The sequence below is a fragment of the Candidatus Woesearchaeota archaeon genome (genome assembly GCA_018303405.1).
GTDB lineage: Archaea > Nanobdellota > Nanobdellia > Woesearchaeales > JABMPP01 > JAGVYD01.
The window spans coordinates 56,215-113,885 of record JAGVYD010000014.1 but is presented as its reverse complement, the minus strand read 5'-3'; the positions used below and the strand labels follow the sequence as shown (position 1 = coordinate 113,885).

Here is a 57,671-nt window from a genome sequence, read left to right as displayed (position 1 = left end):
TGAATGCATCGTGGAAATGTATCTCTGTCGTGTGCATTGCCAAGGACATATGGTGCATGACATAGCTTCCAACAGGCAGGGCTATGCACACGCCAATTGCAACAGCAGCCAGGGAAACCAGATCCGATGGCGCAGATGTCAAGGCAGACAGCAAGCCAAGAAGCAATGCCGCAACCACAAAGCTGATCTTAATCCAATGGATATGCCTGATTTCCTGGTCCGTGGTCCTGAACCTTGTCAGTACCTTGACTTCCTTTAGGAACTCATGAATATGCTCATCTTTTTTGGCTTTTTCTTCCACAATGGGAATGATTTGGTCGACTTTGGCCTTGTCATAGCCCCTTGCGAGGAGGACCCCCCTTATCTGGTCAGCATGGAACCCTTTTTTCAGCATCCTTGAAGAAAATTTTTCTATTATCCTCGACTCATTCTCACGGAAATTGGGCGGGATAAAGCTCTGGAATTTTTTTTGCATTTTTTCCCTGCCCCTCACCTTCTGGATTGCAGCATCGAGCGCCGCATCTATCTCCTCTTTGTCAAATGCCCTGTTTATCAGTGCCTGCTCAATCTGGTCTTTTGTATAGCCTTCACGAAGCGCAGTTACGATATATTTCAGGGATTTTTTGTCAAGCATCTCTTTTCCTCGCAATCACAGCTGCTATATCCACCTTTACACCTTATGGTCAAAATTCTCGGCCTTGCTGGCAGGAGCCTCCTTTTTTTTCATTCCTTTCAGGTCCCTAAGGTCGGCCATGAAGTATTCCGTGCAGTCAATGCCGCAGAAAGATGCCTTTCTCCTGAAATCCTCGGGGCCGAAAATAAGGGTGTAATTATTGCTGCTGTAGGCATTGATTTCGTTTGAGCAGACTGCGCACTTGGCTTCATGCCTTCTTTCCTTTTCCCTGGCTTTCTGGATTACCATGCGCTTAACATTGAAGCCGCCGCTTTCCAAATCCATCTTAATCTTCATCAGCTCGTCGTAATCCATTGCCTCAACTGCTTCCTTCAGACTTATGGCCATCTTGTCACCTCACTTCTTCCTCTTCTTATTTGACCGCTCATTCCCGGGCCGCTCCTCAAATTCCAGGTACCATCTTCCTGTCTCGTTATCGTGCCTGAAAATCACATTGTATTTTTTCCGCGAATCAAGAGTGAAAAGAAGTGGCATTGGGATCGTAGTCTCGTAACTGGACCCTCTGCGATAGATTTTGCGCCTAAACTCAACCATTGTCAGTCCACATCGCTTCTGCGTTACAGGCAAGGGCTGCTATGCCTTGCTGCATAATTTGGACATTAATATATAATACTTATATTTTTGTATATTAATTTATTAATTTATATATAAACTTTTCTATATATTTTTATTATTATTTTTATTAATAATAAAATAAGTATTTTTATAAGTATTAAATCGATATTGCCGTGAGCTCAGATAGCAATTTCGGCTCTGTAGAAAATCTCGGCTTTGCCTCGGTCAGCATCGGCTTCGGCCGTTTATGAGTTAGGAATAAACTGACGTCCCCGCAATGGTTTCGCCCCTTGACAACGAAATTAGTCTTGAGGGGATTTTCGCTTCACTCAATCCCCTAAACTCCATGCTTATTAAAATGCAGTTCGGGAGACTTCCGAAGGAATGTCTCCCTAGCTTCCGTGCGAGCTGAGGCCAGCTCAGGGACATCCCCCTGCCAGTTGTGCTTCAAAATCTTGACAGGCCTACGCATATTGATGCTGACAACATTTTCTGCAGAACCAGCAATTTCAGAAAATTTATATAATCCCTAACTCCCTAAGGCAGCATGGCAGGAAAGAAGAAAGTGCTGGTGACCGGCGGAGCAGGCTTTATTGCGAGCCATGTTGTGGACCTGCTGGTTAAAAAAGGATTTGGCGTTGCTGTAGTAGACAATCTCTCGGCAGGGCAATTGAAAAATGTCGACAAGAGGGCAAAATTCTACAAAGCCGATATAACAAATCTTGTGCAATTGGAAAAGGTTTTCAGGAAGGAAAGGCCCAATGTCGTGGTGCATGCGGCTGCCCAGGTGCAGGTTATTTATTCCATGATGAATCCCCAGGAGGATGCAAAAACCAACATCATCGGCGGGATAAATGCCATAGACCTCAGCAGGAAATACCGCGTTAAGAAATTTGTGTACCTGTCGACAGGCGGGGCGCTTTATGGGGAGCCGGAATATCTGCCTGCTGACGAAAATCATCCGGTGAATCCAATCTGCGGGTATGGCGCAAGCAAAAGGGCGCTGGAATATTATCTTTATCTATACCACCAGAATTACAAGCTGGATTATACCGTCCTAAGATTCTCGAATGTCTATGGCCCGAGGGATGACCCAAAATGCAAAAGGGCAGTGCCGAATTTCATCCTCAGCATTATGAAGGGAAGCAGGCCATTCATTACTGGCGATGGAAGGCAGGGGCGGGATTTTATCTTTGTTGAGGATGTTGCAAGGGCGTCACTCTTGGCCATTGAAAGAAAGGCAAAAGACAGGATATTCAATATCGGCACGCAGAAGGAAATCTCAATCAATGAATTATTCCTGACGCTAAAGGACATTATGGGGTCAAAGATCATGGCAAAGCACATTCCGGGCAGGAAAGGCGAGGTCAGGCAAATTTACTTAAGCAATGCGCGTGCCAAAAAACAGCTTGGCTGGAAACCAATGGTTACTTTCAGGCAGGGATTGAAGAAAACCGTGGAATATTTCTATAAAGAATACAAATAGGCTTTACTGCCGACAAGGACAATTCCTCCCTTAAAGCTTAGCAGAAAACTTCGCCTGAAGGCTCAGGTTTTGCCATCGGCTCGCATAAGCATTTTATTCATAATGGCAGTTTTCTCTATGGAACTTAACGATTTTTGGAATCGCTTAAGTGCCGAACGAGCAGAGCGAGTGACCGCACTCCGAAAACTGCTGCCTGCCTTATTTCCAGATGCTCGCAGAATTGATGGCAAAACGTAAACTTTTCTGCTAAGCACCATCAACTGAAAATTCATAAACTTATTAAATCATGGGCCTCTGGAGGCTTGAATGGACTCTCTGACCAAACGTGACAAAGAGGGCGCACTTGTATTCTTCATGATATTGATGGCATACCTCCTGATCAGCCCACTGGCTGTGCTATTTACGGAATCCAGGATGGTACAATTGCTTGCAAAATTGCTAGTGGTAGGCTGCCTTATCTGGTGGAAGCGGGAATGGTTTAGCTTCAAATTAAAGTGGGACTCACTGTCAGTCGCAATCGGGGTTGTTATTGGATTGTTATGGGTTGGCCTCGATTCCTTTTACCCTTCATTTAGCACAGCGGATATTTCTCCATATTCCATGGCGGAATCCATCCTGAAGCTTATTATCGGGCTTCTTATCGCACCGCTTGTTGAAGAATTCTTTACGAGATTTTTCCTTCACAGGTACCTTGCCTCGCAAAACTGGCTTGCTGTGCCGCAGGGCACTTATACCCTTTGGCCATTCATAATCACAACCTTGTTTTTTGGATTGTCACACACAGAGTGGCTGGCAGGGCTGATTACCGGCCTGCTATTAAACTGGCTCTGGTACCGCAAAAAGGACATGAACTCAGTTGTAGTTGCTCATGCAGTCGCGAATTTGATTCTTGGAGCCATGGTAATATATTTTGGGCTGTGGCATTTCTGGTGAGCAGGCATGGCCGCCCTGCTAAGAAACATTCAAGCATTATGCGGGCGATTTGCGAGATTTTTTATACACCCTATGCTTTCAATCGACCATGCCGGACAATGACCTCAGCGACATATTGAATTTCAGGCTTTTGCTAACATTAGCCATAATAGCGATCCTAGTCTCCCTTGTATTCCATTTTTTCTTTGTGAAAAATATAGCCGTGGATTTTACTGAAATATATTTTCCGGAGCCTGACAGCCTGCCGGGAGATGTTTATCTTGGGCAGGACTACAATGTAACCTTTGTGGTGAGGAATGCCGGCCAAAATCCCACAACATTGGATGTGGACGCCAAAATTGAATTTTACAAGCTTTATGATGTGACAGAAGGCATCTATAAGTGCGTGGCACGGCAAAGGCAAAAGGCAATGCTGCAGTGGGTGCAGGGAAACAAGTCGACATTCGAGTACCTATTTGCAGGGCCTTATGATATTGAGCCGGAACAGGCGCAAATCCCAAAAGCATTTATCACGGAATCATCTGATTATGCAGACATAGACTGGCCTTACTATACAATCACCTACAGGTTCAAGGAGGTCCTCCAGTCTGGAAATTTTTCAACTTATTTCCATGATAATGGCACCCTGAAATATGCATTTGTGATCTATCCTGGCGATCCTTCAATCGAGGCTGTGTATAAGTCAAATGGCAGCATTGTATCAGAGTGGAAAAGCCTTAACTTAACACCACTAAAGGCTGACAATTCAGTGGAAATCCGCTATAATGAGACCATGTCATATTACCTGAACGGGGAAATTGTTTTCAACTTCACACCGGATAACGCCACAATTGGCCGCCCTGATTTCAAGGCCGAGGACAATATTGTTGTGCTTGGCTCTTTGCTCATGTACAAGGAAACCCCAGTGGAAATAACTGAAGCGGGGGACATCAGGGAGTACAGCATCAACAACAAAATCATCCTTGGGATAATTGAGAATTTGTCACAGGAAGTCAATACAGATGTCCCACTTTTCAGGCAGGAACAATACTATTACTTTGAATGCCCGAATGATGAATGCGACAGCTTGAAGGCATATCTTGACGGGAATTATGACGTCTACAAATTCAATAATCATTTTGGCAATGCAAGCGAGGAGAACATTTTAGGCATGCTCACTCCGCTTGAGGAGCAAGTGTACCAGAGCTACTATTTATCCAGCAACGGGACTGCCAAGGAGCTGGACTGGGAAAATTTTACCTTAAGGCTGAGCTGGCAGACCTTTAGCCGCCAAAAAACCTTCCTACTCAGCCTAAAGAATAACCTGAGCATATTAATCAGGGGCACCGACATATACGTGATCACAAATAATGAAACTGAATCTGTGGCATACAAAGTCTCAAATGAGCTGGAAGAATCAGCGCCAAATGAGCTTATGATTGAATCATGGGGCGGCAAGCTTGTTTTCTACATGAACAAAAGGCCGTTCCACCGCATCAATTGGAAACTCAGCGTCGGGGATTTTGAAATGAAAGTCAGCAACTCTTTTGTCATATTCTCGGACATTGTTGTCTTCAATGACCAGCCCGGATGCAAAAGGATAAGCATTGACCAGGCATGCAGGATTGTGTACCGCCAGTCCACTGGCCGGCAGCTTGTCCAGGCAAGGCCTATCCGCGCTGTGACAACTCCTGTGGAAATTTCTGCAGAGCTCACAATGGCGCCATTCCTTGCCGTAGGCGAGTTTTTCCAGGATGAAGCTGCCACGAGCCGCGAATATGCCGGGGGCGGCAATGAAACAGGAATTGTGGGCACATTGCCCTACCAGCAGCCCGGCCTTACAATTGCCGATTTGCTGGATTACGAAATTGACATAGACGCTTCATTGATAAATGAGAATATTCCCTCTGAAAAATTCGTGTTTGCGGGCCCGACTGCCCAGGTGTCCAATTTTGAAAATTACAGTTTCAGCTATTCGTTTTACCTTCTTGAGGGCCTTGGGCTGCTTGACACCTCATTTTTCCAGGATGACAGGCTTCTGCTTTCAGTGATAATAAGCAAACAGGCCAAGGAGGCTTACCTGTTCAGAAACCTTTACGGCACACTGACCAAAGACACTGCATCGCTGAATTTAACCTGGAATGACAGGAATAATTTTGACTTCGTCAAGGAGATGAATGAAACAACAATATATATCAACAGAATCCCTTTGTTTGCATTCTCTGAACCCAATGTGTCTAAGGGATACTTCGGAATCTCCTCCTACAACACCTATGTTGAGCTGACGGGCATAAACCTTTTTAACAAGGAAAGGCAGAGAAGAATCCAGTTCAACATAGACAAAGACCCATGCAGCCTAAAGAAAGTTGGTGAAGTGCAAATGACAAAAGACTCCCTGTACCTGGGCGGAGGGGAGGCGCAGTCCTACCATTCAACATTCCGGCCAGAAGGTGATTTTGACTACGGAAAGGCCACATTCACCACAACAAACGAGCAGGGCAACCAGACTGAAATACACTTTTGGGTGATAAGGCATGATTGATGCGATTGCAATTGCAGGATTCCTTTTTGCCCTTTTCCTGCCTGGATTTTTTGTCACAACACTTTTTTTCAGGAATGCGAAATGGCTGGAAAGAATAGCACTTAGCATTACCTTCAGCGTAATGGTCGCCCTTGCAATTGGATTGTCCCTTGGCTATAATGAGGCAACGAAAATTGCAACAGGCGGCATCAATCCTTACAACGTCTGGAAATGGGAGCTGATTGTCACAGGTGCACTGATTGCCATTAACCTTATTGTCTACCGAAAGAACCTGAACTACCATAAACTTAAGGAATTGCTCTCTGGCTCAGAAGAAGCCGAAGTTTTAAATGAAGCTAAGCCAAAAAAGGCCAAATGAATCCAATTTATAGGTAACTTTTTATGTGCATTTTCTCATATATAACCCATATATAAAAAGCAAAGCTTTATATATGACTAAAACCACCTTTTAGTAGTAACAAGTATATATGAATGATTGGCATTTCGGGGGAATCATGGGCACTGAAACACTTCAAATCATATACAAGTATGCAGTCATCCTGATTTACAGCTTCTTTTGTACTTATTGGGCCCTTCCTTATGTCATGGCCAAGCTGAAAAAATATGGCTACATGGTAAAGGACTACTACAAGAAAGGGAAGGAAAAAATCCCTGTGATGGGCGGCATTACCATGCTTATTGGCATACTCATCTCGCTCAGCCTGTCTGTTATTTTGCTTGACAGGCTGGAAATGGGGGACCTTTTCATATTCTACTTTGTGATAGTTGTGTATGGGCTGTACGGCATCCTTGATGACCTGTTCAATTTCAGGACACGCTATGACAAAATCATTGTCACAATGATACTTACATTGCCCATTGCGTCACTGATACCGGACACAACAATCCATCTCTTTGATTTTTCAATTGGGCTGGGCGCGGCTTATTCGCTGCTTTTCGTGCCAATATTCATAATGTTTGTCGCGAACTCAATAAATCTGCATGCAGGATATAATGGCTTGAGCACTGGATTGGAACTGATTTTGCTTATCACCATTGCCATACGGAGCTACATGGTCAATGGCATAGAATCACTGCTCGTGTTCTTGCCTGTCCTTGGAGCAGTTCTGGCGTTTTATCCTTCAACATTTTATCCTGCCAGGGCACTGCCTGGCAATGTCGGGGATTTCCTTGTTGGCAGCGCGATTGGGGCATTGATGGTAACACAGAACATGACTTGGTTTGGGGCGTTTATCCTGATTCCCCACATCATCAATTTCCTGATGGACTCATACACAATCCTGCTGAGAAGGATTCCGGATGTGAAATTCGGGGGGGTTGACAAGGACAACCACATCGTTGCCCCGCCAAGCATGAAATTCAAGTCACTCAAATTCCTGATTGTCAGCTGGTTCAAACTCACGGAGAAGCAGGCCACACTGTGGCTGTATGCGTTCACAGCAATGTTTTGCGTGATTGGGCTGCTGGTTTTTTAGTAATAATACACGGTGTCATCCATGCAACTAACCTATAATAATAATCAGAAAAGAGTAATAATTCTTTACGGGGGAGATATCGGGTTGCAGGTAGTTCGCGAGCTTGGAAAAAAAGGGATAAAATCAATTGTTATTTATCAATCGGATGATGAATTTGCCATACATTCTAAATATGTCATGGAAAGTCACAGGATTGAAAATTTTCTTGACAAAAAACAAATAAGAAATATTCTCATGAAAAACAAGAAAAAATGGAACAAATTGTTGATAATCCCCTGTAATGATGAGTCAGTTGATGCCTTATCCTATTATAAGAAACAATTGACAAAATTTTATATTCTGCCTGTTGCGGATTACAAATATATCCAAAAACTCTTGAATAAAAAACTGACCTATTCCATAGCCACAAAGGCAGGGATTCCAGTTCCTAAAACCTTTTACTGTAATTCAGTATATGAAATTAAAAAAGTCCGAAGCAAAATAACTTTTCCATCCCTTGTCAAACCCTATGAAAGACACCATTTTGCGGCGATTTTTAAAACGAAACTATTTGAGGTCAACAGTTTTGATGAGTTGCTCGAAAAATGGATAAGTTGTCGCAAACATGGAATTAAGGCAATGATAACAGAAAAGGTTCCAGGTGATGACACACATCTTCAGCTTTGCAAATTTTACGTTGATAGGACTGGTAAACTAACTGGTACATTTCAGATGCAGAAACTGCGCCAGAGTCCTCCATTATACGGTGTGGGCAGAGTGATGAAAACCATCCACAATACAATAACAAAGAAATTAACCCAAAAAATCCTAAAGCAAATGCCTGGCTTTGTAGGGGTGGCACAAACTGAATTTAAATATGATTCACGGGATGATAAATATAAACTCATAGAAATTAATTGCAGAAACACCCTTTTTGTTAAGTTAGAATGTAAGTTTGGATTTAACATCGCCTTTGCAATGTATCAGGACTTTGTAGAAAATAAAGAAATACAAATGCCTGAATATCCTGATAATTTCTATTGGATTCACTTACACAAGGACTTATTCACTATTTTTTCCAAGGGCCGCAAAACGGAGCAGTATTCATTCTGGCAATATATCCAACCTTATCTAAACAGAAAAGTATTTGCTATCGAAAGTTGGAGCGACCTGAAACCAACTTTAGTTTATTGGATATCAAAAGTGGTTGCAATAAGTAAATGGCTGTGGAAAAAATTAGTAGGAAAATCAAGGGGGGTGGCACTATGCGAATCCTGATAGATATTAACCACCCTGCTGATGTGCACCAGTTCAAGAATGTCATCAAGGAAATGAGCAGGCAAGGCCATAAATTCCGGGTCATTGCAAGGGATAAGGAATGCACGCATGAACTGCTTAGGCAAAACAAGATAAAATTCGTGGCCAGGCCAGGCTACAAAGGCATGATGAAGCTTTATGGCATGGCCAGGATAAGCCAAATCATTGTCAGGGAGGCAAAGAAATTCCAGCCGGATGTCCTTGTTGGCAGCAGCGGGGACCTTTATATTGCCCAGGCCTCGCAATTGCTCGGCAAGCCGTCAATTATATTTGATGACACTGAGCATTCAACAATCCAGAACTGGCTCACTTTTCCATTTGCCACTAAAGTCGTGACGCCAAAATCATACACCCTGGATTTGGGAAAGAAGCAGATAAGATATGACGGGTTCAAAGAATTGGCATACCTGCATCCAGGTTATTTCAAGCCAAATCCAAAAATTCACAGGCTGCTGAGGGTGAAGCCAAATGAGCCATTCATCCTATTAAGATTTGTCTCCTGGGATGCCAGCCATGATATTGGCAAGAATGGCATATCAGACAAGATTGCCTTTGTCAGCAAATTAGCCTCAAAATTCAGGGTATTCATTTCCTCTGAATCTGAATTGCCCGAGGCAATCAGAAAATACCAGCTTGGCCGTGCAAAAGGCCAAATACATTCTGTGCTGCACTCTGCCAGGCTTGTCATAAGCGAAGGCGGAACAACAGCTGCTGAAGCGGCAATCCTGGGCACCCCTACCATTTATGTCAATCCCCTTAAGATGGGCTATACCAATGAATTGATTGGGAAATATGGCCTGCTTGAGCAAATAACAGAACAGGGCAAAATTCTTAAGCGGGCAGAGTCCATCATGAAAAACCAGGGGCTTAGGGAGTCCTGGAAGAAAAAAAGGGACAAATTGGTCCAGGACAAGGTAGATACGACAAAATTTTATATTAAAACAATTAAGGAAATGGCAAAAAGGAGGTCAGGCAAATGATTACGCGCATAATCCTATCACCCATCTATGCACTTAAAGCACTATGGAACAGCATTGGCAGCTTCTGCAGGGTAAGATTCTACAAGTACAGCGGAGTTGCTATCGGCAAGAAAGTGTTTATCTCCCCAAAAGCCTATATTGACCGATCCAAGCCTGGCATGATTGCCATAGGCAATAACTGCATGATCACCAGGGGCGTCACAATCCTGTGCCATTCTGACGCCAAGCAAGGCGGCAAAATGAAATTATGGGGGGAGCGTGAATATGGCAAGGTAAGGATAGGAAACAATGTTTTCCTGGGTGTAAATTCCGTGGTCATGCCAGGAGTAACTATCGGTGACAATGTAATCATCGGCGCAATGTCGCTGGTCACAAAGGATATTCCTGCCAACTGCTTGGCATATGGCATACCTGCCAAGAAAGTCAAGCCGCTTAAGGAGGTCCTGAAGAAATGAAAATAGCCTACATTTTTTCGATGAAAAATGGGATAGCACCTTTTATTTACTCAGAGCTCCTTGAATTGGAGAAAAATAAGATAAAATTTGCCATTTTCCCAACCAAATACCGGAAAGGCCTGGCCATGCCGAAGAAGGACTGGGAAGTCTTCAGGCTGAATCCCTTAATGATCCTGTTGACACAGCCCCTTGTATTTGCCAAGCAGCCAGGAACCTATCTCAATCTGTTTTTTGAGTCCTTGTTTTCAGGAACGCTCATGCATTTTCTCATTGCAGGCAGCTATTCCCTCAAAATGCGGAACATTGACAGGATCCACTGCCATTTTGGCGATGCCAAGCTATTTATCGGGTACTACTGCAAAAAGCTGACCGGAAAAAAGCTCTCCGTAACTATCCACGCACATGAATTATACCAGGCACAGGAAAGCATGTTCAGGAAATCGCTGGCTTACTGCGATAACATCATCACAATTTCCGATTACAATAAAAATTACCTTATCAAGGAGCATAATGTGGACTCGGGAAAAATCACTGTCAACAGGCTGTTTGTTGACACTGAGAAATTCAGGAGGACTGAAAAAACCAGGATACTAATTGTGGCGCAATGGCATGAGAAAAAAGGGCATCGCTTCCTTTTTGAAGCAGTCAAGAAATTGAATAGGCAAGACATTGAGCTATGGATTGTAGGAGGCATGGTGCCTGGCTATGCAGAGCTGGATGTTGAGAAGCTGGCCAAGGACATCGGGGTCTTTGATATCTGCTCATTTTTCGGCGAGCTTAAGGGATCTGCACTAAAATCCGTTTATAATGCAGCAGACATTTTTGTGCTGCCATCCTACACAACAGACAAGGGAGACCGGGAGGGCATACCCGTATCCCTGATGGAAGCCATGGCATATGGGCTTCCGGTAATATCAACTTATCATACGGGCATTCCAGAGCTTGTTGAGGAAACATTGGTCAAGGAAAAGAATGCATCAGAATTAGCAAAGGCAATTGAGCAATTGATCAGGAAGAAAAAAGATTGGGGCAGGATTGGCAAGAATAACAGGAAAATAATATTGGCAAAATATGCTCCAAAAAACCTCAAGAACCTGGCCCGCATTTTCAGGGAATAAATCAACACTATTGGGCCACATAAGGCGCGCTTAAGCCACGGAGATTAAAATGAACATAGCTTTCATTATAAAGGAACGGTTGAGCTTTGATGAGGCAGCGCCATCCAGGGTGCTTAATCTAAAAAAATTCCTGGAATCAAACGGCGAGCACAAAATTTTTATCGTATGCCAAAAATCAGATAAAGAAATCTCTGAAAATATCTGCTCTGTTCCCAAAATTGGCAATGGTTTCATCGCCCATCAAGTTTTCAAGCTGATCCAATTCTTTATCCTACTTCACTTAATATTCATAAAAAAAGTGCGCTTCATAATAATCAGGCAATATTATTTTGTAATCATGCTCTATCCATTTGCAAAAATCACAGGAACCAAATTACTTTATGACATGCACTGCTTTAGATACAAAGAATTGAAATATGCTGGAAAAATTGTAAAAGGCATAATCTCCCAACCATTTGAAAAATTGGCGCACTGGCTGGCTGATAGGATATTGGTAATTAATGATTCCATTATTGAGTCATTTCCCGTTGGCCTCCACAAAAAGACAATAATGTTGCCAAATGGGGTAGACAACGAGCCATTTCAGAAGCGAAAATCCAAGGCTCAGCTCTTGAAAATTCTAAAAAAGTACAAAATCCCTATTGATAAACCACTGATTGGTTTTCTGGGAAACTGGATGGAATGGGCGGATGTACCCACATTTTTGAATGCATCCAAATATGTTAGAAATGCTACCTTTGTTGTGATAGGAGAAGGATATGACACTAAAGAATACATGGAATTGCGCGAAAAATTTCCATCTGTCTTATTTACTGGCAGAATTCCACATTATGATGCAATTAATATTGTTAAATCGATGGCAATTAGTGTCCTGGCATACAAAAAGACTGATGTGGTAAAATATCTTTCAATCAGGAAAACGGCCGAATATTTAGCGGCCGGAAAACCAATTATTGCGAGTAGTGGTGAAATTAAGGAATGGACATTTCTGAAAGAGCATATAAACATTTTGTCATATAATTGTGAAGACGCTAAGGACTTGGCGAAGAAAATACATTATTTGCTTGCTAATAAAACCCTTATGGCAAAGATTTCCAGTAACAACAAAATAGCCAGCTTAAATCATGGATGGGACCAGGTTATATCCCGGAGCCCGTTTATTAGATTGTTTAATCCATACACATTAAATCCCAAAATGTCTGTGCCCTTGGGAAAGATTTCAATAATAATTAAAACGCTTAATGAAGAGGAACACATAGCAGAATGCATCGAATCTGCACTGGCAGCATTAAATGGACTTACAGGTGAAGTAATTCTCGTAGATTCAAAATCTATGGACAGGACTATTGAAATTGCCAAAAAATATCCCATCAGGATTATTCAATTGAAAAACATGGCTGATAGGAGATGTGGTGTTGGACCGCAAACAGGCTATCTTTTTAGTAAGGGTGATTTTATTTACATGCTGGATGGAGATATGAGGTTAGACAAGAATTTTCTAAAAAAAGCATTGCCTTATCTTAATTATCCAGAGGTTGCTGGCGTGGGAGGCAACATTCTAGAAAAATCACAAGAAAATCTAGTATTTCAACTGCGTAGCAAAGACCATCAAGTGAAAAAATTAACTCTAATCAGTCATCTCGGTATGGGTGGTTTATACAAACGGGAAGCAATTGAGAATGTAGGATATTTCTCGGATCCATCCTTATACGCATACGAAGAAGCTGAAATTGGAGCACAATTGTGCAATAAAGGATATACTATGCTACGCATTCCTGAAACCATGGTTTATCACCATGGTGATCAGACATCTCCTTATGAAACATTGATGTCCAAATGGAAAAGTAATTATCTTTATGGTTCAGGTCAATATTTGCACAGGTCCATTATACACTCTCATCTCCTTAAATCTCTTTATGAACTCAGAATTTATATTTTTACAATGATTTGGCAGCTCGCCGGAATAATCTCGGTTGTTGTTTATCATTGGTTTAGAATATTTATGGTTGTCTATTTATGGACCACATTAATCTTTATTTTCATTCTCTTAGTTCATAAGAGGAGTATTACAAAACTGTTATTTAGCATTGTTAGTTGGAACTTGCAAACTTTGGGCATGATCATTGGTCTCAGTCTTGGAGTGGTGTCCCCCTTAAATTACAAACCTAATGTAGCGATTTTGAAATAGTTGAGCAAAATGATACAAAATAAATGGGTAAAAACAATATTGGTTATTTTATTAGTTGTAACCACAATTTTACATACACTCTATTTTGAATACCCTACACATCCAGACCATTACACACTTGGTCAATTTACCTACGCACTAATACAATTTGGCTATGCCCCTTGGGTGCTCCATTGGAGCTCAATTTTTGGGTATTACCCCCTTTCCATAGCATCTGGATTTGAGTTTTTTATGGCTGTTTTAAATGCTTTGACTGGTCTCGAACTTCCGGTTATTTTCTACATCTTCTCATCATTATCTGCTGTAATAGCTGTTTTAGGAGTTTTTCTTTTAATGAGGGAATTTAACGCCTTCGAAACAAGTTACATTACAGCCCTTATTTTCTCAACAATGGTTCTTTTTGCTAAGAATGTAAGCAATACAGCATCTTCGAGAATGTTCAATATAATTTTTTATCCGCTCTTTATCTTAGTCCTCTTCAGGATCTACTCACATTTTATGGAGACCAAGAAAGTTCCCTGGAACTATGTTGTAACTGGGATGCTCATGTTTATTATGATGCATATCATCCACCGCTTAGCCCAACTACTCTTTATATTTATCCTTGCTTTCATAGGCGCCATAATTTTTATGAATTTTGGAGCAATAATTGGTTGGTTACGTTCTAAAAAACCATTCAGTTGGAGAAATACATTATACAACAAATCTATTTTACTTTTGTATATTGATTTAGCAATATTACCACTAATATTATTTGCCTTAATATTTCTGAAGGTGAAATTAATTTGGTTTATTTTCACAATCGTAATTGTAGGGCAATACTTTTGGTTTGATTTCTATATAATCAGGAAAAGAAATCGTTCACAACATCTTATATTTTTTGATATGTGCATGTTAATTGGCTATCTCATCTTAGCGAAGATTGCAGACCTTCTATTTCGAGGAAGACTTTTACCGAACATAACCAGGTTATCTCAAAAATATGCATTCCAGGCTATTCTGATCGGGGGTATACTAATAACATTCATTCTAGTTGGTATATGGTACCTGATAAGAGATTATGGAAACATTCTTGCATCTCTTAAATTGTGGATATATAGCTTTAAGAAACAATATATAGATATTTTGATATTGAAGCAACAAAGACTTATCTCATTGGGTCTGCTATTCCTCCTGTTTTTTCTTGTATCTCGAAATTTTACTGGTGACAATTTCTATCGGTTTGGATTAGATCATTACTCTGAAAGTTTCTTGATATCAGGAAATTCTCCATGGATCATTATGATTAACTTTATTTTTAATTTAAACAACAATGTTTCAATTTTTATCTATTTTGTGACAATCGGTATTTTATTCTTATTATGGAAAACGGACAAAACATTTTATGATTATTTTTTCATATTTGTGATTATAGGATTCTCCCAATTCATATTGGATTGGGAATATATCCGACTATACATTTTACCAATTTATGCTATTCTCATTGGATTAGGAATATCATTCAGTTTAAATTACTTAACCAAAAACTTTGGTCGCAGGCAAATATTTATTGGTTTCATGGTTATATTTTCTATTCACCTGGTCATAACAAATATTTTTATACAGAGGGAACAAATTTTAAATCAGTGGGGATTCGTTGAGAATCAAGAATCAATTCCTGAACAATATTACATTGCGGCTGGAGAATATCTGATGCAATACAGTGAACCTAATACTTCAATTCACACTTCATCTTCTATCGATTTTGACAGGAATACAGCATACTATTCGCAAAAGATAATGTCCGTTGCTGCAGAAAGTATATTTGTCGCAGATAAGAATTATGAAATAGAAAAAAGAACATTTCAGAATATCTGGGATAGTTTTATGAGAGGAGAAAAAGTTCGCGATGCTTATCATCTCAAGGACCTAATTTTTGGGAGTTATTACTACACTGGTAGACATATCTCATTTTTGAATGGTCGCACTCTTGGAGAAGGAAATGTCAGGGAAGTGATTGATTTATACAATATACAATATTTGATGGATGGTCCATCAATTCAAGAAAAGACGAGATTCTTCAATTCAATTTCTGTGATTAAAAATAAAATTTATTCCTCTGATTTACTAACTATCTATAATCTTAAAGGGGGGCGAATTGAATGAACGAGAAAATATCGCGCTTTTTATTCTATCCCATCTGGGAACTCATATCCAGCCGGAGCACCGTTAAGTTTTATACTACATTAAGAAATCTAGAAAAAACTCAATGGCTGGATAAGAAGGAATTAGAAAAAGTGCAGGAAGTTAAATTGTTTAATCTATTAAAACATGCATACAAAAATGTCCCGTATTACACTCATCTTTTTGATAAGCTGGGCATTAAGCCGCAAAATATTAAGAAGAAAGAAGATTTACAGAAATTACCTATTTTAACAAAGGAACTCATCCGTGAGAATTTTCAGGATTTGTTGGCAAGAAACAGAAAGCCAAATAGTTATCAATTGGATCATACGGGCGGCTCGACAGGCAAAGTATTGGATTTTTACCGTGATTTAAAGAGTCGGGAATATGCCCTTGCGATTAACCGTAGATTTTGGCGATGGGCCGGGTATGATATTGGAACTAAAATATTGCGAATATGGGGCTCACCTTCCGACATCAATAAATATGACAACATACGGACTAGATTACACTTTAAACTTACCAACAGCATGATTCTAAATTCGTTCGAAATGGGTGAAACTCAGCTTGGCGAATATGCCGAAAAATTCCAGGAATTCCGCCCAAAAATTGTGCATGGTTATGCGAATGCTGTTTACCTTTTTGCTCAGTACATTGACAAAAATAAACTTGCATTTAACAAGCCTAAGTCAGTAATTACAACCTCAGAAAAATTATACCCTTATCAACGTAAACTCATTGAAAGGGTTTTCGGATGCAAGGTCTTTGAGGAGTATGGATGTAGGGAAATGGATTTAATTGCGCATGAATGCGAGTCACATGACGGAATGCATGTTGCCAATGAGAAATATATTTTAGAATTCATGTACGATGGAAATCATAAAACATCTCCAAGGATTGGGTCAATTATTCTAACCGATTTGGAAAACTATGCAATGCCATTTATTAGGTATAAAAATGAAGATATGGCGAGTCTAATGCAGAACGATTGTCGATGTGGAAGAAAATTGGATAAAATTAGCTATATCACCGGTAGAATAACTGATTTCCTTATTGGTACGAATGGAAATAGGGTATCCGGTGCTGCTGTAACACCATTTTTTGCTAAACTGAGAGGAATAAACGAATTTAGGATTGTACAAGAACATAAAGATGTTGTTAGGGTCATGTTGGTGAGGTCAAAGACAGTTGATCCGACGATAAGTCCAAGTATCAACAAATTTCTTAAAAAATTCCTCGGTGATAGAATGCATATTAAATTGGAATTTTGTAGGAAAATCCCCAAATTGAAATCTGGAAAAATGAGGATTATCATAAATGAAATGAGAGGTAGAAGGACATGAAAATAGCAAGCAAGACACCAATGCATAGAATAAAATACTTGCTGAAAGCCAAAGGCAAATTTTGGTCTACATTGGAAGGACAATTAAGAATGCAGGAAGTGCCTTTGACTAAATTAAAAAAATTGCAACTTATAAAACTTCGGAAATTACTTGAATACTCATACAACAATGTTGATTTCTATCATAAAAAATTTCAAGAGGCAGGTATTAGACCGGTAGATATAACCTCATTAAAAGATATTGAAAAAATTCCGATAACCACAAAAGATGAGCTTCGCGCTAATTTTCCCGAAAGAATTGTCTCTAGGAATGTTGACAAAAACCGAAAAATTCTGGATAAAACTTCTGGATCCACTAAGCAACCATTTGAGTTTTACAAGGATGCAAACGATGCTATGGGTGAATCGTGTGCCCGGATAAAATGGCTTTTAAATGTGGGAGTCAAATTGGGCGATCGTAGATTACTAATTCGTGGTGAAAGGCCCAAAGGAACTAATGTGGGTAGCATACTAAGTAATGTGGGTTTCTTGAGTTCTTTTGACATGAGTCATAAACTGTTTAACAAGTGGGTTATGTACATCAAGAAATTCAAGCCAAAAACAATCGAAAGTTATCCCTCTCCTCTTAAGACATTTGCAGATTGGTTGCGAGATAAAAATCTTAAGGTGCACGTTCCAATTGTCATAACAGTTGGAGAAATCCTGACTAAGGACACCCGAGAACTAATTGAAGACAGATTGGATTGCAAGATTTATGATTCGTTTGGGGCCGCTGAAGGTATGTATCTTGCGCAAGAATGTAAGTACCAACAAGGACTTCACTATGATCCAACTCGATTTGTTGTAGAAGCAGTTGGTAGTAAAGGAAATCCTGTGGTGAAGGGGAAATCAGGGGATATGGTTATAACCAATTTGAATAATTATGTTATGCCATTTATTCGATACAAAATAGGGGATAGGATTATTATGGGTAAAGAATCTTGCATGTGTGGAAGCACCTTGCCGAAAATCGGTAATATCGAAGGACGAATTGTAGATCAAATGCGTTCGGTTTCCGGCAAAATTCTCGATGGAATCTACTTTCAGACTGTTTTTGAATGGGAAGCAAAGCATGTGAAACACTATAAAATTATTCATGTGAAACCCGACATGATAGAAGTTCATCTTGTTCCAAAGGGGCATAATTACCATGAAGGCATTGAACGCCTTCGGAAAAATTTGCAGAGTTATTGCGGTCATGACATGAAGATAGTGATTAAAAAAGTCGATAAAATCCCCTTGGGCAGGACAGGGAAAAGGGTGTTTATCGAATCAAGACTCGATCAGAATAAACGAACACAAGCCAACCAAACTACCGTACATGCGGCAGAAAATAGGATTGTGCGAAAAATGAATCTGGTTTTTACTCTTAACAACTCTAAGCTTGTTGGCGGCGGCGATTACTCAATTTTTAAATTTGCAGAGTATCTTGCCAAAAAGGGTCACAAAGTCACAGTGTTTGCAAGTACAAATAACACATATACCGATGAGGCCGAAATGACTGAAAATCTCCAGATTTATTACACAGGTCAGCTGCCTCGCATAGTCAAAGGAGTGGGTTTCCTAAACCGCACATGGGACAAACTTCATGGGAAACTGAAAATTGAGTCATTTTTTAGGAATGAGAAAAAGATAGACTTTGTCCTTGGTTATCACCGGTACAGCGCAATAAAAGCCCAGGATTTAGGTGAAAAATTTGACATACCTTCGGTCGCATTTGTTTTTGAAACTCCTATTTGGATGAAAGAACAGTTAGGGCAACGATGGGTACACGCTTTTAAGGGCAGGTTCAAAAAATTGTGGCTGCAAGCTAGAGATGCACTAAAAAAAACTGATATTATCATAGCCAATTCGAAACTCACTGCATCTGAAAATCAGAGATGGCTGGGGAGAAAAATTGATGGAGTAGTATATCCCGGCATGGATTTTGACAAAGTTGACAAAATATCGACACCCAAAAAGGAAAACCAGATAATCTATATAGGGAGGCTTAACACCTATAAGAATATTGACATATTAATCAAGGCATTGTCTAAAATTAAAAATGCACCCAAACTTGTGATATGTGGTACGGGTGAAGAAAAGAGTAAACTCACTGAATTGGCCGCAAGACTGAATATTAAATGTGAGTTTAAGGGTTCAATAACTGACGAGCAAAAGTGGCCGGAAATCAAAAAATCCTTATTCATGGTTTTTCCATCTTCATTTGAGGGATTTGGAATGCCTCCAATGGAAGCGCTCTATTGTGGAATACCATGTATTTGCGCAAATATACCAATTCTTAATGAAGTATATGGAAATAAAGTGGAGTATTTTCAGGAAAATAATGTCGAATCCTTGGCACACAAAATTGAATTTTTGCTGCAGAATAAACGGTATAGACAAAAAAGAGGAAAACTTGGGAGAGAATATGTTATATCTGCATATTCTTGGGAAAAATCGGCAAAGAAAATAGAGAAAATACTTTTAAATTTTAAACAAATTAAACGGGTTTCTGGAAATGAATATTAAGATATATAATGCGATTAATGTTATAGATGCTACTGATTTGGATATTTTTAATAATGTATTGTACAGCAAAGGAGTCTATGAGTTTGCTGAATCTGAAAATATAGACAAGGTGTATCCCAAATACTTTCTGGGTTATCATGATGGTAAAATTGCAGCCTTTGCTCCAGCTTTCATTCAGGAAGGTCCATATACATTTGACCCTTTTGCGTACCTTAAAGGCAATCTCAGGATCAGGATGGGCAAACTGGGCCTCAAAACTGATAGACTTTTATGTGCATATACTCCTTTGCGTCCACGATCTGACATAAAAATTCTCGACACTTCAACAAAATCATCGCTTATGCTTGAAATGCTGAATGCAATTGAGAAAGAAGCGCAAAATGAAGGGTGCCATGCAGTTTTTTTCCCTGCGGTGCCTGAAAGCAACTATGCTCTGAACAATCTGCTCAAAAAAAACGGATACATAAAAGCATATTACGACGCCTATTTTTACATGGATATTGGCTATCCAACTTATGAGGCCTTTCTCAAATCACTGAAGAAAATCCGGCGCGACAACCTGAAATATGATGCAACAGTATTGGCCAGGAATCACATCAAAATCGAGGAAATAACTGACATCGACAGATTTGCAAATGAGTATGCCTTATTGCATGCGGCACTTATGAAGAAATATGGGCATGACAAGGTGGAATTGAGCGAGGCTTCATTCAGGGCCATGTATCAGCATATCCAGAATACAAGTTCTTTGGTTGCCAAAGAGGATGATGCAATCTTGGGATTCACAATTGGAATTTATGATAAGAACTGCTTCCATGGATTAAGATGCGGGCAATTCCATGAAAGAGCGGAGAGCAAGGGAGTATACTTCAACCTGGTCTATGCGGAATCAATTAAAAAAGCCATCAGCCTGAAGTGCAAAAGAATTGATTTTGGGCAATCAATGGCAAGGGCCAAGATAATGAGGGGCGCCAAATTCGAGAGAATGCATCTCTATGCCAAATTTTTCAATCCTGTGACACACAATATCATGGGGGTAAAAATCAGGAGGCTTGGGAAGGGGTATTACAACACTCACCTGGATGAAATCAGGTCCAATCCAGGCCATCCGCATGGCTGACATGCCAGGGGCGCAACATGAAAAACACTGATGACAGGCCCGATGCCGGAATTAACCTGTTGCCTTCTGGCAATAATGGAATCCTGGATTTTTTGGGGAGCAAATTGTGGGAATTCGACATTCTTAGACACTATCGCAAAATAAAAAAAAATCTGGGGCTCACTTCCGGGGAATTGGAAAAGTATCAAGATGAAAAATTTCGGAAAATAATTTTGCATGCCTATTTAACAGTCCCTTTTTACCGGAAAGCCCTTGATAAGGAGGGCGTGTCGCCGCAGAGCGTCAAGGGCGTGGCTGACATTTACAAACTGTCCATTATCAGCAAGGAAGAGTTAAGGGCAATGCCGCCTCAGCAGATACTCTCTTCAAAATTTGCTAAAAGCACGCTTATATCTGTCAATACAGGTGGCTCCACGGGCAAGCCTTTCCGCGTATACCTATCCAAGGCGGAAAATAAAGTCAGGATTGCGGAAGGCTACAGGATTTTTGCATTGCATGGCTATAATATCTTTGACAAAATCGGCACCGCAGGTTATCACCCACCGAGGAAAGACAAGGCAAATGCATTAGGAATGCTCAGAAAGGTCGGCATCCCATTTACAGCCACTATGCAAGAGTGCGTCAGAATACTTCAGAAGGAAAAGCCTGAAGTTCTTGACGGCTACCCAAGCAGGCTAAATCTTATTGCATTGTATGCAATTGAACACCATATAAAAATGTACAGGCCAAAAGCAATTTTCACTAATTCAGAAATGATGTTCCCGCAAATGCGAAAGAATATCAAAAAAGCTTTTGGAGTAGAGCCAACAAATGTATATGACTGCTGGGAATTTGGCAGGATCGCCTGGGAATGTCCAGAACATAATGGCATGCACATTAATTCAGATTCCATAATTGTTGAAATATTGGACAATGGCAAGCCAGTGCCTCCTGGAAAAGTGGGGACCGTTGTCGTATCAGGGCTAAACAACTTCGCCATGCCGCTAATCAGGTATAATATGGGGGATACTGCATCCATTGCCAAGCACCGCTGTAGCTGTGGAATCAATTTCCCGCTGCTAACTGGATTGTCCGGCAGGGCAAGCTCTTACATCAAATTGGATTCGGGCCAAACAATAAGCCTCACTGGGCTGGCACAGCACATCCTGGAAAGTGAACACATCATGGAGTACCAGATTCAGCAAAAGCGCGAAGGAGAATTGATAATTAACCTTGTCGCGGATACCCATTACAACAGCAAGAATGACCTAATGATCCAGAAAAAATTTGCCTCCCTGGGGCATTTTAAGAAAATTGAAATCAGGCGCGTGAAAAGCATAAAGCGAACCAAGTCCGGCAAGCTGCTTCCAGTTATTACCTCCAACAACAAGTAAAGAGAGTGATGTCAATGAAGCCAAAACAACAAATTACCCAACATGTGCAAATTGTTGCAATTGCCTTCATAATCCTAATGGGCATCCTTTATTACAGCTATTTGCATAAGCTCGGATACCTCAAGATTGCAACATACACCTTTTTTATTCTGGCTGGCCTTACTTCAGTTTATAATGCCTTTACATGGAAAACAGCAAGGGGCAGGGCATTTTGGGCAATAGTCTCCGCGGCCTTGATTTATGCGCTGGCTGACAAATACAATAAATTGCACATGATCCTGGCTTTTGGCATCATGCCGATGATAGACGGAATATCACTGGGCGACGCGAAAATACTTGTAAATATCATCTATGTCACGGGATTTGCATTTGTCATGCTGTTCTTCGCAAGCTTTATTTACTCTGAGTACAAAGCAGAAAGTGACTGGCTTTACCTTTTTGTCCTGGCATTTGCGGTCAAGGCCGGCTCAATAATCAATGACATCGTATTCCATCACGGCCTTGCCGAGGATTACATGGAGTCTTTTTCACTGTTCTTTTTCACTTCAGCGGCAATCATAGCGGCGTTTAAGAATCATAACGAGAAAAACCCAAAGGTGAATCATGAAAATCGCAATATTCCATCCCCAAATCAATAACTACGGCGGTGGTGAGACAGTCGCACTTACAGTAGCTAGCTTTCTGTCCAAAAAGCATGATGTGGAAGTCCTCTGCGCCGCCAAGCCCGATCCTGTTAAACTGTCTGAATTTTTTGGGCTGGACCTGGCAAAAGTGCAATTCAAGGTCAGAAGGCATTCGATGATGATTTCCAAACTGCCTTCCCTGCCTTCCTATAAATCGAGCCTGAATGTCAAATACCTTTCTGACCTGAACCATTATGACCTGGTCATAGATACGGGCACCAATGGATGGTTTTCAAGCAAATTGAAGGCAAAGACCATCTGCTACATCCATTTTCCCTATTTTCCTGAGAAGAAGGGCTGGAAAAAGCTGACATCGCCCTTTTTGGTCAATCCCAAAAATGCTTTCCAGTATGATTCCATTGTCTGCAACAGCGAATTCACCAAGAGATATACCAAGAAATTCACAGATAAGGAAATAACGGTTATTTCTCCGCCTGTCGATGTTGAAAAAATCAGGCCAGGCAAAAAGAAAAATATCATTGTCACTGTTGGAAGATTCTCACGGGAGAAGAAGCATGAAATCATGATTGACGCATTCAAGAAAATGAAGCTCAGCAACTGGGAATTCCACCTTATTGGTTCATTCCAGGAAAATAATTCTGCATATGATGCTAAATACTTTGAGAAATTAAAACAAATGGCCAGTGGGGCCAAAATTTATTTCCATACCAATATGCCGCATAACAAAGTCCTTGAATTTCTTGGCCGGTCAAGAATCTATTGGCATGCAAGAGGGTACGGGGAAACCAATCCTACTGAATTTGAAAACTTCGGAATTACAACTGTGGAGGCAATGGCCGCTGGATGTGTGCCGATTGTCATAAACCTCGGGGCACAGCCTGAGATTGTGAAACATGGAATAAATGGGTTTGTATGGAATGGCACAGACGAGCTTATTGCGCTTACAAATCATTTGATTGCAGACCGGAAATCATGTTTGAGGCTCCAGAAAGGCGCAATTTCCTCTGCCAAAAATCACGGAGCAAAAAAATTCGCCGACGCCATAAATGTACTTATTGCCGTCCTATTCAATTAAAGCGCCGCTTTCTATCCTTAAATCTCTTTCCTGATGAAAATTTTCCTGATGAGGGCGATATCTTCCTCTTCCAATGCCTTCATCAAGAACATGGCTGCACCGTATATGATCATGCTGGCTATTATTGCAACCACAACAGGCAATCCGCCCATAAACTTGAAGATTACTAATCCCATAACAGCACTCGCAACAACAGGCTTTACAAACATCTTAACAAAATCAAGGTGGCCAACGCTCCTGCTGATTATGAAGTAATATCCTGCGAAATAGAAAATTTCTGTCAACACTGTTGCAACTGCTGCGCCATACAGGCTGTATCTCGGGATAAGGTACAAATTCAGGAGTATATTGACAACAGCATTCAGCATGAGAACATAAACTCCCTTCTTTTCTTGGTGCGAGGCGATCATCATTGCCCCCATCATATAATTTATGCACAATGGAACCATTGTCCAGATAAGGATTTGAAGGGCGAGGCTGGCGTTGGCATACTCCGCCTTATACAGCAAGACAATTATTTTGTCTGCCAGCAAAGTTGTTCCGACAGCAGTAGGAACTGCAATAAAAACCAGGTACCTTGCGGCGAGGGAATACAGCTTCATCAGCTTTTCCCTGGAATCCCTGAAATAGGCCACCGCAACCGGCAGTATGGCCGCAGAGACCGCGCCTGCGATGGCAGCTGCGGCATCAAGAAGATTGTAAGCGCTGCTGTACCAGCCTATAACTGCGTCCCTTGAGACTGCCGAGTAAACGCCAGCCAGGGCTGTTGGCGCAAGCTTGGACATCAGGGTTATATCAATCCTGAAATAGACAGTCACAAATATCCCTGACAGCCAAAACGGAAATGAGCGTTTTAATATGGAGACAATCATATTCTTGTCAAAATCAAAATTCAGGGCTACGAATTTCTTATAACAAATTGCCAGAACCATGACGAAGTTGATGAAGTGGACAACAGCATAAATCACAAGGATCCAAATAAAACTAACGCCCATTAGCAGCAAAGGGACAGTGACTGCGAATCTCAGCAGTATCCTTGTTATCCTTGCCATTACACCGAACTCAAGTCTTTCATATGCCTGGAATATGGAGCCGACAGTCGCGGCCAGGCTGTCAAAAATCAGGCCTGCGCCTGCAATGGCCAATGCCACCATGGTGTTATGGTCGTATGACAGGAAATAAGCTATTGCCAGCATCAGAAAATAAACAACCGTGGTGCTCACAACTTTCAGCAGCAAAACATTTGCCACTATCTTGGGCGCCTTATCCTTGTTTTGGATAATGTCCCTCACAATCAGGATCCTTGTTCCAAGGTCCATGAGGACAAGGAACAGGCCGGTAAATGACAATGCAAAAGTGAATTTTCCGTAGTCAACATCGCCAAGGTAACGAGCTATAAGGATTACAAGCACTGTGCTAAGTACTTTTAAGAGATTGTCGCCAAAAAATGTGACTGCCGCGTTCTTAGCAATCCTTCTTGCTGTTCCCATTTATCCTTCACCCTTGGCATAAACTGCTATTTTGCCGTTGCCGTACTGCTTATGGAATATTTCTGCCCTGTCGTTGCCTTCCAGCCATTCCCCTGAATCAGGCCACCATACATAGTCTATTGGCAGCAATCCTGGGTCCATGCCCTCATTATAAACTTTCTGGACATCTTTGTATTTTTCAGCAAAATCAATTGTCTGCGCCCAATGCCCTGAGTAAATCTTGTTTCCTGTGGCAGCCGGGATGAAATTGCTGATTTTGTGAGGGGCAAGGATCACAGCTGAATTGTCCACATTTTCATCAATCCATTTCAAAGCGTCCACTTCTTCTGATGAAAGGTATTTGACGTTCTGGAACTCTCCAACGGTCTGGCTGTGGAGGTTCTTGACTTGATTGTAAGTCAGGTAAATGTTGGTGGAAATTGAAATGGCAATGATTACTATAATCACACTTATTGCCACATGCTTAGCTTTTGGCAGATAATTTGGCAAATGCCTGGCCAAAGCAATTGCTGCCAAAATTGCCAATGGTATCTGCAGCCCTAAAATAAACCTTCTTTGGACATTGATAGGCGCATAAATCAGGATAAATCCAACAATTGACCAGACTGCCAAAAATGCTTCGGGTGCAATTGCCTTCTCTCTCTTCAGCAAATTTTGGCCATTCAGGAAGTAATAAACCACTGCAAGGAAAAAAACAAGGCCAAAGCCACTAATTACCCTAACTATTGGAGGGGTCAATGTATCATTCGCGCTGTTCCATGCAGCATACGCCGGATTGAAAATAAAGACCCATGCATAGTAAATGACGCCTGGCGCAGTTATGGCGCCTATGAGCGATAATTTCCAGAAATCAGGCCAGGACCACTTGCCAAGTCTCAATTGCCTGTAGGCAAACCATACAGCCAGCACAATGGCAAAGGTAATGACATCGAAAAGATGGATAAGTGACAAGGCAAGGCCGAGCAAGCCGGCTGTTATAGCATGTTTCGCGCTATTCTGCTCAAAAGACTTGATGCCATAAAGCAAAACCAGCATCAGCAAGGCAAGTGATAGGGAAAAGTGGGGATTTTGCATTGACTGGAAATTATTCATGTCTGTGAGCCATAAATCAGCAGAGCCAAAGGAATAACCCGTTGCTTTCCTTACCAGGAACCACCAAAAACCCAATCCATTTGAAATGCCTGCCAGGATAAAAGCTACCAATCGCGTTGCTTTATCTTGGACAAAATAACTGATAAAATAATACAAAACAATCAGGAAGGCGAATGCAAGAACCACCCAATAAATGTTGTAAACAGTTATAACCTGCATTCCAAACAGCCTTGCAGTATTGCCCAAAAGCAAATGGTAAGGATTAAAGAAAAGGTTTGGAACGTTTTCGGATGTAAACTTATTGGTTAGGAGAATGTCGCCTTCCTTGGCTTGTAATGCAAGATGGAGGTGGTTGTTGGCATCAGTTACATAGACAGGAACGCCCATAAATACTTCGCCAGGCTGTTCTTGAGCATAGCCCATTATTAAGGGCAAAACAGAAAATAAGACTATCAATAATGTGAGAATGCCAGCTGTTTTCCATTCATTCCCGGGTACAAATATTTCTTTGGCTTTACTCATCTTATCAACTCTTTAAGCAACAAATATAGATTATTTACAAAACTAATTGGTGTCCGCCACATGTTTGTCCATGGTTCATAGGTGCCAACAAGTGCAAAGAGTATTGACCATGCAACAGTTGCATATAATCCAATCTTTTTCCATCCTTCATATCCGGTTTTTTTGAATGCAAATGCAGTAAAAAAGAATATTCCCGGCACCAGAGGAACGAACCATCGCATACCATATGCCCACCCTCCATAATTGTCACTTGTTAACAAATAATACAAAATTACAAAAATACTTGAAGTCCCTATTAACATTGCTTCCGCAAAGTATTTTTTCCGGTGAAATATTTCCGCTATAAGGAAAAATGATCCAATCACAAGTAGAGGTGTATATGACATCAAGCCCCTATAACCAAGGAGAGAATGAAAACTATACATTAGCCAATCCATAAAACTGGCGTGATGTATTTTAACACCAGTTAATGTATCAACATTGAAGCCAGACCCGGGATAATCCCAAAATTCCGGATGCATTGAGGCAGGCTTTAAATCCCCGGTTAACGGGATAGTAAACATCGCATGTAAAATGAAAGCTGGGAGTAGTGCCACAACAAAATAGGGAACAAGATTCCGAGTAGATTTCAAACAAAGTAAATATATTAATGTGAATACCATGAAAATTCCACCTATTACCATATCAATCACAGTTGTCAAGGACAAACATATCCCCAAATAAATAAACTGTGAGCGCACATCTTTATTGTTTTCTAAGAAACGAATATTAAAAATCTGAAGAATTGCAATGCCGATCAGAAGCGTAGCAGGAATATGATTATTTAACACGGTTGAATATGGAAGAATTAAAGTTGAAACACCCAACAATGCACTCATGAAAAAACGCAAGTTATTATCCATCTGACAGTAATATAACAATCTATAAAACACAATAATTATTAGGGCTCCTGGTATAGCAGCAAGGAGAAACGTTAATATATAAACTACAAGAGGACCATTATTGTTAAAACTTAATCCAAAAAAATGATATAAAACAGAATATAATCCGGCGCCAATAAGAGACAGAGTTATTGGTTTATCTGAATAGTACTTTCCATCAATAAATGCTTTATCATTTGTGCCATTTATTCCTTCTACACTGTCCCTTCTCATTAAGGGCGAAGTCTGATTAATTATAAAACTCTGTGCATTCCCGATAAACATAGTATTGTCAATTGATAAAGTATTTTCTTCAATCAATGCTTGCATAGTTGCAAATCTGGATGCAGAATTCCCACTAGTTACATAAGGTTTGGTAAATATTCCGAACAAAACAACGAAACAAATAAAAAGGATCATCTGATGCTTTGTAGTCTGTCTCATTCATCTTCTCTCCACGTATAACTCACATTTAACAAATAGTTCCAAGCAGTTGCCACAGCGATGCCGATAAGATTGCTCACAATATAAAATATTCCAGTGTATTCAGTAAGCAGTACAAGAACAGCCCAGTTAATCAATGCCCCTCCTATGCTTATGACCTGGAATTTTAATGCCTTATGCCAAAGCGATGCTTTGTTTGTGCTTGATTTAAAGGTCCAGGCATTGTTGAGAAAGAAATTCCAGAGAATTGCTGCCTCAATTGCAGCAATGCTTGAAATCCTGTAGTAGACCCCAAAATATTCAGTAAGCAATGCAAGGATTCCTGTGTTGACAATAACGCCAGTGCCTCCCACAATTGCGAATTTAATGAACCTTTTCCATGTTCTCAGCCTGAGATGGAATGAATTTACAAAGAATTCAACCATATCCTTTGTTTTCATCTTGGATTTGCCTTTTTTCCTGTCATAAAAAACCAAGGGCTCTTCCCTTATGTCAGCTTTCTTGAGCACGGCCTCGTAAAGCAGGTTCATCTGGAAGCTGTAGCCCTTGGCCCCGAGGTTATTTAGGTCAATTTTTTTCAGCAGGCTTGTCCTGATCGCCCTGAAGCCCGATGTGCAGTCATGGACTTTATGCAGCCCAGCCACAATTCGTGCAAAGAAATTGCCCCCCCTGCTGATGAGCTTCCTTTTGAAGTCCCAGTCAGGAGTTGCGCCTCCTTTTATGTACCTGCAGCCAATCACAAAATCAGCGCCTTCATCAATTTGCCTGAGCATTTTTGGGATTAATTCTGGAGGATGCGAGAAATCAGCGTCCATTTCAAAGACAACGTCCGGATTTAGCCTGGAGAAGCTGTGCTTGAAGCCCCTTATGTAAGCCACTCCAAGGCCTTGCTTTGAGCCTTTCAGCATTAACAGTTTATTATATCTTTTTTGGAGCCTTTGCACGATCTGGCCAGTCCCATCCGGGCTGTTGTCATCAACAACAAGGATGTGCAGGTCCCACTTTTTCATGCCTTTGGCTACCTTGAAAATTGCCTGGATTAGGGCCTCTATATTGCCCGCTTCGTTGTAGGTGGGCAGGATTATGCATACTTTCCCCATGGTCGGACTAATGCAAATAGCCTTTATAAATGTTGTCTTTTTTTACTATGAAGTAGTGGCGAAAATTGGCATAAATGATCGCAATTGATGGTTGTTTATACTCCCTTTTTGGCTGACTTTCCAAGAATAAAAGGCAAATATTTGTTTTAGCAAAACATGATTAAGATCCGGACATCTTATAAAAACAATCCAATCAATGCTCATGATTAATTGATACATCTATTAACAAATTAGTTCTAAATCAGATATATCCTAGTTATGTAACACACTTACTAATCTCCGTATCTCTGGGAATTAGTGTAAACCGGAGCTCTGGACAACATTTTATTGATATAATACCCAATTTGAGTATTATTCCAATCCCACAAGACATCATGATTCTTATCAACATTATTTTCAATGTTCCAACTATTATCATATAGATAGGCACCAATCATTTGAATACTAAATGCTAACACCAACAAAAACCAAAATATCGACCTTTTCCATTTTGTGCCATACATTTCATTAAATGATAACGATAATAATATGATAATAAATGGTATAATATCCGAAATTGTTCTATATCCATAAGTGTATCCTCCCCACCAGTTAAACCATAGCGACGCTGTGATTAACAAACTTATTGAGCATACTAAAAGCAATATCCCAATGGGTTCTCTTTTCCAGGGCATGGCATTCAAAAATAACAACACAAAAAAAGGTGAATAAATGAATATACCTCTGCTGGGACTGAATAGGATACCAATCATTCCTTGAATCATATCACCCGACCATAAATATTGATCACTGGTTTGAATCAATGCGATGTTTTGACTCGCAATCAATTGTCCGCTTGCAAATATGTTCTGAAAATAGGCATAATTGTAAGCTGCGTAAACTGCAAAAAATGGCAATGCCATCAACATATAGTAGACAAATTGATCTCGATGCTTCCACACTATATATAAGCTAAAAATAATGGCGAACAATGCGCTCGTAGGCCTAATCAGCACAGAAAAGGCCAATGGAATGGCAGCATATTTTATATATTCTGATTCATTTTCTCCACGTATGACAAAATATGTCGCAAACAATAGCATCAGTTGATTGGGTCCATGTTGCCATGGTGCTTGGCTACTTATTGTCCACACATTTGTGCACAACGCAAAGGCTCCTGTTAAAATCACTGCACCACGGTCGGATGTTTTATATCTTAAAATTTTATATATAACTATGCTAGCTAAAGACATAAGTATAGCAGACGCAATTTTGAATGTCAACATTAATTTATACCAGCTGTCTGTACTAAACTTCAAAAAATAATTAGCAAAAGCCACAAATGGATAGTATATCATTGGTGCCCCTACACCATAAGTAGACAAATAATGATCATTAGTACCCCGGACAACATAATAAGGCAATCCATTCTTATCTGGATCATAGGGATAATTCACTTTGAGAAAACTTATATATTCATCTAGATCAAAATTGCCTTCATTTATAATACTCAGTGTCACATATTTAACAGGTACCGTGTCACCTCCAAAATCTCGAATCGGAGTTAAGGAAAAAAATAGGAAAGTGAGGCACGCGATAAGAATCTCTATTTTGTTATTAATTAAAAACCTTTTGAACCGATATTCAAATTCTTCCATCTACATTATCAGCTTCCATGTTTGTATTTAAATATTACTGTCCGGAACTTTGTTCCTAACGAATAAGTGATTTGCTTATTAGGAAATAACCTTGCACTCATTTCAAAACATACGAAAATTAAGGTTATTTCCTATAGGTTAATTTTCGCTATTTTTATCATTCTATAAACAAAATATATATAAACCCCTAAGAATATATTAATCTTAGGATTAAGTATTTATCTGACCATATTATACAACAATGATAAATAAAGACAAACGAGTCAAGATTCTACGCATTGCTGTGGTGGGAATACTCCTAGTCACAATGGTTTTCTTTTTTTACTCGATACGACAAGGTGGAATAATAGGTTTTGCTGTTTTAACACCTGAACTTGTGGGCAAGGATCCTTCACTGGTCTTAAATCTAACATTCAATAACCTTTCTGACCCGTGGAAAGATTACAGCGTATACGGGCACGTCTTTTCCGCAATGAACACTGTTTCGTATGCGGATAAGACCAAATGCAAATGGTATGGGTGTGCGGATTTCACACCTAATACCAGAGCGATGGGTAATTCAATAGATTATCTTAATTCCACGGCGCAGTGGACAGCTTCGGATGGTATAAGCATCATGTTTTGGCTTTACCATACAGTTGGTTCAAAAATTGATGGTGGTAAAAGTCAGGGTTATTTTATGATGTCTGATAACCCGGACCAAAGTTGGAAGGATATCCATGTTCAAAAACTTACCTCCTCCGGCTTCGGTATGGGATCCACCTTTGAAGCACGCGACGGAATTGTGAGTAATAGTGAAGGCTCTGTTAATTATTTTCACGATAATCAATGGTACCATTTCTTCATCTCTTATAATCCTAAGCAAGGCAGGCTCTACATCTGGAGAAATGGTATATTGATGGTGAACAGCAGTGAGCCATATGGCCCGCTAAATTATTCCAAGGGTGACAAGATCTGGATAGGAAGGCTTGACGGCATTGATATGCAGGGGTATATCGATGAGTTTGTTGTCTGGAACAGGAGCGATTTCACAGAAGATGATGTGCTTTTCTTCTTCAATAGCCAAAAAGCAGGGACACCTCCTGACAAGGATATTTATGTCAAGGACATAAAATACACACTGCCAATTGACTGGAATGCACCGAATAATCCACTGATACCGGGCACAATGAAGATAAATTTCACCCTGGCGAATGCGGGCATACAAACAACTGGAAGCTTCAATTACCAATTTGAACTGGACGGTAACATAGTGTGCAGCGGCCGTGTCTCTCTTAGTCCCCTCACTCAAAATATTGTAACATGTGACTGGGTCACAAGCTATGGGTTCCACAAAGGGCAAATCACAGTTGACACATCAGGTGAAATTGGTGAAGATGTCGAGACTAATAATGCCCAGAAGGTATACATCCCCTTCCTTGACAGGCCCTGGTTCCATTTCAACCTGAACGAGTGGAAAGATACCATAGAGCCATTTGACAAAAATCCTGCAAACTCTGTTGCATATGATGCTTATGATTGGGCTAAATCATTTGGCTGCTCCGGCTTCAGTGATTCATATACTGGCAACAATGTTGACCCTTATGGTAAGAAAGCTAGGGAATGCGCACTTGGGTGCCTGGTCAATAATTACCAGCAGCCGCAATATCCCAGCAAACAGCAATGCGATTCTGCACTTAAGCACCTGCTTGGATGGGCAAGCAGGAGTGTTACCAGCTACTCGAATGTCCAGGCCATGCATGAATTGGCGCATGTGGGGATGACTTATGACATTATGTTCCCTTACCTCACCGAGGAACAAAATTCACTTGTTACGCAACAGTTGCATGACATCTGCCAGCATGTAACAAATTTCCCCAATGCAAGGCCAGACCTTGATGACGACACAGCCATAGTTGGTGATAATGGCAAAGGCTTTGGAGCAGGAGTGGGCGGATTTTGCTACGCTTTGCTTGGCGCCTATTCTGAAAATCCCACTCTAATACAAAAGAATGAGCAAATGTACTCTGGCAAAAACATCGCTGATGAATGGATGGACCGCGAGATCAGCTATCTCAGGTCATTCAAGGACGATGCATGGGCAAAGTACCAGGAAAGGTGGGCATACAAATTCTACAGCCAATTCCATCTGGTTGAAAACTGGCTATTTGAGAAGAAATATGGCCTGGCTAATATTGACGAGTATCAAAATGCCCTGTGCTCCATGGCGCGGGAGATGATTACAGATACACTTGATTTTACATACAATGGCGATATCATTCGCAATGACCAAACGCGATATTTCCGAGGAGTACAGGCAGGTGATTCACGAAGTTATGACGATCCCTCCAGTGGCAAGTTGCAGTCTTATGCGCAATTCACATATTATGGACTACTCTGCGATGACTTAAACACAAAAAAAGCACTGCGATGGCTCAGGGATTATGCGCATACATCTGATACAACAAGCCAAAACAAGTACCTTGATGCATATTTGTATAGCCTATTGGTTGATTCAATGTCCGGCGCAGCAGCGGTGAGCCCATCCACAACTTTCCCGCATTTCATCTTCGACAATGCGAATGACATCATCACTCTAAGGTCCGACTACAGCTATTCAAATGATGACGTAATCCAGATTGACGGCGGCGAGGAAAAGGGTGCAGGCCATTCGCAGGCGCAAGGCTATTATCTTTACGCGCTCGGCGAGCCGTTCCTTGATTATGAACAAGTTCCATATTATGATGATGTCAGGCCTGAAATGTGGAAGAATGGCATCAGCCTCCAAAACAGCGCACAAACAGTTGAAGGCACGCAGGGAGCATGGTCCTACCAATGCGGCAATGCGCCATACAACCAATATTACGGCATGTCAACCTGCCCCAGTCCGGTTTACCCAGACGATTATCCAAATTACAGGCAGTTCCCGCTTGAATACGGCGGAGACGTAGAAAACTACGTAGGAACAAGCGACGGCGAATTTGCAGGCGCATATGTCTGGCGGCCGTACAAGAATGCCAACCCGGTAGAAGAGTACTTTGTGAAATACGGCGATTTGCTGGCCAAACGAACTATTGTCTCAGGGAATAAGCAGGGCCAGGGAGTCTATCATAATTTCATTAACATCGGGGAAGAATTCACGGAAATACGGAACGGCGCTGACCTTACCTTCACAAGGAACGGCAAGAATATGGACATAAACCTGGTCTTTGCAAACCAATCCATGGCTTTGGGAGGGGGAATAACCGGCCTGGCATACTGCTTCTCAAAAACATCATGCAGCGGCAGCTACAGGGGGTTGGGGCATTACAGGCGAACCTATCTCTACACCCCTGCAAATGATGTTGACTTCATAATAGCGCACAACTGGTACTACACAGGCGGCAAGCAGGCTGTGACTGCATTGACCAGCGGGCCTGACAAGGGCCTTCAGCAGGCAAGCAATGTCATAATCTACGACACAAACGAAGATGGAACTGCCAGCTACAATGGCAAGCAGGCAACTGGCTGGGCAATGGTTTACAATGACAATGCAAAGGAAATAGGTGCGTTCAACACAAATTCAATCACAGCAGGCGGGATACAACTGTTCACATCCAACAGCCCGATAGCTGTTTTCATAGCCAGGTCATCAGACAAGATAATCCTGACTGTGAACACAATGAAAAGGAACGGCTATATAGATTACCCGACAACCGTGCGCGTGACAATTGATGGGCAGGAGCTTGCCCTTAACTCGGATTTCACAATCACCAAGAATTCACAGGCTGTTGTAAATAAAGTCTCGGAATCAGGAACAAAAGTCACATTCGATGTCACATCAGGGCAGAACAGTGATTATTACACCATATTGGGCGGAGGCGTATACGAGGAAATACCTGAAGGCGATCCTTTGGTTGACAACCCTCCAAGCGCGACGGCCAACCAGCCGTCCTTTTTTTTTTCTTCGACAAGCTCAAGCAGTATTTCGTTCGATTGTTCAGCTAGTGATGACTATCTTCTCTCATCAGTGAGCCTTTACACAAACCAATCCGGCAAGCTGGCGCCTGTTTATACAGCAACTCCAAATGCAAAAACTTACACTCTTCTGACCTCAAGAACTTTTTCAGACGGGTATTATTCCTGGCTCTGCAGCGCCATTGACAATGCAAGCCAGTGGAAAAACACTTCGCTGAGAACAATATACATTGGCAACCACAGCCCGGCAGTAACGTTAATCCGGCCGGCGGACAATTACAATTCAGCCATTGCCACAGTTGACTTTTCCTGCACAGCCACAGATGCCGATGCTGACCTGGCCGGCATGAAACTTTGGACAAATCTCACCGGCGCATGGCTGGCATCTTACTCTGAGGCAGCATCGGGATCCAGCCACTCACTTGCAAAATCCCTGGCATTCAGCCCTGGATTTTATGCATGGACATGCAGCGCAAGCGACAGCATGGCCGGGCAGGCATTCGCGGCAACCCACTATCTTAATGTTTCAGAGGATTTGACTCCTCCCACTTACACAAAATTCGATGGCAGGACTACTGATTTCAGCTCATTGGAATCTTACAGCAACCTGGAAGATGTGACCATAGAAGACACTGCCACAGGCATGATTGTATTCACTGGCACCATAACAAGTGCCGCCGGAATTGACTTTGACAGCGCCATTACCATCGGAACAGCTTCCATAACAGTTGATGATGGCACTTACAGCCAGCTCAATGTGTCGGCAAACCTTACGCTTTACAACATAAACATGGCCAATCCGAGAATTCTGCAGGATGGAACAGCCTGCACCAGCTGTGAAAACAGGGCATATTCAGGCACGACTTATTCATTTACAGTGCCCCACTTTACAACTTTCACCATTGAAGAAACCCCGTCAAATGAATCGAATGACACAACAACAGGCACAACTGAAGGCAGTTCCAGCAGCTCGAGCTCCAGCTCTGGCGGCGGCGGAGGCGGAGGAGGCGGAGCCTCACTAGACGGGCCAGGCAAAGGAAATACAAAAGACCAGACTGAAAAACCGGCGCCCCCTGGCAAGGACAATACAGGCAAAGGATCGGGCAGCGAGAAGAAAACAACCCAGAATCTACTCCAGCGAATATTGTCGCCGGATGTAGCTTCGCCAAATGATGAAAGCGCAGCCAACCTTCCTGAAGGGCAAATATTCACGCAGCCCAATTTCAGGACATCCATCTCCTATCTTTTGATATTCGCAGGCACTGCGATTTTTGGCATGCTGCTTTTCCAGGAGACATCCAGAATAAAGAGGCTGAGGCACAGCCTTGGCTTGAATGCACAGCACCATGCTGTAAAATACATTAAGCATCATCTAAAATACGGCTACAGCTTCGAGAGCCTGAGAAAATCACTCCTCAAGAAAGGATATCCAAAAAGCGTGGTCGATGGGGCAATAAGCTATATGCGAAGCCAGGGGCACGAGCCGCTGAAAACCCATCCTGATGAAGCATCTGAGCCCATGGATGAAACAACCCTGCAATATACTGCCAATCTGCTTGTTGATTACATAGAAAAGCAGATGAATGAAGGCTTTGACTCAGATGATATTTCTGTTGCACTGCAAAGCTATGGCCATTCAAAAAAGGCTATAGAACGGGCAATTCACCAGGTTATGTCTGCACATACCCAAATTGCTGAAGCAGCAAAGCAAATAAAGAGAAGGCAATGAGTGCATGCAATCATAGCAATTTCTATTATTTGACACGAAGATGCCTAATCAATCCAAGAATTACAAGCGAAGTCCCAAACATCTCAAATGTTTCTTCCAATAAAACTTCTGCTGTGTAAACTAATGAATTATGGTTGCCAATAAAATTTACTGAAATGAATTCTAGTCCCATAGAGCCAATGCCAAGAATTCCTATTCCTGTAAAAATAATCCACAATATCTCTGTTTTTATTAATGATTTTATAGCTAAGAATAGGATCAATATAATCCAAATAATAATAATTGGAGCCATGACAACATACCATTTCCATGGGCTATACCATGAAAGAATTTCGTGCAATTGTGTTATTTCGTCCAGACTTAGGTATAGGAAACCTAATGCCAAGACCAGCATGAAATGTTTATTGTGCTTTTTCTCTTTACTTGCTGATGCAATGATTATTGCCAGTATCCCAGCTGCAGCCAATAAAGTTCCAGACAACCATGCTGGAAAATTGGATTCCGTATCAAAATTAAAATAATCTTGGAAAATCGTGCCCCTTGTGAATACATTGAATATAACTGCCAATAAAATAAACGAGATGATATGTATAAATACAATCTCCTCAACATAAAATGATTTAATGAACCTTATAATCCTATCGCGGTATTTTGTCCAAAAAATTAATGATAACCCGCCAAGAATCATCACGGTCCTGAGAAAAATTATTAATACAACATTCTCTTTGTTAATGTGATTATCCGGACTAATAGCTGTCTCAAGAAAATTAATTGTCATTACAGACCCTAAAAATATCAAGCCCAAGGCAATCGTTATTTGCAAAAAACTCATAAATCGGTTATTGTGTTTTTTGAGCTTTTGATTCATCATCTTTATTTTAGATTTTCTCATTGTACAACCACAGATATACTTTACACTTTATACCTTTTCCTGTTCTTATTTATGAAATATCCAGCGCTTCCCAATACTGCAAGCGCAGCAAGTGTGCCAAACTCAGGCACTTCAGCAGGTTTTTCATTGTTCTGAGGGAAAAATACAATCTCATTTTCTTCCTCATCGTCGCCATCATCTGATTCATTCTGGCCGCCATTGGAAGCATTGGTATCATTTGTTTCATTTCCAGGGCCGAATTCCAGGCCTTCAATTTCAAGCTCGATTGTTATGTTTGTTTCTGTTTCATTTGAGCTGTTATTCTCATCAAAAGGCATTATCAAATTGAATGTGAAAAATGAGTCTTCCTCTTCATCCTCTTCATTTTCATCATCTTCCGGGTTGCTTTCTGGCCCTGAACTGCCAGATCCCCCTTTTGAGCCGCCTTGCCCGTATGGGAGGCTGCCAAAAAAAGACCAGCTGGAATTGCTTGCATTTTCCGGCACTTCCTCTGGATTCCCTGAAATGTCTATTGAAACATTAGAATTGCCATTTGAAGAATTTGTTTCATTGAATGCCAAATCTTCATTTACAATGTTCCCAAAGTTCATGCTCTCCAACCCTAATCCTATATCGAACACTTCTCTGTCTACAACTGGCTTGCATCCGCTTAAAGCTATTGCAATAGCGATCAAGCATAGCATTTGGATTAATTGTTTCATGTTACCACTATTAAATGATACTTATTTATAAAGCTTTCGATTTGTCACTATCATTTAATAGTTACAATATCAGAATATAGGCTACTCCTATTTATTTTCATATATAAGCTATATAGAAACGCCTTATCTCTTGTTCCTGGGCAGGTAAACCCATTTGCTTCCATAATGCCAGAACAGCATAAAGAAGGCAAGGAACAGTATCCAGCCTATGTTGGTATGGAAAGTGTCAATGGCGAATTGCTGGTCATAATAGACACCGACCAAGAGCAGAACATAAACTCTCAGGATATTATATGCGACAGTGCCGATAATGCCCGGGATGAACAGGATGAACATCCTCTTTAAGTCCAGCCTCTTCCAGTCGAGGACAAGCAAAAGGGTATACAGGGAAAGGAACAGCAGCAATGAATCAATGCCAGAACAGGCGTCGCTAATCCCAACCATAAACCCTTCAACGCCCAGCCTTGGCCCCTGGGTAACTGTTCCAGGTGAAAAATAAACATTGTCGAATGTCAGCGAGAGCATATGGTAAATTGTCTTGGCAACAAAATAGGACAAGTGATACCATATCTTCTGGAAGAGCTGTATTATATAGAAATACACAGCGCCGATGGCCAAAAATGTCAATATAGACTTCCAGTGCCTTTTGCCAAAAGACCTGGTGAAGTCAAGTGTATACACGGCCATGCCGAGGAAAGCCACAAAGCACAGAAGCAAAAGGTATTTCAGGCCTGTAAGGAAGCCAGCTGATGCAGCTGCCTGGCCGGGATTGACCTTTATCCAATATTTCAGGAAATAATGGGCTGCAATAGAAAGCAGGGAAAGGCAGGCCATCCACACTGTCTCGCCCCATCTCCTGCGGGTGGGCTTTACAGCCTTAATGGATTCCCTGTTCCATACAACAAATGCAATGATTGCAAACACAATGGCATTCAAAAAATCAGTCTTTCTCAGGCCGGAAAGCCAGGGAATATAATATGAGTCGCCTATTGCCAGGTATTTGACAAAGAATGGCAGATGCCTAATCCAGAGGAACAATGCAAAATACAGGCCAAATAATATGCTAAAGAAGACAACAGACCGGATTAAAAACTGGTAGAGCCCTGTTCTTTTCTTCAATTCCTTCCATTTTTGCGCTATTTTCATGGATTGTCCCCTGCCTGATCCACTATATGAATATTCACTACTGTGTGGTTGGTGTAATCAATGCTTATTGATAAACCTTTACATTAAACACCAGTCAAGATTATAATGCCATAATGTGAAGAAATCAGATAAAATGTTTGGAATTTTCCACTAGTTTCTAACTGGTGGCTGGAAAGCCAATGTCAAACTTTCAAGTGAAAAATTCCTAACATGCTCAAGAACCACGAGGTCTGTGGAACTAAGCATGACATTTCACTGGTCTCTGACCGGTGGTTCTTGACAAAAGAGAAAAAAAAGAAAGGAAAATTTACTTCCTTCTCTTGTAGATGAAGTAGCCTGCGCCGCCAAGAACTGTCATGGCTGCGATAACGCCGAATTCAGGGACATATGCAAGTGCGCCTTCTGAATCGACATCAACTGCGCCATTCTTGCTCAAGACGCTGTATGCGAATGTTCCGCCTGGAGCTGCGTTGGTTGCGAGTGTAACTTCTCCGCATCCAGCTGCATCGGTTGGTGAGGTCTTGACAGTTGCGCTGAAGATTCCAGCTGCATTGCCATTCTCTGCAACACTGCAGACTTCATCATTGTCCAAATCCTGGCACTCTGAGGTGATGTACAAGTCCAGATTTGTGTATGGCGAATTATCTGCCTTTGTCACGCACACAACCACATCTTTGGAATCGGTGTGATCCAAGTGGACCAACTGTGGTGTTATTGTCATATCAACTGCTGACACTGCACCCACAAGCATGAGTGCGACCATCAAAATTGTTGCTATAGCCTTCATTTTATTACCCCCATTTTATTATTATTTCCACCTGGTTCCAGCCTTGCGACAAGACCAGGTTCAATCATTCACACCCCATTTTAACAGCAATATGCTGTTATGCGGATTGTAAATATGCTTCATTTATAAAGCTTTGCCTTTTTGTTACTAAGACATAGTTATTTCGAGGGAAAAAATAACTATAGTTATCCATCAATATCTGCATCCATAACTTTAAATAATGAGCACACCTGCTTTAAAGGCATGGCAAGCGAGATCAAAGGTCAACTTCTGAAGCTTGAGAACCTGTCAGTGGAGCTTGGCGGCAAGAAAATCCTCCAAAATATCAACCTGAACATCAGGGAAGGTGAAATGCTTGGGATTGTGGGCGTCTCAGGAGCTGGGAAAACAACCCTGCTGAATGCCATCATAGGCTATTATCCCATAACATCAGGGAGGGTCATGTACGGCTCCAAGATTGCAGGGAAATTTGTGCCGGGCATGGAAAACCCTGAATCATACAAAAGGCTCTTCGGCTTTTCAACCCAGGACCCCTCATTTTACCCTGAGCTTACAGTCTCGGAAAACCTGAATTATTTTGCAGGGCTATATAACCTCGGCAAGTCGATTAAGGAGCAGAATATCAAAAAGGCGCTTGAGCTTGTGGAGCTGCATGACTTTGTGTCAATGCCTGGCAAAAACCTCTCAGGGGGAATGAAAAAAAGGCTGGACATTGCATGCGCCATTGTGCACAATCCCAAAATCCTCATTCTCGACGAGCCGACTGCTGACATGGACCCGATACTCAGGGTTCAAATGTGGGATGTAATGGAGAATATCAACAGAAGGGGGACAACAATCATTGTTGCCAGCCATTTTCTCTCCGAGCTTGAGCATTTCTGCGACAGGATTGTCTTTCTCCATACAAGGAAGGTCGCGTTTTTCGGGACAACCAGCGAATTCCGGCAATTCCACTCCAAAATAAAGGAAATCCAGATTATAACGAGAGACGGCAAATATGATGCCGTTCTGAAAAAAATCCTTGGCCTGCCATTCATAGAAGTCAAGCATTCAAACTCCAGGAAAAACAGGATAATCCTCCAGGCAAAACAGCAGGAGCACATAATCAACAATGCACTATCCAGGGTATTGACCAACGAAGACATTGAGAATCTTGAAATCAGGAATCCGTCCATGGACACCCTTTTCAAGATGTTCCTGGATAAATAAGCTACTGAAACAAATTAATGAAGCTCCGGAGACAAAAACCAAATGAAAAGAATCGGCCTGATCATGAAGAAGAACCTGACCATCATGCTTAAGTCCAGGTGGTGGGCCATTGTCTTTATCCTGCTTCCATTGCTCATAATCTTCCTAGCCGGGATAGCATTCGACAATCTCAGCGAATACAAAATCAAGGTAAGCATCTATTCTGGCGGCTATTCAAGCCTGACAAACTCATTTATCGCAAAATTAAATGCAGACCCGCTCCAGACGGTGAAAGCATCCTCGGAAGCATCCTGCATAGACAATGTGAAAATCGGGCTTGCGCACACTTGCGTTATTTTCCCGCCTGGCATGGAAATTGGCGGAGCCAACAATGAGATTTCAATATTCATCGACTATTCAAACCTCAACCTCGCCTGGGTCGTGAGGGACAGGCTGTATTCCAAGCTCGAGGAGAGGTCAAAGGAAATTTCTGCGGGCATCACGAATGACCTGCTTGGCAAGGCCAGCTTTATCAATGATGAAATGGCCAAAGACCTTGCCTACCTTGAAACGCTGGAAGGGAGCAATGCAGAAATCATCACACGGTCGGGCGAGGCAAAGGAAATCCTTGACAGCCTCAATAGAAGCATCAGGCTCAACTCATCCGACATTGATTCCGTCGACAGCAAAATCCGCTCTGTCAAATCCACTGTGGACTCAGCAATGGCAGACTCAAAGGATGTGCTTGACTTTGCCGACCTCCTGGTCAGGAGCGGGGATTTCAGCGAGTCTGATGAAAACAAGCATTTCCAGACCTACAGGAATTACCAGAAAATCATCCTTGGCCATGAAAATTACATCAATAACCTTTTCAGCTCATCTTATGCAGGCACGATCAACAATAGCCTGATGGCATTGCGCGTCAAGGTCGAAAACCTGAATTCCAATTACGCCACTGTCGAGCAGCAGCTATCGGGCAGCAGCGACCAATATGCGGCAATTTCGGGCCTGGCGTCCACAGGCGGCAAAGTGGCAAAGAGGCTGAAAACATCATTGGCAGATATCCAGAAAAGGCTGAGCTCAATTGGCGACGTCGAAGCTGAGCAGCTTGCATCACCCGCCACTGCGAACATAAAGGCATTGAGCACTTACAACTCCAACCTGGACTTTGTCTTTCCCACACTGATGGCCATATCAATAATGTTCGCAGGCATTTTCCTCGCCGCAATAGTATTCGTGGTTGAGCACAATTCCCCTGCACAGTTCCGCAACTCAGTGTCGCCAACCCATAAAATAGTCTTTTTTATTGCAGATTTCCTCACAAACCTGAGCCTGGTCAGCGTCCAGATAATCATAATGCTCAGCATAGCCTTTGCATTCTTTTTCAACACAATTGTGACAAACCTGTGGACCACGCTTGCCATCTGCATTCTTGTGGCTGCCTTCTTTGTGCTGTTCGGGGCCCTGATTGGTGTAATTTTCCGCTCAGAGTCAATAACCATACTTGCTTCAGCGCTCATATCCTCAAGCCTGCTGTTGTTTTCAAACCTGCTCATACCAATAGAGAATATCCCTTCTGACATCCTGAGGATAATCCAGTTCAACCCATTCATACTGTCAGTATCCCTGCTCAGAAAGGCGATTATTTTCTCACAACCGCTTCCGGTCCTGAAGGATGAGCTTTTGACACTGATGCTCCTGGCCGAGATTGTCCTTGCATTGTATATCATCATCTACTGGGCAACAAACCGGACCAGGTTCACGAGCCAGAGAAATTAAAGCTGCAAAATTCCAATAGATCAAAACTTCTACTATAACAAAACCTCACATCAAAAATTCAGTATAGGTGTAGTCAGAACATTCAACATAATCAGAATCAATTTAAAATGTCAGAATTTTCCACCCAGTCTGTGACTGGTGGCAAGCTTTGCTTGCATTTTCTCTCACTCGGTTGGAAAATTCTGATCATGCTCAAGAACCACGAGGTCTGTGGAACTAAACATGACATTCCACTAGTCTCTGACCGGTGGTTCTTGACAAAATAGAAAAAAAAGAAAGGAAATTTACTTCCTTTTCCTGTAGATGAAATAGCCTGCGCCGCCAAGAACTGTCATGGCTGCGATAACGCCGAACTCTGGAACGTCGTTGCCGCCGTCATCCCAGCAGAATGTCATGTGGCTGAGGTCGTATGGCTTTCCATTGGCTGGATTAGTCGGTGACGTCAAATCAGTATCACCGAAGGATGCTGGGTCATAATAATATACGTTGGCATTTGGGCCACCCTTTGCAATCACTGCATCCATTCCAAAGGTTGAAGACCAATCAAACTGGCTGTCCAAGATGGTTGTAATCGCGCCGTCAAAGAAAATTCCACCTGCTGGTGGATCTATCTTATATTCGTTGTCAAATCCGAGGTCCTCACAATCCGGGTTGCCCTCCATATAAACTGGCTCCACGGAAGCTGCTGAAACCACACTGATTGCCAGCACAAATACTGCTGCAATCGCATATAATAGCTTTTTCATGCACAATCCCCCCATTCGGTTTTGTTTAATTATTTATTGTCGGTGCAGCCTTTTGATTAACATCAAAATGACTGCAGACCCCTTTTCTGAATGATTCCAAGGCTTATTATTTATAAAGCTTTGTATTTTTACTATTTCAGAATGGTATACCCTCTTAACAATTGTTCATCTGCAAAAATCAGCCGGAATCAGGCTGACTTATGCAAATAGCGAAGCATAACCACTTCATGCTTTTCCTTGGTCCTTGCATGGAGCAGCTTTTCAGCCAATTTCGGCTCCTGAAACACATCCTTTATCCAGTTATGGAAGTCATTCTTGCTGTCTGTGACATGGTAATAAAAAGTGTCATCAGACATGTGCTCAAGGGCATTTGCAAAATCACTTAAGCTGGCATAGCTCGAACCGTCAATTGCATGAAATGCCTGGCCTGGCTCGCAGCTCTTGTCATAGCTCGCGTGCTTTTTTTCAGCCTTTACCCTCTTTTTCTTTTCCTTGCCCAAAATTTCACCTCTTCTTTGCTTGAATGCCTGGAACAAAAGATTGTCAGCATCCTCTGTCCCGCTCATTTCAATTCTCATTCTTTTTTGATAATAGGCAACTGGTCTCTAAGCAGCATCATTGGCCGCCAATAATCCTGCTCGGATTTTCGCTAAGGGCAACATTGGCCCACATTTTGGCAGCTGTGCCTGGAACTGATTTCTGCTGCCGGGGCATTGCACCCAATATCCTGCCACTTATATCATTCAGCACATTCATGTAGGCAATGAACCCCTCATAAGGCGAATCATACGGGTTGAAATACTTGTGAACGTCACCGTCGGCAAACCACTTTGTGCACATGTAATAGAAATGGTCAGATGTCAATAATTTCCTCCAGTCCGCAATCAATCTTTCATCCCCTGTTTCCTTGACCCTTTTTTCCATTGCATAGATCTCGCGCAATGCCGCATTCTGCATGTCATTGCCAATCCAGGCCGAGAGGTCCCTTTCAACATCTGCCCAGGAAAGGAAGCTGTGGATATCCACTTCATCTTTTGGCTCATGCCTTGCCACAAGCTCCGACGGAGTCACAAAGCCGTTGTCAGGATGGCTGAGTATCTCGCCGGGCAGCTGCTTCAGGAATTTGAAAATGCCGGTTGTTGACCACTGGTGCTCGCCGAAGGTCTCATAATCCATGAACAGGTTTACATTTGTCCCATTGCCGTTCACTTTGTTTATCCATCCGGCATATTTTGGCGCTGTCAGCGGATGCTCTTTCCAGTCGTGGTTTGAAAACCTGAATGCAATGTCATCGCTCAGCTTGTAATTCTTGAGAAGCAGCTTGATGCTCTTGCAGGTTTTTGGGCGGTAGACAAAATTGGGGGACCGCCATCCAAGGTAATGGTCCCATCCCTCTGCCATGATTCCCTGGTAGCCCATCCCCTCAATGAAATTCGCCAGTTCATTATTGTAGATGAGCTCAGTATTCCTGAAAATTTTAGGGGCCTGGCCAAAAAGCTGCCTTATTTTTTTCCTGTGCAAATCAACCTGTTCCCTGAATTCATCCTTGGAATAAAGGTAGGATAGAGAATGATGGTATGTTTCAGAAAGGAATTCCACGCAGCCGGTCTCATTCAGCTTTTCAAAGCTTTCAATCACTTCGGGCGCAAATTTCTCAGCCTGGTCGAGCCACACCCCTGTAAGGCTGTAGCTTATCTTGAATTTTCCGCCGTGCTGGCTAATAAGCTCAAGCATAAGCCTGTTTGCAGGCAAATAGCATTTCTGGCTGGCCCGCTCAATGATGGCCCTGTTTTTATGGTCGTCAAAATAATCACTGCGATGGCCTATGTCAAACACCTGGTAATTCCTAATCCTTTCAGGCTGGTGAACCTGGAAGTAAAAGCAGACATCTACCATTTGGCTATCCACCTGGTACAGGCGTCACCGCGACACTCTTGTTTTATTTTACCTAGCGTTTGGAGGCTTTGAGCCTCCATCTTTTCTATCAAATCTTTTGTAAAAGATTTGCTTCGGAAGTAAAAGCAGACATCTACCATCAGGCAACACCCCTGCCCCTGCCAATCGAAGCCTGCCTGGCCTCGTTGTAAACTGCAATGCATTTCTCTGCTGAATTTTCCCATGAGAATTTTCTCACTTCAAAGCTTCCATTCTCTCTCAGCGAGCGATTCATGGTCTGGTAATTCAATGCTGCCATCATCTTGTTTGCGAGGTCATTAACATCCCAGAAATCAGCTTTCAGGCAATTGGATATAACCTCTGATACACCGCTTTGCTTGGAAATCAGGACAGGAACACCATTCCTCATTGCTTCCAGCGGTGTAATGCCAAATGGCTCTGAAACAGATGGCATGACATAAAGGTCGGCCATCCTGTAGGCACGGTCAACATCGGTGCCTGTCACAAATCCTGTGAAGAGCACATTCTTTGAGATTCCCATCTCTGCTGCCTTATTGATCAGGAAGGGCATCATGTCACCCGTCCCGGCAATTATAAATTTAACGCGGGGGTCGAGGTCCAGAACCTTCTTTGCTGCATACAAGAAATAGTCCGGACCTTTTTGCAGGGTGACCCTGCCGAGGAAAAGCACTACCTTTTCCCCGTTGTTTTTTCCGGACCCCGCGTTAAAAAAATGAGCCTGAGAAGACAATTCAACAGCATTGTGGACTACCCTTACCTTGCCTGCCGGCACGCCATAATGCTGGACAATCTTGTTTTTAGTGAAATTGCTGACAGCAATAACCATGTCAGCAGCATGCATGCCTTCCCTTTCAATGTCATACACATGCTGGTTCGGGCTTCCGCCTGTCCTGTCAAATTCTGTGGCATGCACATGCACAACCAAAGGCTTGCCTGTACTTGTCTTGACATTAGCGCCTGCCTTGAATGTCATCCAGTCGTGCGCATGAATCACATCAAAATCTTCATGCTGGGCCAGAATTTTGGCCTTTTCCGCGTACCTTTCAACTTCATCAAACAAGTCATTGCCATAAATAGTTGCATTATGGCCCCCCCATCCTTTGATAAGCATATTCCTTATTTTTTCATCATAAGCAGCGGAATCAATATACCCCCTAAGTGGGCTTTTGATAGGCCTGAATTTGACATTCTTTAGCCTAATGCCTTCAGCAGAAACAATGTTTAGGTGGTCGGCAAAATCCGGAGAATAGCCTTTTGGGAGGACAAATGTGACTTCCACCCCTTTGTTGCTTAAGCCTTTTGTCAGGCCATAACATGCGGTGCCCAAGCCACCGCTGCTAATCGGGGGGAATTCCCACCCGAACATTAATACTTTCATCAGGTCCTCTTACTTTTTTAATAATAGCCTCTTTTGCGAATTTATAAAAAAGGTCAAATTTGGGCAAGGTGTGTTGCCTACCATTGTCTAAGCATCCAACTAACTCACGTTTCACGTAGTGCAATAAACTTGTATGCAGCAAAGTTTAACACTGTTATTAATGTCAATCCACCAATGTTTATTATATACACTCTCCAATATGAAAAATATTAACTGAGTATATAAATTTTACTATGTAAATGGCGCTGTCCAGAATCTCGCCTTCGGCTCGAGTTTTGGCATCTGTTCGCCTTCAACTCCAGGAAGAAATTGCATTTTTCTCTCTGGAACTCCGAAAAATGCCTTATGTGAGAATTGATAAGTCTCACAACCTTGATGCCAAAACCAAGTCTCTGGACAGAGCCTATGTAACTTAGCCAATCTGCAATATTCCCTCATCTATAGCCTGAATAATAGAACTCACAGCCAAGCAATGCTCCGGTACTCTCTGAAAACTTTCTATCAAATTATATCTCACTTTTAATGATTATTATATAAAAATCACCATATTTTATTCTATATTTGGAATATTTATATCATTTTATGCAAAATCATAACATATTTATATATCATGCACTTTAGCACATTCATGCACCTTTTTGACGCCAAGGAAACCAAAATGCTTTCTGAGCTTATTCGAAATCCCAGATCATCAGACAATAAGATTGCCAGCCGTGCCAAGCTGCCCGTTGCTACTGTAAACCGCAAACGAAAGGAGCTGGAACAAAAAGGCATCCTAACTTATTTTGCCCATGTTAACAACTGGAAGGATGGAACCCAGGTTTTCAGCGCAAGGCAGATGTACATGATCAAGCTGCGTTATGGCATTACGCGCAAGCAATTCCTTGATGCCTTTTACCAGCCAGGCGAATTAACACCTTTATTCCTGAAACATGTGGTTTCCAGTGACCTGGGTGAAATGAATGGCCAGCTGGTATTCATCATAACAGTAGAATCGCGGATTGATACTGACATACTTGAGATTTTCAATGCTGAAATTGCTCCAATGCTTGACAGGCATTTTGGAAAGGGATCCATACAGGAATCCATCTCACTGCCCTTAACCCAGAGCCTGACTATGCTGCATAACTACAATAAATTCAACCTTGATTCGGGCAAGATACGGGACAATTGGCCAAACGATAAAGTATTTGTGCAGTGAGGCGCATTGTCCTGCGCCAATAGAAGGTATAGGTTTATATACTGGCAATGCATAAAGCATATATAAGGGATATGGTCAAGATATACATAAAAACTGATAAATACCAAAGGAAAATACCCTCATAAAACACTCTCATAACTAACATTATTAATAATGTAAATAATAACATCATTCATGTAAATATTACAAAAGAGACATCAAAGAGGTGACCATTATAGCCGAACAGCCAAAAGCAGACTTTTTTTTCGAAGTCTCATGGGAAGTTTGCAATAAGGTCGGCGGGATTTACACAGTAGTCAGCAGCAAAGCTGAATCAATGATGCGCGCTTATGCTAATTATTATCTGATTGGCCCATATTTTCCAAACAAGGCAACAGGGGAATTTCACGAAACTGTCCCGCCGCACCAACTGAGGGATATATTTGATGCGTTAAAGCGCGAGGGCATCATATGCCACTTCGGGAAATGGCTGATTGGAGGGGGGCCTTCAACGATCCTGATTGATTTTACATCATTCTCATCGCAAGGCAATGCCATAAAGGGAGAGTTGTGGAGCAAATTTCAAATTGATTCACTGGGCACCCACTTCCATGATTACGATGAGCCGACTATCTGGTCATACTCTGCCGGCAAATTGATCGATGCTGTTGCAAAATCATCCAATGCAAAAGTTGTGGCGCAGTTCCATGAGTGGCTGTCAGCCGGCGGGCTGCTTTACCTTAAGGCAGCAAACAGCAAGGTTGCGACAGTTTTTACAACCCATGCAACGATGATTGGCAGGACACTTGCATCCAACAATGTTGACCTTTACAACAAATTTGGAACCCTGGACGGCGACAGTGAAGCAAAAAAATTCGGGATACAGGCCAAGCACCTCACAGAAAAAGCTGCGGCGCACAATGCGGATATCTTTACCACTGTCAGTGAAATCACCGGCATAGAAGCAAAGCACCTGCTGGGAAAGGAGCCTGACCTGCTGCTGCCCAACGGACTTCATCTTGAAAAATTTCCAACCATGGAGGAAATTGCCATCAAGCACCAGCTGCTGAAAACCAGGATAAAATCTTTTTTGATTTATTATTTCTTCCCCTACTACCAATTTAACCTGGCCAAGACATACATCTATTTTATCGTCGGCCGGTATGAATACCATGACAAGGGGATTGATGTATTTGTGAAGGCGCTGGGCCAGCTTAACCAAATCATGAAGAAAGAGAAAAGCAACAAGACAGTTGTGGCATTTTTCTGGATTCCTGCAAATGTGCGCGGCATTAAGCCTGAAGTTTTGGAGAGCAGGGCAAATTTCATGGACATCCATGAATCCATTGAAGACTCATTGCCCGACATAAAAAACAGCCTTATTCTTTCCATGGCAACAGGCGCTGCGATAACTGCAGAAAGCGTTTTTGGCGCCGAGCTTACAAAGGAGCTCAAGAAAAAGGGGCTTAAGCTAAAAAAATCCGGCAAGCCGCCCATAGCAACACATGACCTCTATGACGAAGCGCATGATTCAATCCTCAACGGCTTTGCCGAGCAGGGCCTTACAAATTCAAAGGATGACAAAGTCAAGGTTGTGTATTACCCAACCTATCTCACAGGCTCTGATGGATTATTGGACCTCAATTATTATGAGGCCATCCTCGGCTCGCAGCTGGGAATATTCCCTTCATACTATGAGCCCTGGGGCTACACGCCTCTTGAGGCTGCAGCGCTCGGGGTGGCATCAGTCACTACAGACCTTGCAGGGTTTGGCAGGTATATCTGCAAGGAATGCAAGCCATCAAAGTTTCCAGGGATTTATGTTGTCAACAGGATGAACAGGAATGACGGGAGCGTTGTTGAAAACCTCAAGCAGATACTGCTTGACTATACGCAGCTGACGCGGGAAGAAAGGATTGCAAACAAGTATGAGGCCAAGAAAATCAGCTCGACGTCGGACTGGAAAAATTTTGCCGAGAATTACATCCGGGCGCACAATATGGCAGTGGACAAGCATTAGGCTTTGCCTGAAAATAGGGCGCTGTAGAAAATGTAAGTCTTGCCATCAGTTATGCGAGCATTTTATTGCCACAGAAGCATATGCAAAGGAGATTGCAAGAGGAATTTGCATCTTCATGCCAAATCAGAGAATGCGAGCCGATGGCAAGACCGAGGCACCAGCCGAGATTTTCTACAGCGCCTGAAAATAGCATAGTTTCATTTTATGAGGGCCCATAATCAATTTATCGGTTGATTGTTGGTTGATTGTTGGGAGCAAAGACGCAAAAAAGGATGGAAAATGGAGCTAAGGAAGGATTATCTTCTGGACAGGTGGGCAATCATATCCAGCGGCAGGGGTGCACGGCCGAGGGAGTTCAAGCCAGAGGAATCTGCGCAAAGTGAAAAAATATGCTTCTTTTGCCCGGGAAATGAGCATTTGACGCCTCCTGAAATTTACAGGCTTGAAAAGGCAAATTCATGGCAGGTAAGGGTATTCCCGAACAAGTTCCCGGCCACTGAGCTCGCAGGAACCCCTGAAATAAGGACTGACAACGATTTTTTCACGTTTTCAAACCCCTATGGCATGCATGAAATCGTGGTGGAAACTCCGCAGCACGGCCAGCATCTCCACGACCTGGCCAAAGAGCAGATACTTGAAGTTGTCAAAGTCTACAACCTCAGGATGAAGGAGCTGCAAAAAAATCCGAGCGCAAAATATGTTGTTCTTTTCAAGAATCACGGCAAGGAGGGCGGCGCCTCCCTTGTCCATACCCATACCCAAATCCTGTCCATGAACCTGGTTCCGTCAATAATCCGCCAGGAATCAGATGCAGCTGAATCCTTCCAGAAGGAAAAAGGCCACTGCCCCTACTGCAGGATTGTCGATATTGAGAAAGGAAGCTACAGAAAATGCATCGAAACAAAGTATTTTGCAGCATTTACGCCTTATGCTTCGAGATATAACTATGAATTATGGCTTTTCCCGAAAAGGCACTTGACGTCCATGCAGGACCTCAACTATGTTGAATTGCAGGATTTTGCCGATATTTTCCAAAAGGTGCTCGCAAAACTAAAGGAACTGGGCCATCCTTACAATTTTTACCTCCACAATGCGCCGCCAGGGCGCAATCTTCACTTTCACCTTGAATTTACCCCGCGAATAGCCAGGCTCGCCGGATTTGAAATTGGCACAGAAGCATACATCAACACGGTTCCCCCTGAAGAGGCGGCAAAGTTCTTTAGGGGTGAGATTTAGGTCTGCGCAATGGCATTAATTTTAAATATACCTCTGAATTATCCGTAAAAATGCAGGTAATCATACCCGTAGCAGGAATGGGCACAAGATTGAGGCCGCACACTTACACTAAGGCAAAGCCCCTTGTGACAGTTGCGGGGAAGCCGGTCCTTGCGCATATCCTTGACAGCATAAAAGGCAACAAGTCCATCTCAGAGATAATCTTCATAACCGGCTACCTCGGCGAGCAAATTGAGGAATTCGTCAATGCCAACTACAAGTTCAGGACAAGATTCATCGAGCAGACTGTGCTGAACGGCCAGGCAACTGCCGTCAAGCTTGCGGAGCCGTACATAAAGGAAGATGTCGTAATCTGGTTCGTTGATACAATTTCCGACGCTAAAATCGATGAGCTAAAAAAAATCAAGGAAGACGGCGGGATTTTTGTCAAAAGCGTTGAAGACCCAAGAAGGTTTGGCCAAATCAAGACAGATTCAAGCGGGGATGTGACTAAAATTTCAGAAAAGGCCGACCCTCCCATCTCAAACCTTGTCAACATCGGATTGTATTATGTCAGAAATTACAAGCTGATGTTCCAGTGCATAAATGAGATGCTCAGGGAGAAAAAGATGAACAAGGGGGAATACTACCTGATGGATGCCTTCCAGATGATGATTGACAGGGGGGCGAAATTCAAGTCCCTTGAAGTCCAGGTCTGGAAAGACTGCGGCACAGCAGAGGCGCTTCTCGACACCAACCGGTATTTCCTGGACAAAAGGAGCATGATGGGCGCCAAAACAAAAAATTCAATCATTATCCCGCCAGTCCACATCGAAAAGGACGCAATAATAGAGAATTCAATTGTCGGGCCATATGTTTCAGTTGCAAGCAATGTGACAATACTGAATTCCATCCTCAGGGACAGCATAATAAATGCCAACACCCGCATTGAGAATACCCAATTGCACATGTCCATAATCGGGGCAAATTCAGTCTTTGCTGGCAAATTCAAGAAAATCAATATCGGGGAGTCTTCAGAAATCGAAGAGGAATAGGCCATTTAGTCAATTTTGGCCGGAAGATTTGTTCAATGGTGAAAATATCATATGATTTAGCGGGTCACCACGCTGAAAAAGAGGTGGAATCAGCAGAATTCCTGCTGACTAACAAGAGAGGCGGATACTTGTCCCTATCTGCCGGGCAAAATCCGAGCAGGTTTTCAGGTTGCCATTTCTTTCGTGAATTAAGGCCAAAGCCAGGCAGTGAGCCAGCAGCAGACTGGCAATTATTCAAGACAGTTGACAAGATCCAGCTGTACAACAAGGATGATGCATCGCTTTCCAACGCCATCCCGGCTGAAGCCATTCTTGTCAGGCCGGGCAGTGCCGAAAGGAAAACAGGAAATATCTCTGAGACTTTTTTCATGCCGCACAGCGACTCCTTCCAGTACAATGTAAAGGAATTCACCGGAAAGCTGGCTGTTTACCTTGACTGCAGGAAAATCTATGATTTTAATGACCAGGGGAGGATTTATTCCATCTCAAGGCAGGATGGCCTGATTATCGTCGAATACGCCAAGTTCCAGGATAGCACGCTCAATGAAAAGGCCTACTCAATTTATCTCGCAATTAAGGGGAATTTCAATGAAAAGGATGTCGGGCTGCTCCAGACCTGGGAAAAGGACTATTATCCATATGATGCTGAAAGGAATTCCTCCCCAAAGGAATTGTACGTGTTCAGGGCATTTTCAATTGCCTGTGAAAAAGCATTAAGCCTCTCATTTGGGTTTTCTGACATTCAGGAGGAAGCTGTTGAAAATGCTGATAAACTGCAAAGGCATGCGCATGAGTGGCAGGATGAGATTGAAAGCCACCAAAAAAGACTGGGTGCCCAGAAATTTGCATTGCCAGACCCGGCATTTGCAGTTGCATATGCTTGCGCATCCGCTTCCATCGATTCACTGTATGTTTCAATCCCACACGAGGATGGGATTTTTGCAGGCCTGCCATGGTTTTTCCAGTTTTGGAGCAGGGATGAGGCAATATCACTCGGGGCATTGATTGCCCAGGAGCAGTATAAGCTTGTTGCAAAAATCCTGAAGCGCCTGCTGCGCCAGCTCAGGGAGGATGGCCGCCTCACCAATAGGTTTCCGAAGTCAGAACTGGCAAGCGCTGATTCTGTGGGATGGGCATTCAAGAGGCTGGGTGACCTTATAGAAGCGCTTGAAAAGCGGAAGCTGCTGGATGATATCCTGCCTGAAAAGGACCTTCTGTATTTCAAGGACAAGCTTGATTTTTCTTTGAAATCAATTATGGAGAAATACCTGGACAGGGGCCTGATTTACAATAATCCGCTGGAAACATGGATGGACACCGATTATGGAGGGGACACAAGGCAAGGCAAGAGGATTGAGATTCAATGCCTTTTCCTGAAAATGCTGGAAGTGGCAAAAAAACTCTCAAAACTCCTGAAAGACACTGAAAATTATGATTTCTGCCTTAAATCAGAGAAAATTTACTCGCAAAGCACAAGGGAGCTCTTTTATGACGGGGAAAAATTGTGCGATGGCCTCGGGGATGCTACGCAAAGACCCAATGTCTTCCTTGCGCATTACATCTACCCACAACTCTTATCCGGCATGCAATGGCGGAAAGTCTTCTCATATGCATTGGACAGAATATGGCTGGGCTGGGGCGGGCTGGCAACCATTGACAAAGGCTCTCCATTGTTTACCCAAGACTACACCGGAGAAAACAACCAAAGCTACCATCGCGGTGATTCATGGTACTTTATCAACAACTTGGCAGCAATCTCAATGCACCAAGTGAGCCGGAGGGGATTTTCCAAGGAAATCCAGGGCATCCTTAACTCCAGCACCAGCGACATACTATACCAGGGATTCTTAGGGCACCATTCAGAAGTAAGCTCTGCCTCCAGGCTTAAGCCGCAGGGATGCAAGGCACAGGCATGGAGCGCTGCATCATACGTGGAATTGATGCACGAAATCGGGATGCCATTATAGAGCTTCAGAGAAGGATATGCGGAAAGATAAGATTTAAATACATAAAAACTATGTAGCCACTCCTGCCTTGAATAGAAAAATAATAAAAAATCAAAAAAACAAAAAAGTCGCGAGAAGAAAGGCATGAGAAATGGAAGTGGGGGAATCGGGTTGCAGAAACTGAAAACAGGAAACTGCAATGCACCTGTCCTGCATCAATTTCCCTGCCTTAACTTTTAGCGGACATCGGGGTGATGATTATGGCGGAGCTCGAATGCCCAATGTGCGGCTATCTGATGGATGAGGAAGAGGAATATTGCCCTGAGTGCGGAGAAGCAATGCCAAGAGGGGCGGAAATCAAAACTCTTTAAGGAGGTGAGAAGGATGGAAGGACCATGGAAAAATTATTTTGATGATGATTCAGACGATGACTGGGGAGACAATTTTGATGGGAATGACCCTGATGACAATGATTAGTTGAGTGCCTGAAATGTATTTGTTAATTATCTGTTGATTGATTCCGGTCGGATTTTGCATTTTTTTATTCTAATTTTTTTTGCTTTTGCGGTTTTATTGCTGATTTTAGGCAAAAATATGCGATTAGAACCGATTTCAGCCATTTTTTTATCAAATTTCATCAAAATTCCAAAAAAATTCCGCGCAAAATAAAAATATTTAAATATTAGCTAGGACATAATTTATAAAAAATTGAAATGAAAATCTCAATTAACCAACTAAAACGGCTGGAAACAGCAACGACTAGCAAAAAATGGTAGCCAGAGTTGACCAATCCAGCCATGAGAAATCCAGTCTGTTCTCAAAAACCAAGACTGTGACAGTTTTGTCTAAAAATTTCTGTGCAATCAATGTACCGAGGGTGCGCTTATGAGGGTCGCGGTTCTTTCAAATGTCTTCGAGGATAATGAGTTCAAGGAAGTCGAGGACGACCTTGTCGAAGTTGGCAGAAGCGTTGTCACAGCGCTTAAGGAGTATGGCCATGAAGTGTCATTCTTTGATGTGAATGAAAAAACCTTTGAGAAGCTCAGAAAGGCAAATGTGGACATGGCATTCAATGTCTGCGAAAGGTTTAATGGCAACAGCTTCTTTGAGCCTCATGTCGCGGCGATGCTGGAGCTTCTTGGAATCCCTTACACAGGCTCAGCGCCATTGACACTTGCACTGTGCATGAACAAGGTCAAAGTCAAGGAAATTTTGAATTATTACGGCATCCCGACTCCGAAATTCCAGGTTTTCTATTCCAGGAACAAGAAAGTGAGCCCTGACCTGACTTTCCCGCTCATTGTCAAGCCAGTTGCCATGGACAACAGCATTGGCATAACCAATGACGCAATTGTAAATGATGAGAAAGAATTAATGAGGAGGGTCAGCTACATTATCCGCACATATAACCAGCCTGCCCTTGTGGAAGAGTATATTGACGGGAGGGAGTTTGCAGTTGGTGTGTGGGGCAACAATGGCACAGCCCAGGCCTTGCCTGTCAGTGAAATTGTCTTTGGCGAGCTTGAGCCAGGTATGCACAGGATTTTCACCTATGATGCAAAGTGGGACAAGGAAAGCGAAATTTTCCAGAAAAGCGTTGAGATATGCCCCGTAGACCTGCCAAAAAGCCTGGAGGTCAAGCTAAGGAAGATTGCCCTCGACACTTATAAGATTCTTGGCGCAAGGGATTACGGGAGAATTGATTTCAGGCTCTCAGCAGATGGAACGCCTTATGTCCTCGAATTAAACCCAAATCCAGGCATAAGCGCTGACAACACCCTGCCAAAAGCGGCAAAATCTCTTGGCATCACTTATAATGAGATGATCAACAGGATTTTCACAATAGCCCTGGACAGGTACGGCATCAAGCATGAAATATACAATATGACAGAGATTGATGCCAACAAGCTTAATTCCCAGCTTGAAAGCCCAAACCCGGAAGCAAAGTAATTTTTGTGTTTTTCTTTATCATTGCCTGTGATTTTTTCCATTTATGATTGCCTACTCTACTTTATGCACATCTTCAATCATAAAATATAAAAAAACATAAATAGATATCAGTCAATGATTCATCAATGGCAATAAAAATATTGCAGCTTAAGGCGCATAAAAGAATTGTGCTTAAGGCAATCAGGAAATACGGCACCGGGCCAGAGCACAATTATCAGCATTATCTTTACATGGGGGAAAAAGGGTGCAGGCCTGTTTTTGTCCACTTTGGGAAACATATGGGAGTTCTTGCGCTGCGCGGCCGCAAAGGCACATGGCACACATTTGACGAGGTCATTGCCCCTGCCAAAATAAGGCAGAAAATCTTTATTGACTTTGTTAACTTCGCCATCGGGCACGACAAGGCAAAAAAGGTTGTTGTGGAGACGCGGGAAAATTTGCGCAAGTCTGTCATGAAGAAGGCAAAAAATGAATTTCATTTCCCGCGCATAAACTACTCGCTCCACTGGCCGCTGTTCAAGATCAAAGGCTTTGACGAAAATATACCCGGCAAAAATTGGAAAAAAATCCGCAATTTGCGCAACAGGCTCTATCGTTTCCACAAAGTCAGGATTGTCTCATCCAGGTCACTCAAGAAATCGCAATTGAAGGAGCTTGTAAAGCGATGGGTGAGAAAAAGGGCCCTGAGAGACCGCGCAGAAATTGGGAAATATATCAAGCTTATTGACAATAATTTCAAGGGCTGCGATTATGCAAGGAGCATTCTTGTTGATGGAAAGCCGGCAACTATTTCAGCCGGCTGGCGAATCCCAAACTCAAAAAAAGCCTACTCCGCGATAGGCATCCTTGATTACAGTGCTGATGGCTTGGGCGAAACAGCATACATCGATGAGCTGTCATACCTCAAAAAAATGAAATTCCATGAGGTCAACC

Annotated in this window: 44 protein-coding genes (2 of these 44 only partly in view); 28 read left to right on the top strand and 16 right to left on the bottom strand. The window is 42.3% G+C overall.

What is annotated here, in order from left to right:
- The 3 genes in view from J4227_05690 to J4227_05680 are tightly spaced (at most 36 nt apart) and all read right to left on the bottom strand, a layout consistent with a single transcriptional unit that may run on beyond the window.
- Positions 1 to 634, bottom strand: the 5' portion of a protein-coding gene (locus J4227_05690) for a RecX family transcriptional regulator (protein MBS3109993.1). 245 nt of this gene lie to the left of the window's left edge; only the first 634 of its 879 coding nucleotides appear in the window; it begins with the start codon at positions 632 to 634; its stop codon lies off the left edge, out of view.
- Positions 635 to 670: 36 nt separating this feature from the next.
- Positions 671 to 1,021 carry a hypothetical protein gene (locus J4227_05685; protein ID MBS3109992.1) on the bottom strand — a complete coding sequence of 117 codons (351 nt, stop codon included), beginning with the start codon at positions 1,019 to 1,021 and terminating at the stop codon, positions 671 to 673.
- Between the two features lie 9 nt (positions 1,022 to 1,030).
- Entirely contained in the window at positions 1,031 to 1,228 is a 198-nt protein-coding gene (locus J4227_05680) for a hypothetical protein (GenBank protein MBS3109991.1), read from the bottom strand.
- Between the two features lie 568 nt (positions 1,229 to 1,796).
- Between J4227_05680 and J4227_05675 the strand changes: the two genes are divergently transcribed.
- The 17 genes from J4227_05675 to J4227_05595 all read left to right on the top strand — a co-directional run bounded on the left by J4227_05675 (position 1,797) and on the right by J4227_05595 (position 23,968).
- On the top strand, positions 1,797 to 2,735 hold the full coding sequence (locus J4227_05675) for an NAD-dependent epimerase/dehydratase family protein (GenBank protein ID MBS3109990.1): 939 nt from the start codon (positions 1,797 to 1,799) through the stop codon (positions 2,733 to 2,735).
- Between the two features lie 306 nt (positions 2,736 to 3,041).
- Positions 3,042 to 3,668, top strand: coding sequence for a CAAX prenyl protease-related protein (locus J4227_05670; GenBank protein ID MBS3109989.1), 627 nt, complete (start codon positions 3,042 to 3,044; stop codon positions 3,666 to 3,668).
- Positions 3,669 to 3,756: 88 nt separating this feature from the next.
- A complete protein-coding gene (locus J4227_05665; GenBank protein MBS3109988.1) occupies positions 3,757 to 6,189 on the top strand; it encodes a hypothetical protein in 2,433 nt (810 codons plus the stop codon).
- Positions 6,182 to 6,547, top strand: coding sequence for a hypothetical protein (locus J4227_05660; protein ID MBS3109987.1), 366 nt, complete (start codon positions 6,182 to 6,184; stop codon positions 6,545 to 6,547). The genes J4227_05665 and J4227_05660 overlap by 8 nt, the downstream gene beginning before the upstream one ends.
- A gap of 136 nt (positions 6,548 to 6,683) precedes the next feature.
- On the top strand, positions 6,684 to 7,664 hold the full coding sequence (locus tag J4227_05655) for a hypothetical protein (protein ID MBS3109986.1): 981 nt from the start codon (positions 6,684 to 6,686) through the stop codon (positions 7,662 to 7,664).
- Positions 7,665 to 7,685: 21 nt separating this feature from the next.
- Positions 7,686 to 8,921 (top strand): hypothetical protein, encoded by a 1,236-nt coding sequence (locus J4227_05650; GenBank protein ID MBS3109985.1) that lies wholly within the window; start codon positions 7,686 to 7,688, stop codon positions 8,919 to 8,921.
- Positions 8,909 to 9,940, top strand: a complete 1,032-nt coding sequence (locus tag J4227_05645) for a DUF354 domain-containing protein (GenBank protein ID MBS3109984.1) — start codon at positions 8,909 to 8,911, stop codon at positions 9,938 to 9,940. The genes J4227_05650 and J4227_05645 overlap by 13 nt, the downstream gene beginning before the upstream one ends.
- Positions 9,937 to 10,395, top strand: a complete 459-nt coding sequence (locus J4227_05640; protein ID MBS3109983.1) for an acyltransferase — start codon at positions 9,937 to 9,939, stop codon at positions 10,393 to 10,395. The genes J4227_05645 and J4227_05640 overlap by 4 nt, the downstream gene beginning before the upstream one ends.
- Positions 10,392 to 11,513 (top strand): glycosyltransferase family 4 protein, encoded by a 1,122-nt coding sequence (locus J4227_05635; GenBank protein ID MBS3109982.1) that lies wholly within the window; start codon positions 10,392 to 10,394, stop codon positions 11,511 to 11,513. The genes J4227_05640 and J4227_05635 overlap by 4 nt, the downstream gene beginning before the upstream one ends.
- A gap of 49 nt (positions 11,514 to 11,562) precedes the next feature.
- The gene (locus J4227_05630; GenBank protein MBS3109981.1) at positions 11,563 to 13,701 is read left to right on the top strand and encodes a glycosyltransferase; all 2,139 of its coding nucleotides are present in this window, start codon (positions 11,563 to 11,565) and stop codon (positions 13,699 to 13,701) included.
- A 9-nt stretch (positions 13,702 to 13,710) separates the two neighbouring features.
- On the top strand, positions 13,711 to 15,846 hold the full coding sequence (locus tag J4227_05625; protein MBS3109980.1) for a hypothetical protein: 2,136 nt from the start codon (positions 13,711 to 13,713) through the stop codon (positions 15,844 to 15,846).
- Entirely contained in the window at positions 15,843 to 17,207 is a 1,365-nt protein-coding gene (locus J4227_05620) for a phenylacetate--CoA ligase family protein (protein ID MBS3109979.1), read from the top strand. The genes J4227_05625 and J4227_05620 overlap by 4 nt, the downstream gene beginning before the upstream one ends.
- A complete protein-coding gene (locus J4227_05615; protein ID MBS3109978.1) occupies positions 17,204 to 19,756 on the top strand; it encodes a glycosyltransferase in 2,553 nt (850 codons plus the stop codon). Before J4227_05620 ends, J4227_05615 begins: the two co-directional genes overlap by 4 nt.
- The gene (locus J4227_05610; GenBank protein MBS3109977.1) at positions 19,746 to 20,876 is read left to right on the top strand and encodes a GNAT family N-acetyltransferase; all 1,131 of its coding nucleotides are present in this window, start codon (positions 19,746 to 19,748) and stop codon (positions 20,874 to 20,876) included. Before J4227_05615 ends, J4227_05610 begins: the two co-directional genes overlap by 11 nt.
- 17 nt (positions 20,877 to 20,893) lie before the next feature.
- Complete coding sequence (locus J4227_05605) at positions 20,894 to 22,249, top strand: phenylacetate--CoA ligase family protein (GenBank protein ID MBS3109976.1); 1,356 nt, start codon at positions 20,894 to 20,896, stop codon at positions 22,247 to 22,249.
- A 14-nt stretch (positions 22,250 to 22,263) separates the two neighbouring features.
- The gene (locus tag J4227_05600) at positions 22,264 to 22,887 is read left to right on the top strand and encodes a hypothetical protein (GenBank protein MBS3109975.1); all 624 of its coding nucleotides are present in this window, start codon (positions 22,264 to 22,266) and stop codon (positions 22,885 to 22,887) included.
- The gene (locus J4227_05595; protein MBS3109974.1) at positions 22,853 to 23,968 is read left to right on the top strand and encodes a glycosyltransferase family 4 protein; all 1,116 of its coding nucleotides are present in this window, start codon (positions 22,853 to 22,855) and stop codon (positions 23,966 to 23,968) included. Before J4227_05600 ends, J4227_05595 begins: the two co-directional genes overlap by 35 nt.
- Before the next feature lie 17 nt (positions 23,969 to 23,985).
- On the opposite strand, the gene J4227_05590 is transcribed toward J4227_05595, so the two are convergent.
- From J4227_05590 to J4227_05570, 5 genes are all read right to left on the bottom strand, one after another.
- Complete coding sequence (locus tag J4227_05590) at positions 23,986 to 25,458, bottom strand: flippase (protein ID MBS3109973.1); 1,473 nt, start codon at positions 25,456 to 25,458, stop codon at positions 23,986 to 23,988.
- Entirely contained in the window at positions 25,459 to 27,072 is a 1,614-nt protein-coding gene (locus J4227_05585) for a hypothetical protein (GenBank protein ID MBS3109972.1), read from the bottom strand.
- Positions 27,069 to 28,436, bottom strand: a complete 1,368-nt coding sequence (locus J4227_05580; protein MBS3109971.1) for a hypothetical protein — start codon at positions 28,434 to 28,436, stop codon at positions 27,069 to 27,071. The genes J4227_05585 and J4227_05580 overlap by 4 nt, the downstream gene beginning before the upstream one ends.
- Positions 28,433 to 29,536 carry a glycosyltransferase family 2 protein gene (locus J4227_05575; protein ID MBS3109970.1) on the bottom strand — a complete coding sequence of 368 codons (1,104 nt, stop codon included), beginning with the start codon at positions 29,534 to 29,536 and terminating at the stop codon, positions 28,433 to 28,435. Before J4227_05575 ends, J4227_05580 begins: the two co-directional genes overlap by 4 nt.
- 272 nt (positions 29,537 to 29,808) lie before the next feature.
- Positions 29,809 to 31,173, bottom strand: a complete 1,365-nt coding sequence (locus J4227_05570) for a glycosyltransferase family 39 protein (protein ID MBS3109969.1) — start codon at positions 31,171 to 31,173, stop codon at positions 29,809 to 29,811.
- Between the two features lie 241 nt (positions 31,174 to 31,414).
- Here J4227_05570 and J4227_05565 point away from each other — a divergent pair, with 241 nt between their 5' ends.
- Positions 31,415 to 36,838: a hypothetical protein gene (locus J4227_05565; protein ID MBS3109968.1), complete on the top strand. Its 5,424-nt coding sequence runs from the start codon at positions 31,415 to 31,417 to the stop codon at positions 36,836 to 36,838.
- A gap of 25 nt (positions 36,839 to 36,863) precedes the next feature.
- Here the strand turns inward: J4227_05565 and J4227_05560 are convergent, their stop codons facing one another.
- From J4227_05560 to J4227_05545, 4 genes are all read right to left on the bottom strand, one after another.
- The gene (locus J4227_05560; GenBank protein MBS3109967.1) at positions 36,864 to 37,730 is read right to left on the bottom strand and encodes a hypothetical protein; all 867 of its coding nucleotides are present in this window, start codon (positions 37,728 to 37,730) and stop codon (positions 36,864 to 36,866) included.
- A 20-nt stretch (positions 37,731 to 37,750) separates the two neighbouring features.
- Complete coding sequence (locus tag J4227_05555; protein ID MBS3109966.1) at positions 37,751 to 38,431, bottom strand: hypothetical protein; 681 nt, start codon at positions 38,429 to 38,431, stop codon at positions 37,751 to 37,753.
- Between the two features lie 123 nt (positions 38,432 to 38,554).
- Positions 38,555 to 39,577, bottom strand: a complete 1,023-nt coding sequence (locus tag J4227_05550) for an archaeosortase/exosortase family protein (protein ID MBS3109965.1) — start codon at positions 39,575 to 39,577, stop codon at positions 38,555 to 38,557.
- A 307-nt stretch (positions 39,578 to 39,884) separates the two neighbouring features.
- Positions 39,885 to 40,364 (bottom strand): hypothetical protein, encoded by a 480-nt coding sequence (locus J4227_05545; protein MBS3109964.1) that lies wholly within the window; start codon positions 40,362 to 40,364, stop codon positions 39,885 to 39,887.
- A 243-nt stretch (positions 40,365 to 40,607) separates the two neighbouring features.
- Between J4227_05545 and J4227_05540 the strand changes: the two genes are divergently transcribed.
- Together J4227_05540 and J4227_05535 are read left to right on the top strand one after the other, a co-directional pair.
- Entirely contained in the window at positions 40,608 to 41,573 is a 966-nt protein-coding gene (locus tag J4227_05540) for an ABC transporter ATP-binding protein (protein MBS3109963.1), read from the top strand.
- Positions 41,574 to 41,615: 42 nt separating this feature from the next.
- Positions 41,616 to 43,331, top strand: a complete 1,716-nt coding sequence (locus J4227_05535; protein ID MBS3109962.1) for an ABC transporter permease — start codon at positions 41,616 to 41,618, stop codon at positions 43,329 to 43,331.
- A 284-nt stretch (positions 43,332 to 43,615) separates the two neighbouring features.
- Here the strand turns inward: J4227_05535 and J4227_05530 are convergent, their stop codons facing one another.
- The 4 genes from J4227_05530 to J4227_05515 all read right to left on the bottom strand — a co-directional run bounded on the left by J4227_05530 (position 43,616) and on the right by J4227_05515 (position 47,372).
- On the bottom strand, positions 43,616 to 44,077 hold the full coding sequence (locus J4227_05530; protein MBS3109961.1) for a hypothetical protein: 462 nt from the start codon (positions 44,075 to 44,077) through the stop codon (positions 43,616 to 43,618).
- A 188-nt stretch (positions 44,078 to 44,265) separates the two neighbouring features.
- Positions 44,266 to 44,643 carry a hypothetical protein gene (locus tag J4227_05525; GenBank protein ID MBS3109960.1) on the bottom strand — a complete coding sequence of 126 codons (378 nt, stop codon included), beginning with the start codon at positions 44,641 to 44,643 and terminating at the stop codon, positions 44,266 to 44,268.
- Between the two features lie 49 nt (positions 44,644 to 44,692).
- A complete protein-coding gene (locus J4227_05520) occupies positions 44,693 to 45,973 on the bottom strand; it encodes a glycoside hydrolase family 57 protein (protein MBS3109959.1) in 1,281 nt (426 codons plus the stop codon).
- Between the two features lie 139 nt (positions 45,974 to 46,112).
- Positions 46,113 to 47,372: a glycosyltransferase family 4 protein gene (locus J4227_05515; GenBank protein ID MBS3109958.1), complete on the bottom strand. Its 1,260-nt coding sequence runs from the start codon at positions 47,370 to 47,372 to the stop codon at positions 46,113 to 46,115.
- A gap of 628 nt (positions 47,373 to 48,000) precedes the next feature.
- Here J4227_05515 and J4227_05510 point away from each other — a divergent pair.
- From J4227_05510 to J4227_05475, 8 genes are all read left to right on the top strand, one after another.
- The gene (locus tag J4227_05510) at positions 48,001 to 48,573 is read left to right on the top strand and encodes a winged helix-turn-helix transcriptional regulator (protein ID MBS3109957.1); all 573 of its coding nucleotides are present in this window, start codon (positions 48,001 to 48,003) and stop codon (positions 48,571 to 48,573) included.
- Positions 48,574 to 48,778: 205 nt separating this feature from the next.
- Positions 48,779 to 50,572 (top strand): glycosyltransferase, encoded by a 1,794-nt coding sequence (locus J4227_05505; protein MBS3109956.1) that lies wholly within the window; start codon positions 48,779 to 48,781, stop codon positions 50,570 to 50,572.
- A gap of 279 nt (positions 50,573 to 50,851) precedes the next feature.
- On the top strand, positions 50,852 to 51,808 hold the full coding sequence (gene galT / locus J4227_05500) for a galactose-1-phosphate uridylyltransferase (GenBank protein ID MBS3109955.1): 957 nt from the start codon (positions 50,852 to 50,854) through the stop codon (positions 51,806 to 51,808).
- A gap of 50 nt (positions 51,809 to 51,858) precedes the next feature.
- Entirely contained in the window at positions 51,859 to 52,842 is a 984-nt protein-coding gene (locus J4227_05495) for a 2-C-methyl-D-erythritol 4-phosphate cytidylyltransferase (protein ID MBS3109954.1), read from the top strand.
- Between the two features lie 35 nt (positions 52,843 to 52,877).
- Entirely contained in the window at positions 52,878 to 54,809 is a 1,932-nt protein-coding gene (locus J4227_05490) for a hypothetical protein (GenBank protein MBS3109953.1), read from the top strand.
- 239 nt (positions 54,810 to 55,048) lie between these two features.
- Positions 55,049 to 55,159, top strand: a complete 111-nt coding sequence (locus J4227_05485; protein MBS3109952.1) for a zinc-ribbon domain-containing protein — start codon at positions 55,049 to 55,051, stop codon at positions 55,157 to 55,159.
- 514 nt (positions 55,160 to 55,673) lie between these two features.
- Positions 55,674 to 56,738 (top strand): ATP-grasp domain-containing protein, encoded by a 1,065-nt coding sequence (locus J4227_05480; GenBank protein MBS3109951.1) that lies wholly within the window; start codon positions 55,674 to 55,676, stop codon positions 56,736 to 56,738.
- A 125-nt stretch (positions 56,739 to 56,863) separates the two neighbouring features.
- Positions 56,864 to 57,671: the 5' portion of a hypothetical protein gene (locus tag J4227_05475; GenBank protein ID MBS3109950.1), read on the top strand. The gene runs 119 nt beyond the window's last position; 808 of the gene's 927 nt are visible here — the first part of the coding sequence; it begins with the start codon at positions 56,864 to 56,866; its stop codon lies off the right edge, out of view.

Coding starts and splice junctions, on each gene's coding strand:
- J4227_05675 (MBS3109990.1), top strand. CDS start 1,797: ATGGCAGGAAAGAAGAAAGTGCTGGTGACCGGCGGAGCAGGCTTTATT.
- J4227_05560 (MBS3109967.1), bottom strand. CDS start 37,730: ATGAGAAAATCTAAAATAAAGATGATGAATCAAAAGCTCAAAAAACAC.
- J4227_05650 (MBS3109985.1), top strand. CDS start 7,686: ATGCAACTAACCTATAATAATAATCAGAAAAGAGTAATAATTCTTTAC.
- J4227_05685 (MBS3109992.1), bottom strand. CDS start 1,021: ATGGCCATAAGTCTGAAGGAAGCAGTTGAGGCAATGGATTACGACGAG.
- J4227_05635 (MBS3109982.1), top strand. CDS start 10,392: ATGAAAATAGCCTACATTTTTTCGATGAAAAATGGGATAGCACCTTTT.
- J4227_05660 (MBS3109987.1), top strand. CDS start 6,182: ATGATTGATGCGATTGCAATTGCAGGATTCCTTTTTGCCCTTTTCCTG.
- J4227_05610 (MBS3109977.1), top strand. CDS start 19,746: ATGAATATTAAGATATATAATGCGATTAATGTTATAGATGCTACTGAT.
- J4227_05680 (MBS3109991.1), bottom strand. CDS start 1,228: ATGGTTGAGTTTAGGCGCAAAATCTATCGCAGAGGGTCCAGTTACGAG.
- J4227_05640 (MBS3109983.1), top strand. CDS start 9,937: ATGATTACGCGCATAATCCTATCACCCATCTATGCACTTAAAGCACTA.
- J4227_05625 (MBS3109980.1), top strand. CDS start 13,711: ATGATACAAAATAAATGGGTAAAAACAATATTGGTTATTTTATTAGTT.
- J4227_05570 (MBS3109969.1), bottom strand. CDS start 31,173: ATGGAAGAATTTGAATATCGGTTCAAAAGGTTTTTAATTAATAACAAA.
- J4227_05575 (MBS3109970.1), bottom strand. CDS start 29,536: ATGGGGAAAGTATGCATAATCCTGCCCACCTACAACGAAGCGGGCAAT.
- J4227_05525 (MBS3109960.1), bottom strand. CDS start 44,643: ATGAGCGGGACAGAGGATGCTGACAATCTTTTGTTCCAGGCATTCAAG.
- J4227_05620 (MBS3109979.1), top strand. CDS start 15,843: ATGAACGAGAAAATATCGCGCTTTTTATTCTATCCCATCTGGGAACTC.
- J4227_05495 (MBS3109954.1), top strand. CDS start 51,859: ATGCAGGTAATCATACCCGTAGCAGGAATGGGCACAAGATTGAGGCCG.
- J4227_05630 (MBS3109981.1), top strand. CDS start 11,563: ATGAACATAGCTTTCATTATAAAGGAACGGTTGAGCTTTGATGAGGCA.
- J4227_05670 (MBS3109989.1), top strand. CDS start 3,042: ATGGACTCTCTGACCAAACGTGACAAAGAGGGCGCACTTGTATTCTTC.
- J4227_05515 (MBS3109958.1), bottom strand. CDS start 47,372: ATGAAAGTATTAATGTTCGGGTGGGAATTCCCCCCGATTAGCAGCGGT.
- J4227_05585 (MBS3109972.1), bottom strand. CDS start 27,072: ATGAGTAAAGCCAAAGAAATATTTGTACCCGGGAATGAATGGAAAACA.
- J4227_05530 (MBS3109961.1), bottom strand. CDS start 44,077: ATGAAAAAGCTATTATATGCGATTGCAGCAGTATTTGTGCTGGCAATC.
- galT (MBS3109955.1), top strand. CDS start 50,852: ATGGAGCTAAGGAAGGATTATCTTCTGGACAGGTGGGCAATCATATCC.
- J4227_05555 (MBS3109966.1), bottom strand. CDS start 38,431: ATGAAACAATTAATCCAAATGCTATGCTTGATCGCTATTGCAATAGCT.
- J4227_05485 (MBS3109952.1), top strand. CDS start 55,049: ATGGCGGAGCTCGAATGCCCAATGTGCGGCTATCTGATGGATGAGGAA.
- J4227_05535 (MBS3109962.1), top strand. CDS start 41,616: ATGAAAAGAATCGGCCTGATCATGAAGAAGAACCTGACCATCATGCTT.
- J4227_05565 (MBS3109968.1), top strand. CDS start 31,415: ATGATAAATAAAGACAAACGAGTCAAGATTCTACGCATTGCTGTGGTG.
- J4227_05520 (MBS3109959.1), bottom strand. CDS start 45,973: ATGGTAGATGTCTGCTTTTACTTCCAGGTTCACCAGCCTGAAAGGATT.
- J4227_05655 (MBS3109986.1), top strand. CDS start 6,684: ATGGGCACTGAAACACTTCAAATCATATACAAGTATGCAGTCATCCTG.
- J4227_05510 (MBS3109957.1), top strand. CDS start 48,001: ATGCACCTTTTTGACGCCAAGGAAACCAAAATGCTTTCTGAGCTTATT.
- J4227_05540 (MBS3109963.1), top strand. CDS start 40,608: ATGGCAAGCGAGATCAAAGGTCAACTTCTGAAGCTTGAGAACCTGTCA.
- J4227_05545 (MBS3109964.1), bottom strand. CDS start 40,364: ATGAAGGCTATAGCAACAATTTTGATGGTCGCACTCATGCTTGTGGGT.
- J4227_05580 (MBS3109971.1), bottom strand. CDS start 28,436: ATGAGACAGACTACAAAGCATCAGATGATCCTTTTTATTTGTTTCGTT.
- J4227_05605 (MBS3109976.1), top strand. CDS start 20,894: ATGAAAAACACTGATGACAGGCCCGATGCCGGAATTAACCTGTTGCCT.
- J4227_05490 (MBS3109953.1), top strand. CDS start 52,878: ATGGTGAAAATATCATATGATTTAGCGGGTCACCACGCTGAAAAAGAG.
- J4227_05590 (MBS3109973.1), bottom strand. CDS start 25,458: ATGGGAACAGCAAGAAGGATTGCTAAGAACGCGGCAGTCACATTTTTT.
- J4227_05665 (MBS3109988.1), top strand. CDS start 3,757: ATGCCGGACAATGACCTCAGCGACATATTGAATTTCAGGCTTTTGCTA.
- J4227_05595 (MBS3109974.1), top strand. CDS start 22,853: ATGAAAATCGCAATATTCCATCCCCAAATCAATAACTACGGCGGTGGT.
- J4227_05645 (MBS3109984.1), top strand. CDS start 8,909: ATGCGAATCCTGATAGATATTAACCACCCTGCTGATGTGCACCAGTTC.
- J4227_05615 (MBS3109978.1), top strand. CDS start 17,204: ATGAAAATAGCAAGCAAGACACCAATGCATAGAATAAAATACTTGCTG.
- J4227_05600 (MBS3109975.1), top strand. CDS start 22,264: ATGAAGCCAAAACAACAAATTACCCAACATGTGCAAATTGTTGCAATT.
- J4227_05550 (MBS3109965.1), bottom strand. CDS start 39,577: ATGAAAATAGCGCAAAAATGGAAGGAATTGAAGAAAAGAACAGGGCTC.
- J4227_05480 (MBS3109951.1), top strand. CDS start 55,674: ATGAGGGTCGCGGTTCTTTCAAATGTCTTCGAGGATAATGAGTTCAAG.